At 65.9% G+C, this 57,671-nt stretch carries 42 protein-coding genes and 2 pseudogenes (2 of these 44 only partly in view); 26 read left to right on the top strand and 18 right to left on the bottom strand.

Annotation, left to right across the window (positions count from 1 at the left end):
• Positions 1 to 77, top strand: the 3' end of a protein-coding gene (locus BMX37_RS09085) for a TIM barrel protein (RefSeq protein ID WP_244501494.1). Its footprint begins 376 nt before the window's first position; only the last 77 of its 453 coding nucleotides appear in the window; the start codon falls outside the window, past its left edge; it ends in the stop codon at positions 75 to 77.
• Positions 78 to 148: 71 nt separating this feature from the next.
• Here BMX37_RS09085 and BMX37_RS09080 read toward each other — a convergent pair whose 3' ends face one another.
• Both BMX37_RS09080 and BMX37_RS09075 read right to left on the bottom strand, forming a co-directional pair.
• The gene (locus BMX37_RS09080) at positions 149 to 1,141 is read right to left on the bottom strand and encodes an aldo/keto reductase (RefSeq protein WP_093665436.1); all 993 of its coding nucleotides are present in this window, start codon (positions 1,139 to 1,141) and stop codon (positions 149 to 151) included.
• Between the two features lie 43 nt (positions 1,142 to 1,184).
• Positions 1,185 to 2,150: an SDR family NAD(P)-dependent oxidoreductase gene (locus BMX37_RS09075; protein WP_093665435.1), complete on the bottom strand. Its 966-nt coding sequence runs from the start codon at positions 2,148 to 2,150 to the stop codon at positions 1,185 to 1,187.
• A 173-nt stretch (positions 2,151 to 2,323) separates the two neighbouring features.
• On the opposite strand from BMX37_RS09075, the gene BMX37_RS09070 reads away from it, so the two are divergent.
• The 5 genes from BMX37_RS09070 to BMX37_RS09045 all read left to right on the top strand — a co-directional run bounded on the left by BMX37_RS09070 (position 2,324) and on the right by BMX37_RS09045 (position 10,419).
• Positions 2,324 to 3,232, top strand: a complete 909-nt coding sequence (locus BMX37_RS09070) for an AraC family transcriptional regulator (protein WP_244501493.1) — start codon at positions 2,324 to 2,326, stop codon at positions 3,230 to 3,232.
• A 115-nt stretch (positions 3,233 to 3,347) separates the two neighbouring features.
• Positions 3,348 to 3,911 carry a DNA-3-methyladenine glycosylase I gene (locus tag BMX37_RS09065; protein ID WP_093665434.1) on the top strand — a complete coding sequence of 188 codons (564 nt, stop codon included), beginning with the start codon at positions 3,348 to 3,350 and terminating at the stop codon, positions 3,909 to 3,911.
• Positions 3,912 to 4,084: 173 nt separating this feature from the next.
• On the top strand, positions 4,085 to 5,908 hold the full coding sequence (locus BMX37_RS09060) for a DUF885 domain-containing protein (RefSeq protein ID WP_093665433.1): 1,824 nt from the start codon (positions 4,085 to 4,087) through the stop codon (positions 5,906 to 5,908).
• Positions 5,905 to 8,574 carry a M1 family metallopeptidase gene (locus BMX37_RS09055; RefSeq protein ID WP_244501492.1) on the top strand — a complete coding sequence of 890 codons (2,670 nt, stop codon included), beginning with the start codon at positions 5,905 to 5,907 and terminating at the stop codon, positions 8,572 to 8,574. Before BMX37_RS09060 ends, BMX37_RS09055 begins: the two co-directional genes overlap by 4 nt.
• A 282-nt stretch (positions 8,575 to 8,856) precedes the next feature.
• A complete protein-coding gene (locus BMX37_RS09045; RefSeq protein ID WP_093665431.1) occupies positions 8,857 to 10,419 on the top strand; it encodes a cryptochrome/photolyase family protein in 1,563 nt (520 codons plus the stop codon).
• A gap of 62 nt (positions 10,420 to 10,481) precedes the next feature.
• Here the strand turns inward: BMX37_RS09045 and BMX37_RS09040 are convergent, their stop codons facing one another.
• From BMX37_RS09040 to BMX37_RS09020, 5 genes are read right to left on the bottom strand one after another with little or no spacing between them, the layout of a single operon-like run.
• Complete coding sequence (locus BMX37_RS09040) at positions 10,482 to 11,642, bottom strand: Gfo/Idh/MocA family protein (RefSeq protein ID WP_212611419.1); 1,161 nt, start codon at positions 11,640 to 11,642, stop codon at positions 10,482 to 10,484.
• Positions 11,643 to 11,654: 12 nt separating this feature from the next.
• Complete coding sequence (locus BMX37_RS09035) at positions 11,655 to 12,914, bottom strand: Gfo/Idh/MocA family protein (RefSeq protein WP_093665429.1); 1,260 nt, start codon at positions 12,912 to 12,914, stop codon at positions 11,655 to 11,657.
• Positions 12,911 to 13,765, bottom strand: coding sequence for an FAD:protein FMN transferase (locus BMX37_RS09030; RefSeq protein WP_093665428.1), 855 nt, complete (start codon positions 13,763 to 13,765; stop codon positions 12,911 to 12,913). The genes BMX37_RS09035 and BMX37_RS09030 overlap by 4 nt, the downstream gene beginning before the upstream one ends.
• A 5-nt stretch (positions 13,766 to 13,770) precedes the next feature.
• On the bottom strand, positions 13,771 to 15,093 hold the full coding sequence (locus tag BMX37_RS09025; protein ID WP_093665427.1) for a Gfo/Idh/MocA family protein: 1,323 nt from the start codon (positions 15,091 to 15,093) through the stop codon (positions 13,771 to 13,773).
• 14 nt (positions 15,094 to 15,107) lie between these two features.
• The gene (locus tag BMX37_RS09020) at positions 15,108 to 16,469 is read right to left on the bottom strand and encodes a 3-keto-disaccharide hydrolase (RefSeq protein WP_244501491.1); all 1,362 of its coding nucleotides are present in this window, start codon (positions 16,467 to 16,469) and stop codon (positions 15,108 to 15,110) included.
• A 282-nt stretch (positions 16,470 to 16,751) separates the two neighbouring features.
• Between BMX37_RS09020 and BMX37_RS09015 the strand changes: the two genes are divergently transcribed.
• The 6 genes from BMX37_RS09015 (at position 16,752) to BMX37_RS08990 (ending at position 26,347) form a co-directional block, all read left to right on the top strand.
• Positions 16,752 to 17,498, top strand: coding sequence for a FadR/GntR family transcriptional regulator (locus BMX37_RS09015; protein ID WP_093665426.1), 747 nt, complete (start codon positions 16,752 to 16,754; stop codon positions 17,496 to 17,498).
• 243 nt (positions 17,499 to 17,741) lie between these two features.
• Positions 17,742 to 20,777: a TonB-dependent receptor gene (locus tag BMX37_RS09010; protein ID WP_244501490.1), complete on the top strand. Its 3,036-nt coding sequence runs from the start codon at positions 17,742 to 17,744 to the stop codon at positions 20,775 to 20,777.
• Between the two features lie 267 nt (positions 20,778 to 21,044).
• A complete protein-coding gene (gene uxuA / locus BMX37_RS09005) occupies positions 21,045 to 22,214 on the top strand; it encodes a mannonate dehydratase (RefSeq protein ID WP_093665425.1) in 1,170 nt (389 codons plus the stop codon).
• On the top strand, positions 22,211 to 23,623 hold the full coding sequence (gene uxaC / locus BMX37_RS09000; protein WP_093665424.1) for a glucuronate isomerase: 1,413 nt from the start codon (positions 22,211 to 22,213) through the stop codon (positions 23,621 to 23,623). The genes uxuA and uxaC overlap by 4 nt, the downstream gene beginning before the upstream one ends.
• A complete protein-coding gene (locus BMX37_RS08995; protein WP_093665423.1) occupies positions 23,620 to 25,008 on the top strand; it encodes a mannitol dehydrogenase family protein in 1,389 nt (462 codons plus the stop codon). Before uxaC ends, BMX37_RS08995 begins: the two co-directional genes overlap by 4 nt.
• Before the next feature lie 28 nt (positions 25,009 to 25,036).
• Entirely contained in the window at positions 25,037 to 26,347 is a 1,311-nt protein-coding gene (locus BMX37_RS08990) for an MFS transporter (RefSeq protein ID WP_093665422.1), read from the top strand.
• Between the two features lie 56 nt (positions 26,348 to 26,403).
• Here the strand turns inward: BMX37_RS08990 and BMX37_RS08985 are convergent, their stop codons facing one another.
• Both BMX37_RS08985 and BMX37_RS08980 read right to left on the bottom strand, forming a co-directional pair.
• The gene (locus tag BMX37_RS08985) at positions 26,404 to 27,780 is read right to left on the bottom strand and encodes a sensor histidine kinase (RefSeq protein WP_093665421.1); all 1,377 of its coding nucleotides are present in this window, start codon (positions 27,778 to 27,780) and stop codon (positions 26,404 to 26,406) included.
• On the bottom strand, positions 27,777 to 28,445 hold the full coding sequence (locus BMX37_RS08980; protein WP_093665420.1) for a response regulator transcription factor: 669 nt from the start codon (positions 28,443 to 28,445) through the stop codon (positions 27,777 to 27,779). The genes BMX37_RS08985 and BMX37_RS08980 overlap by 4 nt, the downstream gene beginning before the upstream one ends.
• A gap of 232 nt (positions 28,446 to 28,677) precedes the next feature.
• Here BMX37_RS08980 and BMX37_RS08975 point away from each other — a divergent pair, with 232 nt between their 5' ends.
• From BMX37_RS08975 to BMX37_RS08960, 4 genes are read left to right on the top strand one after another with little or no spacing between them, the layout of a single operon-like run.
• Positions 28,678 to 29,445, top strand: a complete 768-nt coding sequence (locus BMX37_RS08975) for a nucleoside/nucleotide kinase family protein (protein ID WP_093665419.1) — start codon at positions 28,678 to 28,680, stop codon at positions 29,443 to 29,445.
• A gap of 54 nt (positions 29,446 to 29,499) precedes the next feature.
• Positions 29,500 to 30,246, top strand: coding sequence for a nucleoside/nucleotide kinase family protein (locus BMX37_RS08970; protein ID WP_244501489.1), 747 nt, complete (start codon positions 29,500 to 29,502; stop codon positions 30,244 to 30,246).
• Positions 30,243 to 31,577, top strand: coding sequence for a lipopolysaccharide biosynthesis protein (locus BMX37_RS08965; protein WP_093665418.1), 1,335 nt, complete (start codon positions 30,243 to 30,245; stop codon positions 31,575 to 31,577). Before BMX37_RS08970 ends, BMX37_RS08965 begins: the two co-directional genes overlap by 4 nt.
• Positions 31,578 to 31,588: 11 nt before the next feature.
• A complete protein-coding gene (locus tag BMX37_RS08960; protein ID WP_139198058.1) occupies positions 31,589 to 32,440 on the top strand; it encodes a hypothetical protein in 852 nt (283 codons plus the stop codon).
• A gap of 140 nt (positions 32,441 to 32,580) precedes the next feature.
• Here the strand turns inward: BMX37_RS08960 and BMX37_RS08955 are convergent, their stop codons facing one another.
• Both BMX37_RS08955 and BMX37_RS08950 read right to left on the bottom strand, forming a co-directional pair.
• Complete coding sequence (locus BMX37_RS08955) at positions 32,581 to 33,642, bottom strand: PepSY-associated TM helix domain-containing protein (RefSeq protein WP_093665416.1); 1,062 nt, start codon at positions 33,640 to 33,642, stop codon at positions 32,581 to 32,583.
• Entirely contained in the window at positions 33,642 to 35,774 is a 2,133-nt protein-coding gene (locus BMX37_RS08950; protein ID WP_093665415.1) for a TonB-dependent receptor, read from the bottom strand. The genes BMX37_RS08955 and BMX37_RS08950 overlap by 1 nt, the downstream gene beginning before the upstream one ends.
• Positions 35,775 to 36,148: 374 nt before the next feature.
• Here BMX37_RS08950 and BMX37_RS08945 point away from each other — a divergent pair, with 374 nt between their 5' ends.
• The 7 genes and pseudogenes from BMX37_RS08945 to BMX37_RS19305 all read left to right on the top strand — a co-directional run bounded on the left by BMX37_RS08945 (position 36,149) and on the right by BMX37_RS19305 (position 48,134).
• Positions 36,149 to 37,174: a DUF2332 domain-containing protein gene (locus BMX37_RS08945; protein ID WP_093665414.1), complete on the top strand. Its 1,026-nt coding sequence runs from the start codon at positions 36,149 to 36,151 to the stop codon at positions 37,172 to 37,174.
• Between the two features lie 413 nt (positions 37,175 to 37,587).
• The gene (locus BMX37_RS08940) at positions 37,588 to 39,360 is read left to right on the top strand and encodes a methyl-accepting chemotaxis protein (RefSeq protein ID WP_093665413.1); all 1,773 of its coding nucleotides are present in this window, start codon (positions 37,588 to 37,590) and stop codon (positions 39,358 to 39,360) included.
• A 289-nt stretch (positions 39,361 to 39,649) separates the two neighbouring features.
• Entirely contained in the window at positions 39,650 to 42,703 is a 3,054-nt protein-coding gene (locus tag BMX37_RS08935) for a TonB-dependent receptor domain-containing protein (protein ID WP_093665412.1), read from the top strand.
• Between the two features lie 517 nt (positions 42,704 to 43,220).
• A pseudogene (locus tag BMX37_RS08930) lies at positions 43,221 to 43,665 on the top strand (IS110 family transposase); the annotation flags it as partial.
• A 145-nt stretch (positions 43,666 to 43,810) separates the two neighbouring features.
• Complete coding sequence (locus BMX37_RS08925; protein ID WP_093665411.1) at positions 43,811 to 46,318, top strand: TonB-dependent receptor; 2,508 nt, start codon at positions 43,811 to 43,813, stop codon at positions 46,316 to 46,318.
• Positions 46,319 to 46,329: 11 nt separating this feature from the next.
• Positions 46,330 to 47,400 carry a phosphatidylinositol-specific phospholipase C1-like protein gene (locus BMX37_RS08920; RefSeq protein WP_212611417.1) on the top strand — a complete coding sequence of 357 codons (1,071 nt, stop codon included), beginning with the start codon at positions 46,330 to 46,332 and terminating at the stop codon, positions 47,398 to 47,400.
• Positions 47,397 to 48,134 carry an acid phosphatase gene (locus tag BMX37_RS19305; RefSeq protein ID WP_093665409.1) on the top strand — a complete coding sequence of 246 codons (738 nt, stop codon included), beginning with the start codon at positions 47,397 to 47,399 and terminating at the stop codon, positions 48,132 to 48,134. Before BMX37_RS08920 ends, BMX37_RS19305 begins: the two co-directional genes overlap by 4 nt.
• A 764-nt stretch (positions 48,135 to 48,898) precedes the next feature.
• Here the strand turns inward: BMX37_RS19305 and BMX37_RS08910 are convergent.
• The 4 genes and pseudogenes from BMX37_RS08910 to BMX37_RS08900 form a co-directional block, all read right to left on the bottom strand.
• Positions 48,899 to 50,146 carry a histidine-type phosphatase gene (locus BMX37_RS08910; protein WP_244501487.1) on the bottom strand — a complete coding sequence of 416 codons (1,248 nt, stop codon included), beginning with the start codon at positions 50,144 to 50,146 and terminating at the stop codon, positions 48,899 to 48,901.
• Positions 50,143 to 52,947 carry a TonB-dependent receptor gene (locus BMX37_RS08905; RefSeq protein WP_244501486.1) on the bottom strand — a complete coding sequence of 935 codons (2,805 nt, stop codon included), beginning with the start codon at positions 52,945 to 52,947 and terminating at the stop codon, positions 50,143 to 50,145. The genes BMX37_RS08910 and BMX37_RS08905 overlap by 4 nt, the downstream gene beginning before the upstream one ends.
• Before the next feature lie 169 nt (positions 52,948 to 53,116).
• On the bottom strand, positions 53,117 to 53,278 hold the full coding sequence (locus BMX37_RS18780) for a hypothetical protein (RefSeq protein WP_170841911.1): 162 nt from the start codon (positions 53,276 to 53,278) through the stop codon (positions 53,117 to 53,119).
• Positions 53,279 to 53,428: 150 nt separating this feature from the next.
• Positions 53,429 to 54,195 (bottom strand): annotated as a pseudogene (locus BMX37_RS08900) (IS5 family transposase).
• Positions 54,196 to 54,680: 485 nt separating this feature from the next.
• Here BMX37_RS08900 and BMX37_RS08895 point away from each other — a divergent pair.
• Together BMX37_RS08895 and BMX37_RS19300 are read left to right on the top strand one after the other, a co-directional pair.
• A protein-coding gene (locus tag BMX37_RS08895) for an IS5 family transposase (RefSeq protein ID WP_244501485.1) occupies positions 54,681 to 55,441 on the top strand; the annotation gives its coding sequence in 2 pieces (ribosomal slippage) (positions 54,681 to 55,004 and positions 55,007 to 55,441; 759 coding nt in all).
• Between the two features lie 24 nt (positions 55,442 to 55,465).
• Complete coding sequence (locus BMX37_RS19300; RefSeq protein ID WP_093665407.1) at positions 55,466 to 55,708, top strand: metallophosphoesterase family protein; 243 nt, start codon at positions 55,466 to 55,468, stop codon at positions 55,706 to 55,708.
• A 219-nt stretch (positions 55,709 to 55,927) separates the two neighbouring features.
• Here BMX37_RS19300 and BMX37_RS08885 read toward each other — a convergent pair whose 3' ends face one another.
• The 3 genes from BMX37_RS08885 to BMX37_RS19455 all read right to left on the bottom strand — a co-directional run bounded on the left by BMX37_RS08885 (position 55,928) and on the right by BMX37_RS19455 (position 57,405).
• Positions 55,928 to 56,263 carry a hypothetical protein gene (locus BMX37_RS08885; RefSeq protein ID WP_139198057.1) on the bottom strand — a complete coding sequence of 112 codons (336 nt, stop codon included), beginning with the start codon at positions 56,261 to 56,263 and terminating at the stop codon, positions 55,928 to 55,930.
• 546 nt (positions 56,264 to 56,809) lie between these two features.
• The gene (locus BMX37_RS19460) at positions 56,810 to 57,034 is read right to left on the bottom strand and encodes a hypothetical protein (RefSeq protein WP_425288456.1); all 225 of its coding nucleotides are present in this window, start codon (positions 57,032 to 57,034) and stop codon (positions 56,810 to 56,812) included.
• Positions 56,947 to 57,405, bottom strand: coding sequence for a helix-turn-helix domain-containing protein (locus tag BMX37_RS19455; RefSeq protein WP_425288455.1), 459 nt, complete (start codon positions 57,403 to 57,405; stop codon positions 56,947 to 56,949). The genes BMX37_RS19460 and BMX37_RS19455 overlap by 88 nt, the downstream gene beginning before the upstream one ends.
• A 216-nt stretch (positions 57,406 to 57,621) precedes the next feature.
• Here BMX37_RS19455 and BMX37_RS19450 point away from each other — a divergent pair, with 216 nt between their 5' ends.
• Positions 57,622 to 57,671, top strand: partial view of a recombinase family protein gene (locus BMX37_RS19450; RefSeq protein ID WP_425288453.1) — the 5' end (the start) only. It continues 1,621 nt past the right edge of the window; only the first 50 of its 1,671 coding nucleotides appear in the window; its start codon is at positions 57,622 to 57,624; its stop codon lies off the right edge, out of view.

Here is a 57,671-nt window from a genome sequence, read left to right as displayed (position 1 = left end):
ATTTCGCGCATGAATTCATGCCTCAGGGCGATCCGCTAAAGGCTCTGGAGCAGGCGGTGCGTACCTGCACCGTGTAAGCCGATCGTGAAAAGCACCTGTCCGCCCCCGCCGATCAAGCAGGGGCGGACAAGCCGTTACCGGTGAATGCTTAGAGCTTGACGCGCGCCATGCCCGCTTCGGCGTAGCGGGGACCGGCGGTCTTGCCGCTCGGCGCCGCGGCCTCGATCGTCGCCAGATCGTCCGCGCTCAGCGTCACGTCCGGCGCACCGGCGCTGTCCCGCATCGTCTCGCTGCGCTTCACGCCGGGGATCGGCACGATGTCGTCACCCTGCGCGAGCAGCCAGGCGAGCGCGATCTGCGCGTTGGAGACACCGTGGCGCCCCGCGACCTGCGCGATGGCGTCGACGATCGCCAGGTTCGTCGGCATGTTCTCCGGCGCGTAACGCGGGTCGTTGCGCCGCCAGTCGTTGGCGGGCAGCTCGTCCAGGCTGCGGATGCCGCCAGCCAGGAAGCCACGGCCAAGCGGGCTGTACGACACGAAGCCGATGCCGTTCTCCCGACACGCGGTCAGGATGTCCTCCTCCACATCGCGCTCCCAGATCGAATACTCGCTCTGCAATGCCGCGATCGGATGGACCTTGGCCGCCCGCCGGACCGTCGTCGCCGCCGCCTCCGACAGGCCGAGGAAGCGCACCTTACCCTCCTTGACCAGGTCCGCCATGGCGCCGACCGTTTCCTCGATCGGCACGTTCGGATCGACGCGGTGCTGGTAGAACAGGTCGATCGTGTCGATGCCCAGCCGCTTCAGCGACCCTTCGCAGGCGCGACGCACGTTCTCGGGGCTGCCATCGACGCCGGTGGGCGTGTCGCCGTCCCAGCGCATCGCGAACTTGGTGGCGATGATCAGGCCGTCGCGGCGGTTCTTGATGGCGGCGCCGACCAGTTCCTCGTTGCGGAAGGGGCCATACATCTCCGCGGTGTCGAAAAAGGTGATGCCGAGGTCGATCGCCTCGTGGATCGTTCGCGTGGAGACGTCGTCGTCCGCGACACCGTAATTGATGTTGCCGTCGCGGATCATCGGCATGCAGCCGATGCCGATCGCCGATACTTGAAGGCCATGGCCGAGCGTGCGGTATTTCATGTCGTAAGTCCTTCGTGAAACAGCGTGTGAAACGCGCAGGCGGTCAGAAGCGCTCACCGACCAGGTCTTCGCTTTTCGCCCAGAGTGCGTCCGCCCGTCGTGGATCGATCGCATAGGGGCGGACGCCGCCGCGTATCCCCTCGCCGTCCTGGATGTCCGCGACGTGGCAGTCCTCGCAATAACGACCGCCGACCGCGTCGGCCGGTGCTACCACTGCCGCCCACACCGACGTCGCGGCACCCTGCCGGATCGACTTCCACTCGAACGCCGGCGCACCCGACGCCCGCTGGCCCTCGTCGATGGAGGCGACCAGCGCGTCCATCGCCTCGGGCGTCAGGTGGCGGCCAAGCTCCGTCGCGATGCCGCCCGGATGCACCGCCGTCGCGCGGATGCCCGCCGCCCGGTGCCGCTGGTCGAAGCCGACGGCGAACAGGGCGTTGGCCGTCTTGGACCGGCCATAGGCGATCCACTCGTCATAGGGTGTATGATGGAAGTTCGGATCGTCCAGATCGACATCCGCGAACCGGTGGCCCGCCGAGGACAGGTTCACCAGCCGGCCACCCGCCTTCAACAGCGATGCGATGCGGTTGACCAGAACGAAATGGCCGAGGTGATTGGTGCCGAACTGGGTCTCGAACCCGTCCTCCGTCCGCCCCTGGGGACAGGCCATGACGCCGGCATTGGCGATGATGATGTCGAACGGGCGACCATCCGCCACCAGCGCGTCGGCACAGGTGCGCACGCTGGCGAGGGAGGCGAGGTCCAGCTCGACCAGTTCGAGACTGCCGGTCCCCGCCTCCGCCGCGGTCTGCACGGCCCCGGTCGCGGCGCGCGCCTTGGTCAGGTCGCGCGCGGCGCCGACCACATCGGCACCATGCGCGACCAGCGCCCGCGCCGTCTCCACACCCAGGCCGGCGGACACGCCGGTGACAAGGACGCGCTTGCCCGAAAGGTCGATGCCGTCCAGCACCTCATCCGTCGTCGATTTCGCTCCAAAGGTCTTGGTCATGATGACAATCCCGGTCTGATAGGAATATGCGCCGGCCAGGTCCCGCCGCGCTCCCTCCAGATCGGAACGGGGCGCGGCGCCATGAAGCCCGATCGTATCGATCTCTTGCCCGATCCTATCAGGAGGCGCTCCGGGTCGGCTGAGACGCCTTGCCCTGACGGCGCTTCGTCGCGATGTTCGCGGTCATGCAGGAACAACTGGACCGGATGCGCGCGATCGCCGAGCGGCATGCCGATGGCATACGCCGCGACACGGTGCTGCCGCGCGTCGCGCTGCATATCGGGTGCGTGACGACCACGCCGACACCGGGCGTGTACGAACCGGCGCTGTGCATGGTGTTGCAGGGCGCGAAGCACGTCATGATCGGCGACCGCACGCTGCGCTACGACCCGGCCAGCTATTTCATCGCGACTATCGACCTTCCCGCCTGCGGCTGGGTGGTGGAGGCGAGCGCGGCCAAGCCCTATGTCGCGGTAAGTATCAGGCTGAACCGCGAAAGTCTGTCCGCGCTGGTGCCAGACGTTGCCGGCGGGGCCGAGGGAGACACCGCAGGCTTCGCGGTCAGCGCGGTGACCCCGGACCTGCTCGACGCCTGCTCCCGCCTGCTTTCGCTGCTCGACACGCCGGAGGATGTGCCGGTGCTGGGACCGATGCACGAGCGCGAGGTGCTTTACCGGCTGCTGAGGGGGCCGCAAGGCGGCGTGCTACGCCAGATCGCGCGTGTCGACAGCCGCCTGAGCCAGGTGCGCCGTGCGATCGGTTGGATTCGGTCGCATTTCGACGAAAGTCTGCGCGTGGAACAGCTTGCCGAGCTGGCGGGGATGAGCCCCGCCTCGTTCCACCGCCACTTCAAGGCGGCGACCGCGATGAGCCCGCTGCAATATCAGAAAATGCTCCGCCTTCAGGAGGCGAGGCGCCTGATCGTCGCCCGTGCCGATGCCGGCCGTGCGGCGCATATGGTGGGATATGAGAGCGCATCGCAGTTCAGCCGGGAATATCCCCGCATGTTCGGCGCACCACCCGGCCGCGACGCCGCACGCCTGCGCGGCAACGGCGCGGCGGAACTGGCCCAATCCGCCTGAGTCATCGCACCGAGCCGGGTTCATCGTAGTCCGTACTGACTTGTTCAAGCAGTCACCCTCTGCGGCGACTATGGTATCGGTTGCGGACGCGGGTTCGACGTTTGAGGGAGCAGCCATGTCGCCAGATCACCTGACCCGATGCGCCTGGGCGGAAAGCGACCCGCTCATGCGCGCGTACCACGACGGGGAATGGGGCGTGCCGCAGCGCGACGCGCGGATGCTGTGGGAAATGCTGATGCTGGAGGGGTTCCAGGCTGGGCTTTCCTGGCTCACCGTGCTGCGAAAGCGCGATGCCTTTCGCGCGGCGTTTGCCGGCTTCGATCCGGCAAAGGTCGCCCGCTTCGGCGAGCAGGATGTGGCGCGCCTGATGGCCGATCCGGGGATCATCCGTGCATCGGGGAAGATCCGCGCCACGATCCGCGGTGCGCAGATCTTTTGCGAGATGGCCGAACGCGGCGAGGACTTCTCGGAGTTCTGCTGGTCGTTCACGCAAGGTGAGCCGATCAGGAACGCCGGGGAGGATTGGATCGCCAGTTCGCCGCTGTCGACGATCATTGCCAAGGACCTGAGGCGACGCGGCTTCAAGTTCGTCGGGCCGACCATCGTCTATGCGTGGATGCAGGCGGTCGGCATCGTCAACGATCACGCCGGCGGATGCTTCCGCCGGGACGAAGTCTGATACCTGCAGAAGCGCATGGCGCCGGGGCGGGTTTTACCCCGACACCCGCCTGACCGCCCCTTTCCTAAGATCACCGACGGGACGGCTGTCGCACCCCGGCGTCGAACGATATAGCCGCTGCGAAGCGCGATCGAGGGCACCCAGGGCCCCGCCGCCAGGAAAGGAACCCAGCCATGCTCGACCGCCGTCTGTTCTGCCTTGGATCGGCCGCGGCCATCGCGATGCCGCGCGCTGCGACGGCGGCCGCTAGCACCGCAAAGGCCGGCTCGGCCGACGCGGCGTTCGCGCGGACGCTGGACGGGTTCTACCGCACCGCGCTGGATGAGAGCCCCATGCTGGTCACCTCGCTCGGCATCGACACGGGTGCGCGCGCGGCGGCCAAGGGGAAGCTGGACGACAGCTCGCCGGCCGGCGTCGCCCGCCGCAAGCGCGTGGTCGCCGACCAGCTCGCCCAGTTGAAGCGGATCGATCGCACGCGATTGGGCGCGGCTGCTGCGATCAACTATGACGCGGTCCTGTACGACGCGACCCTCACCGACGCGGCCGACCGCCAGTTCGCCTATGGCGGCGTCGGCGCGGGCAGTCCCTATGTGCTGTCGCAGCTGAACGGCGCCTATGCGTCAGTCCCCGATTTCCTCGACAGCCAGCACGTGATCGCGACAAAGGCGGACTGCGAAGCCTATCTCGCCCGGCTCGACGCCCTTGCCGTCGCGATGGATCAGGAGGTCGAGCGCGCGCGCCACGACGTCGCGCTGGGCGTCGTTCCGCCCGATTTCGCGATCGACGGCGCGCTGGCGCAGATGAAGGTGCTGCGCCAGCCAGCCGCGACCTCCACCCTGGTCACGTCGCTGGCGAACCGCGCCAGGGACAAGGGGATCGCCGGCGACTGGCAGGCGCGCGCGGGCGCGGTCTACGACAAGCGGGTGGTGCCCGCGCTGGACCGGCAGATGGCGCTGCTCGCCTCCCTCCGTCCCAAGGCCGTACACGATGCGGGCGTGTGGCGCCTGCCCGACGGGGAGGCCTATTACGCCGCATCGCTGCGTGCCGCGACGACCACCGACCTGCCGCCGGAGGAGGTCCACCGGCTGGGCCTGGACGTGACGCGCGAGTTGAGCGCACGGGCCGATACGCTGTTCCGCAAGCTGGGCATGACGAAGGGCACCGTCGCGCAGCGTTATGAGGCGCTGTTCAAGGATCCACGCTATCTCTACCCCAACACCGATGCCGGCAAGGCGAAGGAGATCGCCGACCTGAACGCGCTGGTCCAGGCGATGCAGAAGCGGCTGCCCAGCTATTTCGCGACGCTGCCCCGGACGCCGCTGGAAATCCGCCGTATCCCGGCGGCGACCGAGGCGGGCGCCTCGACGCACTACACCGAAGGCAGCCTGGATGGCACGCGACCGGGCATCTACTGGCTCAACCTGCGCGACACGGCGGAGGCGCCGTTCTGGGACATGCCCACGACCACGTTCCACGAGGGCATTCCCGGACACCACCTCCAGATCACGCTGCAACGGGAATCCGCGCTGCCCGACTATCGCAAGATCCTGTTCTTCGGCGCCTATGTCGAGGGTTGGGCGCTGTATGCGGAGCAACTGGCGGACGAGATGGGCTTCTACGCCGATCAGCCGGCATGGGAGCTGGGATATATCCACGACGCGCTGCTGCGTTCGGGCCGGCTGGTCGTGGACACGGGCATCCATGCCAAGCGCTGGAGCCGCGAACAGGCGGTGACGACGCTGAGCGGCATCGATGGCGATCCCATCTCCCTGTCGGGCCAGGAGATCGAGCGCTACGCGGTCAGCCCGGGCCAGGCATGCAGCTACATGGTCGGCAAGGTCACGATCCTGCGCCTGCGTGAAAAGGCCAAGGCGGCGCTGGGCCCCCGGTTCGACATCGGCCGATTTCACGACGCGGTGCTGTTGTCGGGCGCGCTGCCGCTTGCGGTGCTGGAGACGCGGGTCGACGCCTTCATCGTGGCGGGCGGGCGCGCGTGAGCGTCGATCCGGCCGGCGGGCCGGGTGCGGCGACACGCCGCGGCGTACTGGTCGGCGCCGCCGCCATCGGGGCGAGCGGCCTGGCCGCGACGACGTCGCCACCCAGCTTTGCCGCGACACCGCTGCCATCCGACCTCTCCGGCAGCGGTGTGTCGCTTGCGCTGGCGCGGCGACGGGCCATGCAGATCGCGAAGGTACGCTACGACCTCGCGCTCGACGTCACCGCACCGGATGCCGCCACCGGGTCCGTCGGTATCGCGTTCGACCGGCGCGTACGGAGCGGAGACCTGCTTCTCGATTTCCGCGGGCCGACGCTGTCGGATGTCATGGTCAACGGCCGCGCCGTGCCGGATCGGCGGCTCGACGGCCATCTGGTCCTGCCCGAGCGGCTGTTGAAGGCGGGCGAGAACACGGTTTCGGCGCGCTTCACCACGCCGATCGCGGCGAGCGGTGCGGCGATCATCCGCTTCCATGACGAAAAGGACGGATCGACCTACCTCTACACGCTGCTGGTGCCGTCCGACGCGAACCTGCTGTTCCCCTGTTTCGACCAGCCGGACCTGAAGGCGCAGTTCCGCTGGCGCGTGACCGCACCCGGCGACTGGACGGTGATCGCCAATGGCGGCGTCGCGTCGAAGGAGGGGGTCAGCGCGGCCGTGCGCTGGACCTTTGCGCAGACCCAGCCGATCTCCACCTATCTCGCCGCCTTCGCCGCCGGGCCATGGGCCAGTTGGGCGTCCGAGCCGGCGGGCGGGCGCGCCATAACCCTCTACGCGCGCGCCTCTCGCAAGGCGGAGGTCGACGCCGACGCGCAGATCGCGGCCAACCGGGAAGCCGTGCGCTGGCTGGAGAATTGGTTCGGCGTTCCCTTCCCCTTCGCCAAGCTCGACCTGGTACTCGCGCCCGCGTTCCCGTTCGGCGGCATGGAGCATGTCGGCGCAGTCTTCTACAACGAGGACCGTTTCGTGTTCCGCGAACCGCCGACCCTGCCGCAACGGCTGGGCCGGGATGCCACCATCTACCATGAGATCAGCCATCAGTGGTTCGGCGACTTCGTCACCATGCGCTGGTTCGACGACCTGTGGCTGAAGGAGGGCTTTTCCACCTACATGGCCGCGCGCATCCAGGCGGAGCTGCAACCCGACAGCAATGCATGGACGACGTTCCTGCTGTCCACCAAGACGCCCGCTTACCGCGCCGACGCGACCAGCGGGACGCAGCCACTGTGGCAGACGCTCGACAATCTCGACGCGGCGAAGAGCAACTACGGCCCGATCGTCTACAACAAGGCGCCGGCCGTGCTGAAACAGCTCGCCTTCCTGGTCGGCGAGGACGGCTTTCGCCGCGGGCTGCACCTGTTCCTGGAACGGCACGCCTATGGCAACGCCACGTGGCAGGACCTGCTCGGTGCCATCGCCGAAACGTCGAAGGTCGATCTCACCACGTTCGGCCGGCAGTACATGCTTCGCGCCGGACTGCCGCGGATCGACACGCACATGACCATCGCGGACGGGCGCATCGCCTCGCTGCAATTGTCGCAGCGTCCCGCGCGGGCGTTGCCGGGCGATCCGGGCGGGGCATGGCCGATGAAGGTCAGAGTGCGGCTCGGCTATGGCGGGCGGCCCGACGTCGTACTCGACGCCGCCTTTGACGGCGAAACGGCGTCGGTCGCGAACGCTGCCGGCCTGCCCGTCCCCGATTATGTCTGGGCCAATGACGAGGACCAGGGATACGGCCTGTTCATGCCGGACGACCGCACGCTGGCGTGGAACGGCGTTCATGTGGGCGAGGTACGCGACGCGCTGCTGCGCGCGATGCTGTGGAGCGGGATGTGGGACACGGTGCGCGACCGTCGCCTGGCGCCGGAACGGTATCTGGGCATCCTTCTCGACCATCTGCCGGCGGAGACGGACGAACAGATATCCCGCACGATCCTGGCGCGCGGGGCGACGGCGCTCGACCTCTATCTGACGGCGGAACGCGCGGCGCCGCTGCGCCAGCGGTGGGAGGCCGCGCTGATCGCGCGCATGGACGATGCGCGGCTGGGCTATGGCCTGCGCAAGGATGCCGCCGACCGGCTGATCGCCACGGCGCGCACGCCGCTCGCGCTCGACCGCCTGCGCGCGTTGCTGGCGGGGACCGCGACGCTGGCGGGCGATCCGATCCGCCAGCCGACCCGCTGGGCGGCGGTCCGCCGGCTGGTCACGGTCGGTGCCCCCGACGCCGAGGCGCTGTTCGCCGCGGAGCAGCGGGCGGATCGATCGACCGAGGCCGGGAAGGACGCGTTCGTGGCCCACGCCGCGACCCCGACGGCGGCGATCAAGGCCGAGTATTTCCGCCGCTATTTCGACGATGCCGGATTGAACGAGGCCTGGGCCAGCGAAAGCCTGGGCGCCTTCAACGCGGCGGAACAGGCGACGCTGACGCTGCCGTTCCTCCGGCCGGCGCTCGACCGGCTGGAATGGATCCGGCGCAATCGGCGTATCTTCTTCCTGCCAGCCTGGATCGACGCGTTCATCGGCGGCCAGACCAGCGCCCAGGCGCTGGGCGTCGTCGACGCCTTCCTTGCCGCGCATCCGGCCCTGCCGATCGACGTGCGGCGCAAGATCCTGCTGTCGCGAGACGAGCTGGACCTGACCGTCAGGATCAGGGAAGCGAAGCGCTGAGGATCACGGACACGCGAGGGAGCAAAATCCGGTCCCATCGTCCAGCAGTCGGCTAGGCCTCACGCCGCCTCTCGGCGCCGAACGGAAACTCAGGTTACGCCGATCGCCTTTGGTCGGGCTGGGCATGCGGCCAACCCGCAGGTCGCGCATTGTAGCGCAGATGACAGGTGCGCCGCCGTTCCTTGTGACTTCGCCCGGCTTTCCGCGCCGATCCGCCCACTTCTCCGGGCAGGTAGCCGCCAGTGACAGGCACTCCCGGCCGTTGCACCGGGGGCAGCCCGAATGACCACGATCGTGCCGGTGCTGGGCGACCAGCTGTCGCTCGACCTCGCCTCCTTACGCACGACCGACCCGGCCGATGCCGTGGTGCTGATGGTCGAGGTGCGGGAGGAGACGGGCTATGTCCGTCACCACAAGAAGAAGATCGCGCTGATCTTCTCCGCGATGCGCCACTTCGCGGACATGCTGCGCCAGGCGGGCTGGACCGTCGACTATGTCACGCTGAACGACCCGGCGAACAGGCAGAGCTTCACCGCAGAGGTGGTGCGCGCGGTAGAGCGGCACAGCGCAAGCGCGGTGCGCGTCGTCGAAGGCGCGGAATACCGGGTCCGCGCGATGCAGGATGGCTGGGCGAAGGACACGGGGGTACCGGTCGAGATCCTGGACGACGACCGCTTCATCTGCCCGATCGCCGAGTTCCTCACCTGGGCGAAGGGCCGGCGCGAGTATCGGATGGAGTATTTCTACCGCGACATGCGCCGCCGCACCGGGCTGCTGATGACCGACACGGGTCAGCCGGAGGGCGGGCAGTGGAACTTCGACCACGACAACCGCGAAACGCCGCCACGCGGCCTCAACTACCCGTTGCCCGAACGCTTCGAGCCCGACGCGATCACCCGCGACGTGCTGGCGCTGGTGGCGAGCGAGTTCGCCGGCCATTTCGGCGATCTGGAACCCTTCGCGCTGCCGGTCACCCGCGAACAGGCGCTGAAGGCGCTGGACCATTTCGTCGCGACCGCCCTGCCCGATTTCGGCCGGTACGAGGACGCGATGATCGCGGGACAGGAGTATCTGTACCACAGCGTCCTGTCGTCCAGCATCAATCTGGGGCTGCTCAGCCCGATTGAGGTCTGCCGCGCGGTCCAGTCGGCTTATGAGAAGGGCGACGTGCCGATCAACTCGGCGGAAGGGTACATTCGCCAGATCATCGGCTGGCGCGAATATATGCGCGGCATGTACTGGCGCGACATGCCCGCGTTCGAGAGCCGAAACGCCCTGGCCGCGACACGGCCGCTGCCGGAATTCTACTGGACGGGCGAAACCGACATGCGCTGCATGGCGGAAAGCGTCGGCCAGACGAAGCGGGAGGCGTATGCCCACCATATCCAGCGGCTGATGGTGCTGGGCAATTTCGCGCTGATCGCCGGTGTCGATCCGAAGGCGATCTCCGACTGGTTCCTGGTGGTCTATTTCGACGCCTATGAATGGGTCGAGATGCCGAACGTCATCGGCATGAGCCAGTTCGCCGACAATGGCGCCATCGCGTCCAAGCCCTATGCCTCGACCGGCGCCTATATCGACCGGATGAGCGATTATTGCGGGCGATGCCGATACGACGTGAAGACGCGCGTGGGGCCGGACGCCTGCCCCTTCAACGCGTTGTTCTGGGACTTTGTCGCCCGCAACGAGGACCGGCTGCGCGGCAACGGCAGGATGCGCAACATGTATGCGACATGGGACCGTTTCTCCGATGCGTCACGCGCGGAGATCAGGGCCAGCGCCGAGGCGTTCCTCCAGACGATCGAACCCGCCGCCGACGGATGGGCCAGAGCGGGTCGGGGATAGGCAGGGAGCCGGCCGACGCCGACTGCCGCGCACCACCCTGTTCGACGCGGCCGGGTCCGCGCTCAGGCCCGCCTGGCTGGCTTCGCGTGCGCCTCTGCGGTCAGCACCAGTTCGGCCGCGAGCAGCGCGCCCTCCTGATCCTGCGCGACCGATGTGCGTTCGACGAGGTCGGTGACGAACTGCGGGCCGAACGGCAACGGAACCTTGGAACAGTCGAGATAGCGCGCACCCTTGCGATCCGCGACGAACAGGTGGTTGCCACCGGGGCGGCCGGCGATGTCCACATATTTGCGCAGCTCGATATACCCCTCGGTTCCCAGGATGAAGAGCCGCCCGTCCCCCCAGGTCGGCAGGCCGTCGGGCGTGAACCAGTCGACCCGGACATAGCCCGATCCGCCATCGCCGCTCAGCATCATGTCGCCGAAATCCTCGAAATTCGGGTGATCGGGGTTGCCGAAATTCCCGGTCTGCGATGCGAGGACCTGCGCGCGCTTGCTGCCGGTCAGGTACACGAACTGATCCGCCTGATGGCTGCCGACATCGGTCAGGATGCCGCCATTGCGTGCCGGGTCCCAGAACCAGGCCGGACGGCTGGGCGCGGCCAGCCGGTGCGGGGCCAGGTTGACCGTCTGGATCACCCGCCCGATCGCCCCGTCATGAACCAGCTGCCCGGCCATGACGGCGGCGGGCACCTCCAGCCGTTCTGAATACATGATCGCAAACTTGCGCCCGGTCTCCTTGATGGCGCGGCGGACGTCGGCGAGCTGTTGCAACGTAACGACCGCCGCCTTGTCGCTGAGATAATCCTTGCCCGCGCGCATGACGCGGATGCCGAGCGGCGCGCGCAGGCTGGGGATTGCGGCACTGCACACCAGCTTGATGGCGCGATCATCCAGGATTTCCTGCTCCGATCGCGCCAGCTTTATGTCGCCATAACGCTTGCGGAAGGTCGCGATCTGTTGCGGATCGGTGGCGTAGAACGCGGTCAGGACGCCCCCACCCCGGATCACCGCATCGGTGATGCCGTAGATATGGTTGTGATCCATCCCGATCACCGCGAACGGCACGCGATACTTCGCCTCCGGGGCGGGCTTCGCCACCGCGCCCTCCGTCGGGGCGTCGCCGCGCGTGACCGACTGGGCGAAGGCGCCGGCCGCGAAGCCGGTGGCGATACCGGCGGTCAGTCCCATGCCCAGCAGCGCACGACGGTTGGTGTCAGTCACAGGCATATCCCCTCAGATCGCGACCAGATCCGTCGGCCAGCTCATCGCCTGACCGCGGTCCATCGCCTGTTCGCCCAGCAGCGATGCGACGCTGGCATGATAGGCCTGCGCCAACAGGCCCGGCAGCGGCCTTTCCGCGCGGACCGCCTCGCCAAAGCCCTCGAACTGCAGCATCGTCTCGCCATATTCGCCCCAGCCGAGCGACTCTCCCGGCGTGGTCACGGGAAGCTCGGGGAACCAGGTCGCGCCGCCGATCGGCACGGTACGCTTGTGCCCGCGCGTGACGTCCTTCTGCATGCGCTGGAGCGCCAGCACCTTTGCGGGCACCTCCTGGTAGATGCGCCCGAGTTCGGGTTCGATCGTGCCCTTGCTGCCCTGGATCTGCTCCTCGCAGCCATAGCGGGCGTTGTTCAGCAGCGAGGTGTAGATCAGTTTCCGACCGCCGACATATTCATAGATCAGCGCGACATGGTCATAGACCTCCCGCCCGTCCTTCCAGAAACACAGGCTGCCCGACCCGATGACGCGCGTCGGAACCGCGTCGAGGAACCAGTTGCCGACCTGGACCTGATGCGTCGCCAGTTCGGTCATCAACCCTGCGGAACTGTCGCGGTACAGCCGCCAGTTGATCTGCCGATCCGTCGCATCGGCAGGCACCGGCCGACGCCAGCTGTTGTTGCGGTGCCAGCTCGCCCGGATCTGCGTGATGGTCCCGATCTCACCCGCCTTTGCCCGCTTGAGCGCGTTCAGATAGGTCGGATGGAACATCCGCTGGTGCCCGATCTGCAGCACCTTGCCCGTCGCCTTCGCCCGGGTGATCATCGCGCCGCAATCGGCAATGGTGCGCGCCATCGCCTTTTCGCACCAGACATGTCGCCCCGCATCCAATGCGTCGAAACACAGCCGCGCGTGCGTGTTGAGCGGCGTCGCGATCACCACGGCGTCGATCCCGCCCGCGTCCAGCATCGCGCGATGATCGGTGAACGCCCGCGCCGTCGGGGCCAGCACCTGCCCCCGCGCCAGATGCGGCGGGTAGGTGTCGCAGATCGCCACGACGGTGCAGTTGTGCGTCTTCGCGATGTTCTGGATCAGCGCACGGCCGCGATCACCGGTGCCGATCACGCCAAGTCGCACCGGGTGCGTCTTCGCCGGCTCGGCCGCCGCGGCCATTCCGGCCCATGGTGCCGCAGCCGCCATGCCGGCACCCGCCGTGGCCAGCAGCACGCGATCAATGAACGACCGCCGCGTCAGGTCGAAATCCTTCTCGGTCATTGCAACGACATCCTGGATGGCGGAACGGGCATTGCGGCCTCTTGTGAAAGATCGAACAGGAAATTGCGGTTCGGACGCCCGCTCAACAGGCGTATGGCCCGGTCGTCGTCGGCGACGATCAGGGCGGTGCTCATCGCCTCCGCCCGCGCGCCCAGCCGGTCGATCGCGACCGTGCACCGCCGCCGCGTCACCGGAGCCGCGTAGCCGGGCCGGATCATCGGCGCGCGTTCGGGTGCGTCCACCCCCGCGCCGACGGTCGAGGAAATCGACATCGCCTCGTCATTCAGTTCGAGCTCCAGCAAGGTCTGACCGGGCCGCAGGGGATGGGGTATGGCGAAGGGCCAGCCGCCGCCCAGCGGGTGTTCGCCCACCACCGCGATCGAACTCTCCCCGGCGGACAGGCAGGCCGACCGGACGCCCGCCGCCCTCAGCGCCACGCACGCAAGGTCCAGCGCGAACCCCTTGCCGAACCCGCCGAAATCCAGCGCGAGGGGCGTTGCCGCCCTGATCCGGCCAGCCTCGCGATCGAGCAGGATATCGCCCCAACCCGCCGCGCCGAGCCGCCGATCGGCGGCAGGGTCGAACAGTCCCAGCGTGGCGCGATGCGCCTCGTCGATGGTCACCAGCGCCTTGAGCAGCAGCGGGTCGTCCACCGCCGCCTCCTGCCCCGCCAGAAGCCTTTCATTCAGGACGGTCGTCGCTGACGGGCGGTGGATGGTCAGCGCGTCGTCCACGGCCTCGATCGCACGGCGGGCGCCCGCCAGCGCGGCGGGATCGCCCTCACCGAACCGGTGCAGTTCGACGCGGGTCCCCATCGCCGCGAAACGCTCGACGTCCGCAAGAACAGCCATCGCCGTCAGGCCTTGACCTCCCAACCTGGCTCATAGGCGACCGACCACAGCTTCATCGCATCCGCGCTGGCGGGCCTGCCCGTCGCGGGATCGACGCTCAGCACGCTGTTCGTGCGATAGGCCATGTTGCCGAGGTGGCAGAGCGTCGTGCTGATATGCCCCTCCGCGATGGGCGAGTTCAGCGCTGCGGCCTTGCCGCGGATCACGTCCACCAGGTTCCCGGCGTGATAGACGTCCAGCGCGCCCTCACCCACCGTGCCGGTGGTCTCCGACGACGCCGCCGCCATCACCTGCCGGACCGATTTGCCGGCCAGGTCGTAGAGTTCGAACCCGTTGCGATCGACGACCGCAGACCCCTTGGTCCCCAGCAACAGCACGCCGCGTCCCCGACCATAGGTCAGCATCGCATTGCAGCTTTGCCCGTTCCAGCGGATCGTGCGCCCCTGATCGTAGGACAGGTCGAGCGCCAGGGAATCGTACATTTCCCAATCGTCGCCGGCGTGGAACCGCTTCGCCCCCTGCGCCTCCACCCGCGTGGGATAGGTCAGCCCCATCAGCCAGCGCGCGACGTCCAGTTCGTGCATGGCGTTGTTGCATATTTCGCCGGTGCCGTACTTCCAGAACCAGTGCCAATTGTACGGCACCAGGTTCGACCGATACGCTCCGCGCGGGCGCGGCCCCTGCCACATGTTCCAGTCGAGATTGGCAGGGGGCGCCGTTTCCTGACCATTGCCGATCGACTGGCGGTTGTTGGCATACCAGGTCTGCGCCTCGTACACGTCGCCCAATTCGCCGGCCTGGATCAGCGCCAGCAACTGCCGCGTCTCCGGGCTGGAGCGTTGCTGGTTGCCGACCTGCAGCTTGCGCCCGGTGCTGTTCTGCACCACGATCATCGCTTCGCCCTCCGCCGGGGCGATGCCGATCGGTTTTTCGCAATACACGTCACGACCAGATTTCATGGCGTCGATCGCGACCTTCGCGTGCCAGTGATCCGGCGTCGCCACGGTGACGATGTCGACGGCCTTGCGATCGAGCAGCCGGCGATAGTCCCCGACCGTCTTGGGCGCCGCATGCCCCTTTGCGGCGAACTCACCCGCACGCTTGGCCAGCACCGCCGAATCCACGTCGCAGAAGTGCGTGATCTCGACGTTGGGCAGTTGCGAAAACGCGCTCATATGCGCCTGCCCGCGCCCATTCACGCCGACGACCGCGACGCGCAGTCGCTCGTTCGCGCCCTTGATCCGGGCATAGCTGCGCGCGCTGATCGCCATGCCGAGGCCCAGCCCCATGGTGGCACCCGCGCCCTTGATCATCGTCCGACGGTCCATCGCCCCATTCCCCCTCAGAGTTCGCGCAGCTTGATCGACCGGAACTCGACGCGGTCGCCATGATCCTGCAGCAGGATCGGGCCCTGCCTGCCTTCGCCGAAACCGGGCACGCCGGCAAATTTGCTTTGCGCCACCAGCGCACGGAATGCGGGGGAGCCGCGGTCATATTCGACCATCTTGAAGCCGTTCAGCCAATGCTCGACATGATTGCCCCGCGCCACGATCACGGCACGGTTCCAGTCGCCCGGCGGGTTGATCCGTTTTCCGGGACTGGCCGGATCGGACAGGTTCTTCGCCGCGATCAGGTCGTAGAGCGAGCCGAGAGTGCGATTCCCGTCGCGGCCCATCTTCGCATCCGGATGCCGATCATCGTCGAGCAGTTGGTATTCCAGCCCGATCGCCTCGCCCTTCTTGAGCAGGCCGGCATCGACGAAATACTTGATGCCGCTGTTCGCGCCGGGGGTCAGCTTGAAATCGAGCGACAGTTCGAAATCGCGATAATCGCGGGTGGTGATGATATCGCCACCGCCGCCCTCGTCGTGCAGCACGCCGTCCGCGATCCGCCAGCCCGATGCCGGGAACCCCGCACCCTTGATCCCGCGCCAGCCCGTGCCTGTCCTGCCGTCCCACAGCAGTTTCCATCCGGCCCGTTGCTCACCGGTGGACAGGCGATTGGACAGCCAACCCTGCTGCGGCAGCGCGGTTGCCGGCATCGCGAACCGGGCCGGCGCATCGGTGATGACCCGCACGTTCCGAAACCGGACCTCCGGATGCCGGGCGGCGTCGGCGTCGGGGATGGCATGCACCTGGAACGCGATGAACCCGCGCGCGTCCGTGTCGTCCACGGTATCCGTCGCTGGCACGCCGTTGATCCAGGTCCGCAGCCGGTTGCCGATCGCCTCCACCCGATAATGGTTCCAGTCGCCCGAGCGGAAAGCCTTGCGCGCGGCCTCGTTGCGGCCGAGCGTGTAGAGCCATTGGCGCCGCTGTTCGTCATACATCCCGCCGCTCCACGCACGCGGCGACGGATCGATCTCGGCCTGATAGCCATGTACCACGCCGTTGCGGTAATCGGGCCGGCTCTGCCCCCGGATCATCATCCCGGAATTGAGCGCAGGATCGGTCTTCGCATCGAATTCGACGATGAAGTCGCCATATTGCGCGTCGGACACAAGCCAGCTGTTGGTCTTGCCCGGCTCCGCCCGTCCAATGAGTTCGCCATTTTCAAAGGCGTAGGTCGCGTTGCCGCCGGTCGCATGCCAACCGGCAAGCCCACTGCGCGGAGTGACGTCGCGCCAGGGCGGCTGGGCGGTTCGCGCCGTGGCTGCCGAAACGGACGCCTGCACCATCAGCGGCAGGACCGCCATGGTCAACATTGCGAGCCCCTTTGCCACGACATCCCCTTTTCTCTTTATGCCGGGACGGGCCGGACCGTCTCGGTTGGGCCGTCCAGCATCGCCTCGTTCGCTGCCGACATGACGCTGTCGTGCAGCCTCTCCTGTCAGCACGTCTAAATTGTGGTCGGACAACATGCAAGGCGGTTGTAAGGCATTTCTTGAGGCAGCGGCGGCCATTCGACTTTGATCAGGCTTGACCGCCGCCCGCTCTAAGCGAAGTAGGAGGGACGGCGCAGCCGACACCATCGAGCGAGGACAGGAATGCAAGGCGCTGAAGGCGGCGGTAAACTTTACCGCAGGATCGTGGATGCGATCGTCACCGATATCGCCAACGGAGTATTCGCCGTCGGATCGCGCCTGCCCGCCGAACGCGACCTTACCGAACGCTTCCAGGTCAGCCGACCGACGATCCGGGAAGCGATGATCGCGCTGGAGATGAAGGGCTTGGTCGAGGCCCGCAAGGGGTCGGGCGTGTTCGTCCTCGCATCCTCCTCGAACGACGCGGACCAGGAACTGGACATCGGCGCCTTTGAGATCACCGAAGCGCGCCGGCTGCTCGAAGGCGAAGTCGCCGCCGTCGCCGCGACCGAGATCGACGAGGCGCAACTCGCCGAACTGCGGGGCCTGCTATCGGAGATGGCGCAAGAGGACACGGCAGCGGCCGAGGACGCCGACCGCCGCTTCCACATCGCCATTGCCAAGGCGACGGGCAATGCCGTCATCATATCCGCGGTTGCCGATTTCTGGGACATGCGCTTCCGCTCGCCGCTTGCCCGCGAGGTGCTGGCGAAAGCGGGAAGCCTGGGCACCGAGAACCGCATGGCCGAACATGGCCGCATCCTGAGCGCGCTGGAGGCCCGCTCGCCGGTCGACGCCCGCAATGCCATGCGCGACCATCTCGCGCGCGTGATCGAGTATCTGCTCGACGTGACCGAGACGGAGGCCGTCGAACGCGCCCGCGCCGCCACCGACCAGCGCCGCCGCGCACTGGCCCGCCGGTCGGTTTGACCAGCCGACGCTGACGAGATCAGGCGCGCACCGGCACCGTTCCCGGCACGATGAGGAGATCGGGACAGGCCAACCGTACAAGCCAAGACGACCTGGCGACGTGACTGCCTGACCAAATACCTTGCCATTGTCTTCTGCAAACGACGATGATACCTGACGATCAAGCTGACCAGTCAAACAAGATTGGCAGACCATACAGGACGGCGGGACACCCCGCACGGCCAGGCTATCGGGAGAGGGTATTTGAGCCGCAAGAGCTTCGACAGGCGTGCATTGCTTGTCTCGACCAGCGTCGTCAGCCTGCTGGTCGCCGCACCCACCTTCGCGCAGCAGACCAGTGGTCAGGCGCCCCCCACGGCCAGCGAACAGACCAGCACACCCGATCCCGTCGATCCGACCAAGGCGGCTCCCGATACACCGGACGGCGACATCGTCGTGGTGGGCTTTCGCGCCGCCCTCAACAGCGCTCTCAATCAGAAACGGCAGGAAACGGCGGCGATCGACAGTATCGTCGCCGAGGACATCGGCAAGTTCCCCGACTCCAATCTCGCCGAATCGATGCAGCGCATTCCAGGTGTGGCGTTGTCGCGCGGCGATGGTGGTGAGGGCCGCAACATATCCGTACGCGGCCTTGGCTCCCAATTCACCCGCGTCCGCATCAACGGCATGGAAGGTGTGAGCCAGGTCAGCGGCAGCGACATACGCGGCGGCGTCGCCACCGGCCGCTCCTTCGATTTCGTGACCTTCCCGACCGAGATCTTCTCCGCGCTTTCCGTGCGAAAGACGCTGTCGGCCGATGTCGAGGAAGGATCGCTTGGCGCGACCGTCGATCTGCGCGCGCCCAAGCCCTTCGATCAGAAGGGCGGCGACTTCGTGTTCAGCGGCACCGCGCGCGGCATCTACAACGACATCAGCAAAAAGGCGGACCCGCGCCTGTCCGCGCTGGTGTCGAAGAAGTTCGACGACACCTTCGGCGTACTCGGCAGCATCGCCTATTCAAAGCGTCATATCGAGGAATATGCCTATTCGGCGGTCGATGTCGTGCCCACGACCGTCTATGGTCAGGCAGCCCCGGCAGGCAGTGCCAATGCCGGGGTCATCTTTCCGTTCTGCACGCCGGTCGGCTATGTCTATCGCGGCGTTCCGACGACCAACCCCGTCCCCGGCTACACCCAACCGAACGGCGTCCCGATCGGCGCGGACGCCAACAATTGCAGCACCGGCAATCCGCGCACAGGCAACGCCGCCGCCTATGACTATATCATGAGCCGCACCGGCGTGAACGGCCGGCCGGGCGGCGGCGTGTTCCTGCCCCGCCTGCCGCGACCGGTGAAAAGCAGCCAGAATCAGCAACGCCTTGCCGGCACGCTGACGCTGCAATGGAAGCCGGGCGACGACACCGACATCTCGCTCGACGGCCTCTACTCGCGCTTCAAGGTCAGCCGCCTCGACCAGATGTTCGACGCGCGGTCGTTCGGCCGTGCGATCTCCAACAACGGTCAGCCGCTGACCTCCGTCCGCGAGATCGAGGTCGATGAGAACGGCTCGCTGGTGCACGGCCTGTTCGACGGCGTCGACCTGCGGTCGGAGATGCAGGACGAGCGGTTCACCTCGACCTATCGTCAGGTGAACCTCAATCTCGACCACCGTTTCACCGACACGTTCCGCGTCTTCGGCCTGGCGGGCATCAACCAGTCGAAGCTGGACGTGAACCGATTGCAGGTAGCGATCGACTCCAACGACACGCGCGATTTCTCGATCGATTTCCGCGACAACCCCGACATTCCGAAGATCGGGTATGGGATCGACACCACCAACGCCGCGCTGTTCCAGTACGGCCCGCCGCTGACAAACGGAAACCAGCGGGGTCAATTGTCGAACTTCATCCGCAGCAACACGATCACCAGCAAGACGTTCGAGTTGAACAGCGAATGGGAGGCCGCGCCCGATTTCACGATCCAGTTCGGCGGCCAGTATCGCACCAACAAATACACCGCGCGCGAGCGGCAACTCGCCACCAACACGCCGCTCGCTTTGCCAAGCGGCGTCGCGCTTTCCAGCATCACCTCCGTGACGAGCGGGGTGGGCAAGAACCTTGACGGGCAGTTGCAGGATTTCGTCTCGATCGATCCGGACAAGTTCCGGGACGCGGTCGGCCTGGACAGCTACGTGTATTGCAGCATCGAATGCGCCAAGGGCACCTATGGCGGGGTAAAGGAGCAATATGGCTCCGGCTACGCGATGGTCAAATTCAACACCGCGAACACCCTGCCCTTCGCGCTGCGCGGCGACGCGGGCGTACGCTACGTCCATACCAAGCTGGACGTTTATGGTCCGATCACCACCGCCGCGCCGGCCGGATCCCTGTATCCTTCGCGCTTCGTCATCTCACAGGTCAACCGCAGCTATGACGACTGGCTACCGTCCGCGAACCTTGCACTGGACGTGACGTCCAACCTGATCGCCCGCGCGTCCGCGGCACGGGTGATGTCGCGGCCATCCTATGGACAGTTGATCCCGGCCGGATCGGCGAACCTGGTCATCCAGACCGCATCGTTCAGCAACCCCTTCCTGGAGCCGATCCGGGCGAACACCTTCGACGCGGCGCTCGAATGGTATTTCGCGCCGGGATCGCTGATCTCTGTGGCATATTTCTACAAGAACATCGAAACCTACATCCAGACGACGAGCCAGTCGGTCGCATTCCAAGACATCGGCCTGCCGCTGAGCCTGCTCAACGGTACGCAGCTGCGACCCAGCGATCTGTTCACCGTCCAGCGGAGCAACAACACGCCGGGCGGCCCGCTCCGCGGGTTCGAGGTGAACGTCCAACTGCCGTTCCGCTTCCTGCCCGGCGCGCTGAGCAATTTCGGGGCACTCGGCAACTTCACGCGAGTGCGATCGAACATCAACTACGTCATCTCATCGACGCTGTCCCGCACGGCGCCGCTGGTCGGATTGTCGCCCGAAACTGCCAGCGGAACGCTGTACTACGAGGACAGGAAGTTCAGCATTCGTTCGACGGTGAACTATCGCTCCGCGTTCCTGACCGCCGTGCCCAGCGGCTCAGTCGACGCGGACTCGACGTCCAACTCAAGCTCGATCTTCGTCGACGCGTCCGCCTCGTACGCCATCAACGACAACATCAAGCTGATCGCGGAGGTGTCGAACATCACGAACGAGACCAACCGCCTGACCGTCGACACGGTGCGCAAGGACCCGCTCTACACGGCGTATTTCGGGCGGACCTATGCGCTGGCGGTCAACTTCCAGTTCTGAGACAGAGTCTCCAAAGGCGTGGGCATTCCCCAAACCATGCCGATGGTCCTCCACGGTGCGCCGCCACACGCGGCGCACCCGCTTTTTGCTCGCCGCTGGCTGACGCGGCACCCATTTCGGCGCCAAAAAATCACCGAGGATGGTGTTTTGAAATGGCCTTACCACTTTGCTCTATCTGGCCTATCAGCTTTGCCGATGCTAGATTGCCAAGCGAACAGAATGAACACCAACAGGGCCATGGGGCCGGAGAGGGGTAGCTGACGGGTGATGATGACCCAAACGATGCGCTGGTTCGGCCCATCCGATCCCGTGTCCCTGCGCGACATTCGTCAGGCGGGTGCGACCGGCATCGTGACCGCGCTGCATGAGGTGGCGAATGGCGACGTCTGGAGCCGCGAAGCAATCCAAGCGCGGAAGGCGAAGATCGAGGCGGCGGGCCTGACCTGGTCGGTGGTCGAAAGCCTGCCGGTGCATGAGGCGATCAAGACGGGTGCCGCCGAACGCGATACCTTGATCGACCGTTATCGCGACAGCCTGAGGAACCTGGCCGCGTGCGATATCCGCACCGTCACCTACAATTTCATGCCGGTGATAGACTGGACGCGAACCGACCTGGCGTGGCCGATGCCTGACGGTGCGCTTGCACTCCGCTTCGAACTTGAGGCCGCGGCGATCTTCGACCTGCACATCCTGCGGCGCGCGAACGCGGAGCGGGATTACACGCCGGACCTGCTCGACCGTGCCGAGCGCCGCTTCCACGCGATGGGCGAAGAGGCGCGCGTTCTGCTGGAACGCACGATCATCGCCGGCCTGCCAGGCAGCGAGGAGACCTTCACCGCCGACCGGTTCCGCGACGCGCTGTCGCAATATGACCAGATCGACGCGGAAACGCTCCGCGCCAGCCATGTCGCGTTCCTGGAGGCGGTCTGCCCGCTGGCAGACGAGCTGGATGTCCGCCTCGTCGTGCATCCCGACGATCCGCCTTTCGCACTCTTCGGGCTGCCGCGCGTGGTCAGCACGGAGGAAGACCTTGCGACGCTCTTCGCCCGCGTCCCGAACAGGTCGAACGGTCTTTGCTTTTGCGCAGGTTCGCTGGGTGCGCGGGCGGACAATGATCTGCCCGGCATGATCGACCGCCTCGGCGATCGGATCGGCTTTCTCCACCTGCGCTCTGTTCAACGCGAGGCGGGTGGCGCGTTCCACGAGGCCGCGCATCTGGAGGGAGATGCCGGCATGGTCGAACTCGTCGCCGCGATCCACAGGCTGCAAACGAGTGAGGCGCGCTCCATCCCGATGCGGCCAGACCATGGCCACCAGATGCTGGACGACCTGTCGAAGCGGACCCTGCCGGGCTATTCGCTTCTGGGTCGCATGCGTGGGCTGGCGGAACTGCGCGGGCTGGAACGCGGAATCGCGCACATGGCGGCGGGGCGATGACCCGCCCGCTCCGCCTGTCGCCCGATCGCTTGTTCTCCAGCGATCCCGATCAGCGCTCGATCGCGCGAGCGCTCTATGCGCAGGTGGCCGGGCTGCCGATCGTGTCGCCGCACGGCCATACCGATCCACGCTGGTTCGCCACCAACGACGCGTGGCGCGATGCGACCAGCCTGTTGCTGTCGCCGGACCATTATCTGTTTCGCATGCTCTACAGCCAGGGCGTCGACCTCGCGCGCCTGGGCGTCCCTTCGCGCGAGGGGACGCCCGACACCGACCCGCGCGAGGCGTGGCGGACATTCGCCAGCCATTACCACCTGTTTCGGGGGACCCCGTCGCAACTATGGCTGGACCATGTCTTCGCCGAGGTCCTGGGCCTGGAGGTCGCGCTGGATGCATCGACCAGCGACCTGTATTTCGATCATATCGCGGAACAGCTCTTCACCGACGCCTTTCGCCCGCGCGCCCTGTTCGATCGCTTCGGCATCGAGTTCCTTGCGACCACGGAGGGAGCCGATGACCCGCTGCAGGCACATCGCGCCATACGGCTGTCGGGCTGGCAGGGCCGGGTCGTCACCACCTATCGCCCCGACGGGGTCATCGATGTCGAGCATGAGGCGTTTCGGCCGGCGATGGTGCGCTTCGCGGCGCTGACGGGCGAGGATGTGTGGACCTGGTCCGGCTATCTGGCCGCGCATGCCAAACGCCGCGCGGACTTCCGCGCCGCCGGCGCGACCGCGACCGATCACGGCCACCCCACCGCCCGCACCGCGAACCTGGAACCGCGCGAAGCGGCCGCGCTGTTCGAGCGGGTCATCCGGCCCGGCCCGAGCGCCGCCGACGCAGAGCTGTTCCGCGCCCAGATGCTGACCGAGATGGCGAAGATGTCGATCGACGACGGCATGGTGATGCAGATCCACCCCGGCAGCATCCGCAACCACAATGCGCAGCTGTTCGCCAGCCACGGCCGCGACCGCGGCGCAGACATTCCGGGTCGCGCCGACTTCGTGAACGGCCTCAAGCCGATGCTGGACGTGGTCGGCAACTCAACCGATCTGACGATCATCCTCTTCACGCTCGACGAGTCGACCTATGCGCGTGAACTGGCTCCCCTCGCGGGTCATTATCCCTGCCTGAAGCTGGGGCCCGCCTGGTGGTTCCACGACTCTCCCGAAGGGATGCGCCGGTTCCGGGAGATGACGACAGAGACCGCCGGCTTCTACAACACCGTCGGGTTCAACGACGACACCCGCGCCTTTCTCTCGATCCCCGCCCGCCACGATGTCGCGCGACGGGTCGATTGCGCCTTTCTCGCGCGGCTGGTGGCAGAGCATCGCCTGGCGGACTGGGAAGCGGCCGAGATCGCGCAGGAGCTCACCGTGGGGCTTGCCCGCCGGACCTATCGCCTGTGAGGCTGTCGACCGCCACGATCGACCATCTGCCCGCGGACGTTGCCCGTTTCGATTACGATCGGGAGGGGCAGCACGCGGGCATCGTCCATCTGGGCATCGGCGCCTTCCACCGCGCGCATCAGGCGGTGTTCACCGACGCGGCCATGTCGGCGGGCGATCGCGATTGGGCCATCATCGGCGCGTCGCTTCGGTCCCGCACGGTCGCCGACGCCATGGTGCCGCAGGACGGGCTCTACACCGTCACGGAAATGGGCCCGGAAATGGGCGACTACGCTCGGAGCACCCGCCTGATCGGTGCGGTGCGCGACGTCGTCGTAGCGTCCGATGCGGGGCGATTGCGGCATGCGCTTGCTTCACCCCACGTGACGATCGTCACGTTGACGGTGACCGAAAAGGGTTATCACCGCGCCGCCGACGGGTCGCTCGACATCGCCGCGATCGCGCGGGCCGGCAACACGATCTACCACCATCTGGCGCGCAGCTTCGCCGACCGTCGCGATGGGGGGCTGGGTGGATTGACGCTGCTGTCGTGCGACAACCTGGCCGATAATGGCGGAGTGCTGGCGACATCGCTCTCGGCATGGCTCGACCATGTCGATCCGACGCTCGGCACCTGGTTCATGCGGGAATGCACCACCCCGTCCACCATGGTCGACCGGATCGTGCCCGCGATGACGCCAGCCGGCCTGGACGAAGTAGAGACAGCCCTTGGCTTGCGCGACGAGGCGGCGGTCGTGACCGAGCCCTTCGCGCAGTGGGTGATCCAGGATCGCTTCGCCGGCCGCCGCCCACGCTGGGACATGGTCGGCGCACAGATCGTCGCCGACGTCGCGCCCTACGAAACAGCAAAGCTGCGCATGCTCAACGGCGCGCATTCCGCGCTCGCCTATCGCGGGCTGCTGGCCGGGTTCGACTATGTGCACCAGGCGATCGGCGACGCCGTCATCGGTCCGGCGGTAGAGCGGCTGATCCGTGACGAGGCGGCGGCCGGTATCGACCCCGCCACCGGACAGGATCTGTCCGCCTATGCCGACGCCCTGCTGCGCCGGTTCGCCAACCCCGCCCTGCCGCACGCGCTGCTTCAGATCGCGAGCGACGGATCGCAAAAGGTGCCGCAGCGCTGGCTGGCCTCGCTCGCCGCCAATGCGACGCGGGGCCGAACCTGCCCGGAGACTTTGACCGCGCTGGCCGCGTGGTTGATCCACGTGCGGGAACCCGCCGACGACCCGCGCGCCGCAGAACTCGCCGCCGCCTGGACGGCGGGTCGCGAGGGCATCGTCGACGCGATCGTTGGCGAGCATGGCCTGTTGGGCGGCCCTTGGCACCCGACGCCGCGCGACCGGGCCATTTTGGATCAGGCACTGGCGACGTTCGACACACAATAGCGCGCGAAAAGCGTGAGGGAGAGGAAGCGTGGACGGTTCAACAGAGGCGACGGCTCCCGGCCCGCCCCAGCTTCGCCGCGCCGGCGGCAACGTCCGCTGGGTCATCTGCGCGCTGCTGTTTTTCGCCACGACGATCAACTACATCGACCGCCAGGTCATCGGCATCCTGAAACCCACGTTGCAAACCGATCTCGGCTGGTCCGAGGTCGATTACGGCATGATCGTTTTCTGGTTCCAGGCGGCTTATGCGATCGGCCTGCTTGCCTGCGGACCGCTGATCGACCGGCTCGGGTCGAAGATGGGCTATGCCGCCGCGATTACGGTGTGGAGCCTGGCCGCGCTGGCGCACGCGCTGGTCCGCAGCCCCGGCGGCTTTTCGCTCGCACGCTTCGCGCTGGGCCTGGGAGAATCGGCGAACTTCCCGGCCGCGATCAAGTCGGTCGCCGAATGGTTTCCGAAGAAGGAACGCGCCCTTGCCGCTGGCATCCTGAACGCGGGCGCCAATGTGGGGGCGATCGCGACACCCCTGGTCGTGCCGATCATCGCGCTCAACTACGGATGGCGGACGGCGTTCGTGGTGACGGGCCTGCTCGGCTTCGTCTGGCTGGCCGCATGGCTCGCCTTCTATCGCGCGCCCGAACGGCACCCACGCCTTTCCGCGCAGGAACTTGCCTATATCGGCGCGGATCAGGACAACGACACCGGGACCGCGACGATCCCGTGGCGCAGGCTGTTTCGATATCGCGGCACCTGGGCCTTTCTCAGTGCCAAGTTCCTGACCGATCCGGTCTGGTATCTGTTCCTGTTCTGGCTGCCCGACTTCTTCGCCAAGCGCCACGGGCTGGACCTGAAGACCTTCGGCCCGCCGCTGATCGCGGTGTATCTGCTGGCGGATGTCGGCAGCATCGGCGGCGGCTGGCTGTCCTCAGCGCTGATCAAGCGCGGCTATGGCGTCAATGCGGGGCGCAAGCTGGCACTGTTGGCCTCCGCGGTGCTCGTGCTGCCGATCGTGTTCGCCAGCAGCGTGTCGAGCCTGTCCGCCGCCGTCGCGATCATCGGCGTCGCCGCGGCGGCGCATCAGGGGTGGTCGTCCAACCTCTATACGATGGTGTCCGACACGTTTCCGAAAAGCTCCGTCGCGTCCGTCATGGGCATAGGCGGTGCCGCGGGCGCGGTGGGCGGCATGATCATGGCCCGCTATGTCGGAGAGGTGCTGGAGCATGTCGGCAGCTACGTGCCCGTCTTCATCTGGGCGGGGAGTGCGTATCTCGTCGCGCTGTTGATCGTCCACATCCTCCTGCCCAAGCTGGATGTCGCCGCACCGCCTCGGGAGGACTGACGGGCGAATACGAGGTTTGCCTCGACACGAGCCCGACCGCCGGCTCCAGACGCGGCCTAGTCCGCAAGGGCGGGGAGCGTGAAGACCACCAGCAGCCCGGTACCGTCGGGTCGATCCTCCAGCCGGATGGAGCCACCGCTGAGCGTGATCGCCTTTGCCGCGATCGACAGGCCCAGGCCGCTGCCGGGAGAGGCCGAGTCGCCGCGCTCGAATCGATGCAGCAGGCGCTCGCGGTCCTGTTCGGGGATACCGGGGCCCCTGTCCGCCACGGTGACGACCAGACGCTCGTCGGCGCGCACCAGCGCGATGTCGATCGTGCCGCCGCATCGCGCGTGCGACAGCGCGTTGTCGATCACCGCGGACAAGGCGATGCCGAGCGTCGCGGCGTCGCATCGCCAGCGTACCACATGGTCGGGCGTGACGGAGAACTCCACCGCCTCCGGGGGAAGGCTCATCGCCGCCTCCGCCACCGTTTCCGCGACCAGTTCGTGGACATCGACCGAACGGCTGTCCAACGTCGTCGCGTGCAGGCGGGCGAGGGTAAGCATGCCGTCGATTAGCCGGTTGGCACGGTCCACCCCCCTGACCAGCCGGCCCAGTTCTTCGCGCATGTTGGCGGGGTCGCCCCGCGACAGCAACTGCGCCTGCGCACGGATGGCGGCGAGCGGCGTGCGCAGTTCGTGCGCGACATCGTCGGTAAAGGCCTGTTCCTGCTCGTACGCGTCGCCCAGGCGCAGGAACAGGGTGTTGAGCGCGGTGATCAGCGGCTCCAGGTCGGGGGACCAGTCACCGGGTGTCAACGGCGTCAGATCCGCCAGCGATCGGTCGTAGATGGTGGAAGTCAGCCGCTCCACTTCCGACAGGCTGGCGCGCAGCGTCCACCACAGCATGACCATGCCGGCGGCCATCAGCAACGACAGCGGCAACACCAGCTTGCCCAACGCGCGCAGGATCGAGAACTCGACGGTCGCATTGCGTTCGGCGACCACGATCAGCAGCTTGCCGCCCTGTTCCTCCAGCCCGAAACTGCGCCAGCGATCGCCGGTGGCGCGGAAATCGTGCAACCCTGCCTTGCGCGGGAGCACCGAGATCGGCGCCCCCCATCCCGACCGGGCAACCAGCCGGCCGTTCCAGAACACGGCGAACATGCACCAGTCGTAGGACATGCCGAACGCGGTCTTTTCCTCGGCCGTCAACAGGCGCGCTTCCCTGTCGAACGACGCCGGCCCCGGCACGTTCAGCACGCCTGCGGTCAGGTCGTTCTGCATCATCATGTAGAGCAGTCGGGATGCGGTCACGAGTTGGGCATCCGCGGCCCGATCGACCTCGCGATTGGCCACCGCATACAGGATCAGGCTGCTCCCCAGTCCGAACAGCGCCAGCAACAGGATGACGCGCCGGTACAGCCGCGTCGACAGGCTGGTCCGCCTCATGATGTCGCGCCGCCGACCATATAGCCCAGCCCCCGCGCGGTGCGGATGAAGTCGCGGCCCAGCTTGCGCCGCAAGGCGGAGATGGCGACCTCCACCGTGTTCGAATCCGCGCCGTGGTCGCCGTCGTACAGCTCGCCCTCGAGATCGGCCTTGGACACGAAACGCCGGCTGCGCCGCATCAACAAGGCCAGCAGGCGATACTCCTTTGCCGTCAGGGCGACCGGCTCGCCGCGCAGCGACGCGACATGGCCGGAAAGGTCCAGCGTCACCTCTCCCACGCTCAGGCAGTCGGCCTGGCGCCGGTCGGCGCGTCGCAGCTGGGACCGGATGCGTGCCGCCAGTTCCTCCAGCTCCACCGGCTTGACCAGGTAATCGTCCGCGCCCGCATCCAGCCCGGTCACGCGATGACGGGTGCGGTCCAGCGCGGTGATGATGATGACGGGGGTCGTGTTCCTGCGCGAGCGCAATTCGCGCAGCACCTCGACACCGGACATTCGCGGCAGGCCGATGTCGAGCAGGATGACGTCATAGTCGTTGACACTAGCCGCGGCGAGCACCTCGTCCCCGCGCGCGAACAGGTCGACGACATAGCCGTCCCATTCCAGCGACCGCTTCATCGCCACACCCAGATCGGCGTCGTCCTCCGCAACCAGCAGCCGGGGCATCGCGATGCTCCACAGGGATCGGGGCGCCGCACGTCGGCCCCAAGCAAGCGCGATCGACCTACGTCACCCGACTTGCGTCCGTCAAACCGGCGCGCAGACGCCGCCGGCCCATGACGGGCGGTCATCAGCCTCGCATCAGGTTGCCTGCCTACTATCCGCAGTTTCCCCTTCTGGATGGAAGAGCGGTCGCACAGGCACCACCCTTCCGCCCGCGAATCAAGCGGCCTTTCCGATGACGACGTTCCGACTGTTCCACGATGATGCGGAAGTTTTGTTACACCCGACCGTGCCGTCGCATGTCCGGCGACACACTGCGCTCGCTCCGTGCGTGGCGCTGGTCGGCTGCGACGGCGCGGGCAAGTCGACCCTTGCCGCGGACCTGACCGCGCGCCTGACGCGGCATGGTGAGGTGCAGTTGGTGTATCTCGGCCTCGGCACGGGAGACCTCGGCCGGCGAATCGGCCGCCTGCCCTTGATCGGCCGGGTGGCGGAGCGTTTCCTGACGGCCAAGGCGGACAAGGCGCATGACGGCGCCACCAAACGGCTGCCCGGGCTGGCGACCGCGTTGGTGATGTTCGGCTTTTCCCTGCTGCGGCAACGGCGATTCGGCCGCATGATGCGGTTGCGTGCGCGTGGCGTCCTGATCGTGGCGGACCGTTACCCGCAGGCGGAGGTCGCCGGCAGCTTCGACGGGCCGGCACTGTCCTGGTCCCGTCCGGGCAGCGACCTGGTCGAGCGGCTCGCGGCACGCGAACGTCGCCTGTATCAGCGCATGGCGGAACATCGCCCCACGGTGGTGATCCGCCTGAACGTCGACCCGGACACCGCGCTGATGCGCAAGGCCGATCACAAGCGCAGCCTGTTGGCCCGAAAGGTCGCGGTGCTGTCCACCCTGCGCTTCGCGGGCGCGCCCGTCGTCGACGTGGATGCGACCCGAAGCTATGCGGATGTCCTGGACGCGGTCGTTGGCGTGTTGCGTAATCATGGACTACGCGGCTAGCGCGGGGCACCCCACCCGCGTCGTATCGCATATCCAAGGTTCCGAAATCGTCCGATGAACGGCCATGAGCGCCCTCCCCTGATCGCCGTGGTCGGTTGCGACGGATCGGGCAAATCGACCCTGACCGAGGCCCTGCTCGCCTGGATGAACGAGGCACGCCCGACGGTGATCTGCCACCTGGGCAAGCAGTCCGGGAATATCGGCCGCCGCATCGGACGCCTGCCGCTGATGGGTGAACGGCTCGACCGCTCGATCCAGTCAAAGGCGCAAAAGGCGCAGGCGGAGGGCGGCCCGGCCCTGCCCGAAGCGCTGGTGATCTACGCCTTCTCCTTGCGGCGGGTACGGCGTTTCCGACACATGCTGCGCCTGCGGGCCGAGGGGTGGGCCATCATCGCGGACCGCTTTCCGCAACTGTTGCGGCCCGGCCCGATGGACGGCCTGGGCCTTGCCGGCGCAAGGCCCTCTGGTCTGGTGGGCCTGCTCGCAAGGGCGGAGCGCAGCCGTTACGAAGACATGGTGGCGACCGTGCCGGACCTCGTGCTACGCCTGAACGTCTCGCTGGACACGGCGATGCGGCGCAAGCCCGATCACCGCCCCCGCTCGCTGGCGCGCAAGGTCGCCGATGTGCCGCATCTGTCCTTCGCCGGCGCACCGATCGTCGAACTGGACGCCGAACAACCGTTCGACGTGGTGTTGGCGCAGGCCCAGTCCGCGATCGGCGCGCGGCTGGCGACGCTGGATGTCGGAGGGCCCGACGATCAGGTGGCGCCCCCTCTGCCAACGAACGGTCACGCTTCGTGAAGCACTGGTTCGCGGACGGCGTGTTCCGCACCATCGTCCGCAACGCCTCGTTCCTGGGGTCCGGCAAGCTGGTCGGCGCCCTGCTTGGCCTGGTGGCGCTGGCGTGCGCCGGGCGCGGCATGTCAGCGGCGCTGTTCGGGACGCTGGTGCTGATCCACTCCTACGCCAATGGCGTCGGTGGACTGGTGAAGTTCCAGACATGGCAGTTCATCGTCCGATACGGCGCCCCCGCCCTTGGTCGAGACGATCGCGATGCCTTTCGCGACGTGACGGGATTTGCGGTCGCCCTCGATCTGGCGAGCGGCTGCGTCGGATTGATCGGTGGGCTCGCGCTGTTGCCGCTGCTTGCCGGGTGGTTTGGCATCGGTCGCGCCGACCTGCCCTGGGCGCTGGTATATTGCACCCTGATCCCGACCATGACCGCCGCCACGCCGACCGGAATCCTGCGCGTTCTGGATCGGTTCGACCAGATCGCGGTGCAACAGGCGGTCACGCCCCTGATCCGCGCGGTTGGTGGGGTGATCTCCTTTGCCGGTCATCTGGGTTTTCCCGGTTTCGTCGTCACATGGTATGTGGCGGATCTGGCCGGCGACCTGTGCCTCTGGCTGATGGCGGTTCGCGAACTGCGCCGCCGCGACATGCCGGGTGCGCTGGTCCCCCGGTTCGCCGGTCCCGGACGGCGACTGGGCGGAGCGTGGAATTTCGTTGTCACGACCAACATCGCCCATTCCGTGTGGTCGGCCTGGGGTCCGGTCAGCAACCTGATCGTGGGCGCGATGCTCGGTCCCGCCAGCGCCGGGCTGTTCAAGATCGCGGCGACCTTTTTCGATTCCGCCAGCAAGCCGGCCGACCTGTTGTCGCGCAGCTTCTATCCGGAGATCATGCGCCTCGATCCTGCCAGCCGCCACCCCTGGCTGCTCGCGGTGCGCAGTGGGCTGATCGCGGGCGCGATGGGGTTCCTGATCCTGTTGCTGGTGGTGATCGGCGGCGAACCGCTGATCGGGCTGGTCTTCGGCAAACGCTATCTGGAGGCCTATGACCTGTTGCGGCTGATGACTGTGTCGCTGGTGGTCAGCATGGCGAGCTTCCCCTTCGAATCGCTGCTGTACATGGCCGGGCGGCAGCGCGCGGCGCTGGTGGCGGAGGCACTGGCTGCGCTCGGCTACGCCGGACTGTTGTTCGCCATGATCCACCTGTTCGGTCTGCTCGGCGCCGGGATGGCCTATATCGCCGGGGTCCTGCTGAAAGCGGTGGCGATGCTGATCCCGACGCTGGCCGCGTATCGCAAACGCGAGGCCATTCCCTGGTCCGCCCAGCAGGCCGTCGCGTGACCGCCCGCTCGGTGAGAACCCGAACGCTCTATGCGCAGGAACAGCTGGACGCGCTGTTCCAGGCGGTCGAGACAGACGACGTGGTCGATCCGGACGTCAGCCTGCCGGTACCCGTCCCCGTACACTTCTCCGAAGACGACATGCGCCGTTGCCTTGACCTGTGCGTGCAGTTCTGGATGCAGGAGGCTCGGCCGGCCGAGATGCGTCACCTGGCGGAGCGGTTGCTGATCTCCACCGACCTGCCCGAACAGGCGCGCCTTCGCTACAAGCATGTGCGCGCCAGCTACAAGCATTTGCGCTTCGCCCTGGTGCTCTACGGCGTGAAGCATCGGCCGCCCCGCCTGTTCGCCGCGACGGTGGCGGTGATGGGCCATCTGCAAGACGCATTCCGCAACCGCCGTCCGCACGCGACGCGCGGCTATGCCTTGCTGCTACGCCTCCTGCTTTCCCGGCCCATCTCAATGATCGTGCGGCGTGAAGTGGAACGTGTCCGTCTGGACGATGCCGCGGGCTTTCTGAGGTTCCGACGTGCCGAGATCGGTCGGGTGGCGACCTGGCTACAACAACCGCAGATCACTGCGCACGTCTTCCACGCCGTTCGGAAGGTCGTCAGCCGTCAGGTGTCGTTCTACGACACGCTCCACGTGTTGCAGCCCGACGACAGGCTGTGGAAGATGTCCCGCTTTCTCAGCGCCATAAACGGCCTGATGGGGGACATGCACGATGATCTGGTCCGACAGGCCGGCACGGGGCATCGCGACTATGCCCGCGACACGTTCGCGCTGCCTCATGACATCCGCTGGCGACTGGACGCGCTGATCGCCGCCTATCCGACCACCGATGCAACACCGGGAGTAGCATAGTCTGCGCCCCCAGCGGGCACAGATCAGCCCTGCCGCACCGACGACCGGTGTTCGGATAGGCTCGGTGCGTCAGAGCTTTCCTTCAGAAACTAACCTGGCCACGGTCGCGGCTGATGTCACGATCAGCGGCTCCAACACCGTCACGGAGCTTTCCGCTTCCTGCCTTTGGCTTGACCGATGTTCCACTGCGTCCGCCAAAAGCCGTACACCGCCAGGCTACCGAGCAGTGTCAGTGCCAGGCCCGACCCGCTCATGGCGAGCTTCCATGGCAGACCGCCGGTTTTGGCAGCGTGGATCGGATAAAGCTTCTCGCGGATAGAGGCCGCTACGCCTCCTGTTGCCGGATCCGCTTTGCCGACGATCGTCAGCGTGACCGGGTCCGCGTACACGAACGTGCGTCCGTTCGGCGTCCATTCGAACGGCTGACGTAGCCGCAGGACGAGGGGACTGCCGGCCTTGCGCGGCCATTGCAGGCGACGGAACTCGGCACGGGGGAACATCGTGGCGGCTGCCACGAAAAGGGGCTTCAGGTCGCGCCTCGCAGGCTCCGCACCGGCAGCAGCTAGTCTGGGCGCGGGAACGCGTGTCTCGGACAGCAACGAACCGCCGAGGGCCGGAAAGACCATCAGTACGCCCGTCACGAGCGACACGAGCAGCAACGGCGACATCACCACGCCCATGTCGCGGTGGTGATGGACGATCGCACCCGGCTTCATCGTCTTGGGCCACAGGCGCGGACGAAAGCGCGCGCGCGTTCGCCACCAAAGGATGAGGCCGGTGACGACGAAGAACAGGCCGACCAAGCCGGCGACCCCGGTTACGGTCTCCCCCGTCTCGCCGATCAGCAGGCGATGATGCAGATCGAAAAGCCACAGCTCCGGGCGCTGCCACGATGCGGACCACCGGGCGACGGTGTGGCCTGCCTGGCTGACATAGGCTCCGCTGCCGTCTGCAAAGATGGCTTGATGCACGGTCAAACCATCGCCAGCAAAGGTGATGCGATCGACGGGGCGCGGTCCCTGCGACAGGGCACCCGCGATTGCAGCCAGCGACGCCGGATCAGCGCGGACAGGATCGCCGGCATGGTCGACGCAGGTCAGCGCGTTCCGCCACACGAGCATCGTGCCCGTCAGGCCCAATAGCGCGAGGAGCAGGCCACCGATCGCGCCGATCCAGCGGTGCAGCAGCGACAACACGCGCATCAGAAGCCCGCTTGCCAACTCAGCGTGAAGTTGCGGCCCCGCCCCGTGTAGAAGCGGGCGTTGTCGGTGGGTCCCTGCGTCTCGCTATAATAGGTGACATAATCCGTATTGCCGAGGTTCTGGACGCTCAGCATCACGCGGCCGACCGGCAGCTCATAAGCGACATAGGTATCGAACAGCCGATAGCCGGCAAAGTCGTTGGCGATCGGTTGGCCCTGGAAATGGCGGGACAGGTAGTATCGTCCCTGCACTCGCGCGCTGAAGCGTCCGCGGCTGTAATCCAGGTTGAGGTTGAGCCGGTCCGGCGAGATGTTGGCACCATCCAGGTCGGCGTCCATCGTGCCATCCGCGTTGGTGTCCGTGCGGCCATCGACGTGGCTGAAGCCGGTGCCGACCTTCAGACCAGGAAGCGGGGTGCGGACGGCAAGGTTCACCTCCAGGCCCTCGATGTTGATCGGCTGGCGCGCGACATTGAAGAAGCCATCGCTGTTGCGGACCAGCACCTGCCCCAGATCGCTTGACGACCGGTAGTAGGTGGCACTGGCCTCCAGGGGTCCTTGCGTCACCTCGACGCCGACCTCCCGGTTGTTGGAGATCACGGGCGTGAGGTCGAGGAAGTCGGTGATCCGGATATTGGGTTGGCTGATACCACGCAGGACACGGCCGATATCCGCGATCGTATAACCTTCCGCGTAGCTACCATAGGCGCGGATCCCCTTGACCGGCTCCAGCACGACGCCGCCGTTCCACAAGGCCCGCTTGAACGACGGCTTGCCGCCGGTCACCGCCCGCGCGCCCGCGCTGGCCAGCGTCGTATAATCGGGAATGTCGAGCCGCACGTTCTCGTAACGGACGCCCCCCGCGAGCCTGACCACGCCGTCGAACATTTTCAGATTGGCCTGGCCGAACGGAGCCAGACTACGGAAATCGGTTTGCGGCACCCAAGCTCGACCCGTCTGCACGAGGTCCTGCTTCGTGCGGTCGATCAGGGCATCGAACCCGGCGGTCAGCGTCAGAGCCTCGAACCCCGGCACCGCGCGCTCGTAGCTGATCTTGCCGCCGAGCTTTCGCGACACGTTGCGCGATTGATCGAACAGCGTGCCGACCGTTGCTATCCGTGAGTCCTGGAATGTGGCGAGGATGCCGCCCGCAAAGGTATCGCTGGTGCGATTATAGAAGCCCTGGAGCGTGAACGCCCCGCCGGCCAGATCGCCGTCCGTGAGCGAAGCCGACACCATTTCGGCAAGGCCGGTGGACGGTTGGCCCGGCGTCTCTCCGCGCCGGCTGGTCGCGGGGATGTCCAGCACGCGGTTACCGTCCACTGGGACGTAGTGGTTGTTGCCTTCCAGCTTGAAGCGGTTGGCGATCACCTCCAGCCGGGCGGTTTTGGAGAGATCGACCCCGACCCTACCGAAGAACGACAGGCTGTCGGTGTCCTGTATCTCGCTCTGATTGCCGTCGAGGCCGATATTCCTGCCACGACCGTCGAGGAAAACGCCGCGCCGCTCAAAGGCGACACCGCCCGTGGCATCGAACGGACCGCTGCGAAGGTTGACGAGACCGGCGACCTTTCCTCCCAACGACGCACCCGAGAAGTCGTCGCCGCTGTTGCCTTGCAGCAGGGTTCGTCCGCTCCAGCCATTGTCCTTGGGCGCCCGCGCGGTGACCTGGTTGACCACGCCGCCGGTCGCGCCGATGCCTTGCAGGGCGTTGGAGCCGTAGATCACCTCGCCCCGGTCGATGAAGAAGGGGTCGATGGTGTAGCCGTCGCGGGCGCCGTCCCGGATCGGGGTAGTCTGCGGAATGCCGTTAATCGCGTAGAGAGGCGATCGGCCGCGCAGCGTTTCACCGAAGCCCGTGATCTTCTCTCGCGTGGGAGAAAAGGCCGGCAGCAGCGCGGATACCGCATCGACGACCGATCCGGATACGGCGACCTGACGCGACAGGGTTTCGCGGTCGATCACGTCGACCGTCAGAGGCAGAGCGCTGGCCGGCAGACTCGTTCGTGCAGCCGTCACGATGATGTCCTCCGGTCCGACGTCGGCGGCATCTTCACCCGTCTGGATGTCCTGAGCCCTTGCGCCGCCTGTCCACATGGCAGCGACGGCGATCATGCCGATTGCGATCTTCATGTTCTTCCCCTGTGAGAGAAGCCGGATAGGGAGCGGGAGACGTACTTGCAACGGCTTCGCATTAGCATATTGTATTCTAGCTGAATTTGGGCAGCGGTTTGCGTGGCACCCGGCTGGTTTACCCGCGCCGGATTTGCCGGAGATCTGCTGCGCGCTCTTAATGCGAAGGTGGAGGGTCGACCCCCGTTGGTCGAGGTGCATGATCTATCACCGAAACACAGCCGATCTGGCCGGACGTGCGGCATCTGCCGACAGGTCGGCCCGTTGAGGCTTTGTCAACCAAGACGCTGCATTGTGCGCGTCATGGCTCTGTGGTGCCAAGGGGCTGTTCTTCAGTGTTGATGATGCGGACGTCGAGCGTAGATGATTTCCCGATGAGCGGCGCCCGGCACGATCTGATCCGTCAAGCGGTGGTGATGCGCTCGATCGGCTCGTCGTTCGTCGCCGACGTTCTGGAAGCGGGCGATCGGCAGTTATGGCGGGCGCCGATCACCGACACGTTCCTTCGGAACTGGTCGGGCGATGCCTCTGGCGCGGCACTAGGCATGCGGTTCAACGCGGCCCTTCACGCGCTTGCAAGAGAGGGTAGGTGCGCGGCGCTGTCGGGCCTGTACGCAAACGATCATCGGCTGTTCGATGCCGCGGTGGGCGAGGCGCTTGCGGAACATGACGCCTTTATCGCCGAGCGGATGCGCCATCCGCCTCAAACCAACGAAGTGGGCCGAGCGGCTGCGCTTTACGCCGCGCTGATGCGGGCGGCGGCGAGGTTCGGCCTGCCCTTCGACCTGCTCGAACTCGGCTCCAGCGCTGGCCTGAACCTCAACATGGCGCGCTACGGATACCGGCTGGGCGACACGCGATGTGGCGATGCGTCGTCACCGGTGCAGATCGCACCCGACTGGTCCGGCACTTCGCCGGATGTGGCCGACGTCACCATTCTGTCCGCGCATGGCGTCGATATGCGTCCCGTCGGGATCAATGAGCCCTCCAATCGCGACCTGCTGCGATCCTTCATCTTCGCTGACCAGCCCGCGCGGGCGGCTCGACTAAACGCGGCATTGCAAGTTGGTCAAGCCTATCCGCCCGCCGTGCAGCAAGAGGACGCGGTGGACTGGCTGCGGCAGAGATTGGAGGATGCGCAGCCCCGCGGGCATTGTCGCGCAATCTTTCATTCCATGTTCCTGCAGTATCTGCCGCTTGAGCGGCGCCGACTGCTGATCGACATGGTGGAGGCTGCAGGACGACGAGCCGATGCGGACCGGCCGCTCGTCCATGTCGCATTCGAATGGGATGCGGGCCGCGACCGCGTGGAACTCCAGCTGACGACATGGCCCGATGGCGAGACGCATCTGTTGGCGCTTTGCCACCCCTATGGCGCGTGGATCGACTGGCAGCAGTGAAGACCCAAGATGTCGGACTAAAGCCACATCGCCCAAATGCGCTTCGTCGCAAATCTGCCAGCTTCTAGCCAAGTAATCCCCAAGTCGATCTGCAATTAACCTTGCCTTAGCAGCCTCCGTTTTAGGTCGGATGGAACTGATCGGGGGAATTACGTGAAGATCGCCTGCCTTTTCATCGCTGCCGCGCCGATCGCTCTTGCAGTGTTCGCTCATGCGGAAGACACCGCCAAGTTCGCGACGGTCCGTTGAAAGGCCGCACCACCTCTCTCACGGGCCGGATCGTGCCGTGATGCCGGCAGGCACCGCCGCAGCGCGACATGCGTGCGGCGGCGCTCGTCCCCCCTGTTTTGACCTGTCGCGCCGTTGGACCATGTCGTGATGCCCAGTCGCCGCAAATCTGGATGTGAAGCCGGATGCTGAGAACACTGAAAATCCCGCGCAAGCTGGCGCTGTCCTTCCTCGTCATCAATGCGTCCGCGGCGATCATGATGATGATCCTGTTCGCCAATGTGGCATCGATCCGCAGCGCGACCGACCGCAACAACATGAGCCGCGACATCTTTGCCAAGGCGCAGACGCTGGAAACATCCATCCTGCGGCAGAACAGCCAGTTCCGCGGCTTCCTGGTGACCGCGGACACCAGTTATCTCAAATCGTACAACGAGGCGCGGGATGACTATGACACCGCCGCGCGTGAACTGGACACGCTGCTCCAGCAGCCCGAATTGCGACAACTCGTCGACCAGTCGCGCGCGGCAACGCTGGCATGGCGGCACGACTGGGGCGACCGGCTGATCGCGGAAGTCAAGGCAGGCCGGCAGAACGACGCGCAGGAGGAGGTCCGACAGGCCGGCGCCAAGGTTCTGGTCAGCAAGGCCGCACTGCCTTTGCGCGACCTGCGGGATGCCGAAACCACCGCCATCAACGACAACGAGGCGCAACAGGGCTCCGCCATCAGGACCGCCACCATTGCGCTGGTGCTGGGCGGCCTGGCGCTGATCGGGATCGCGGTGACGTTGCAGATGCTGCTGAGCCGGAGCATCGCGCGCCCGATCACCGCGCTCACCGGGCGGATGGCGGAACTGGCCGCGGGCCGGACCGACATCGAGATGCCCGTATCCGACCGCGGCGACGAAATCGGCGACATGGCATCGGCAGTTCGCGTGTTCCGCGATGCGGCGATCGCCAAGGTGAAGGCCGACGCCGAGCGCGAACAGGCCATGTCGATGCTGGGCGAAAGCCTGCACCGGCTGGCCGATGCGGACCTGACAGTCGCGCTCGCCGACCTGCCGCCTTCGTTCCAACGCCTTGGTGCGGACTTCAACAATGCCGTGCAGGCAATGGGGGTCACGCTGAACGCGGTGACGACCAGCGCCAACACCATCACCGACGGCGCGCGGAACATTCGTCAGGCCTCTGACGACCTGTCGCGGCGGACGGAGCAACAGGCGGCCAGCCTGGAGGAAACCGCTGCCGCGATGGACCAGATCACCAGCACCGTGCAGCGCACCGCCGACAACGCGACCCGCGCCAATCAGGTCGTGACAACCGCCCGCGCCGACGCCGACAATTCCGGAGAGGTGGTCCGCCGCGCGGTAGCGGCGATGGACGGCATCGAACGATCGTCGGTGGAGATCAGCGAGATCATCGCCGTGATCGACGGCATCGCCTTCCAGACCAACCTCCTGGCCCTCAACGCGGGCGTGGAAGCCGCGCGTGCGGGTGACGCGGGCAAGGGGTTCGCCGTCGTCGCGTCGGAAGTTCGCGCACTGGCACAGCGGTCCGCTGACGCAGCCAAGGACGTGAAGGCGAAGATCGTCGCATCGTCTGCGCAGGTCGCGTCCGGTGTCGGCCTGGTTGCCGAAGCGGGCGAGGCGCTCAATCGTATCACCGGCAAGATCGGTGAGATCAGCGGACTGGTGGCGACGATCGCGACCGCGGCCAAGCAGCAGTCGATCGGATTGCAGCAGGTCAACACTGCCGTGGCCGAGATGGACGGCGTGACCCAGCAGAACGCCGCGATGGTGGAACAGGCCACCGCCGCGTCGCGCAGCCTGGCCGCAGAAACGGATACCATGCTGACGGAAGTCGCCCGTTTCCGCCTGCCCCCGTCCGGGTCGGCAGGGCTGTCGAGCAGGGTCAATGTGCATCGGCTGCAGCCACGGGCCGCCGCATCCGGCCGTTAAGACAGGCACAGGTCGCAGCCTGCGCACTCAGGCTGGCTCAGGTCACCCTACCCATCGCCCGCTCCTGATCCCAGCGGCGAGCGACGGGCCGTGACCCGCAGGAACCAACACCTGCAAAGACGTGCAATGTAATCGGAAAATATCCATCGGGCCGCAAGTCGGCGACAGCCTTAACGGCCCGATAACCTTGTTACCGATAAGTACTTACACAACGCAGCGACGGGCATGACGCGTGTGAAACCGGCGACACACGTCGCGGCTGCGCAAACTAGAGGGGTAGTTAGCTCTGATGAAGTCCGCATTTTCTACGTTGAAACTTGGTATTTCGGCGGTGGCTTTGACAACCGCGATCGTCGCGCCGGCATTTGCCCAGGAAGCGCCGCCCGCTCCGGTGGCGGATGCCGCGGCTGACCAGAGTGCAGTGCGGGTAACCCCGGCCCCCGAAGCACAGGTGACTCAGGCACCAGCCGTAACCACGGCGCAACCTGAGCCAAGTCAGGGCGCCACGGTTGTCGTGACCGGCACGCTGTTCCGCGATTCGAATGCGACCTCCATCTCGCCGGTCACCGTGCTCAGCTCGGCAACGCTGCAGCGCGCGAACATCACGACCGCGCAGGACGCGATCCGCTCCGTGTCGGCGGACAGCGCGGGATCGATCTCGACCGGCTTCCGCAACGGCTTCTCGGCAGGCGGCGCGGCCGTGTCGCTGCGCGGCTTGGGCGTTTCATCGACGGTGGTGCTGATCGACGGCCTCCGCTCGGCGAACTTCCCGCTGAACGATGACGGCCACAACGCCTATGTCGACCTGAACTCGATCCCGTTCAGCACCATCGACCGTATCGAGGTGCTGAAGGACGGCGCGTCGTCGACCTATGGTGCCGACGCGATCGGCGGTGTGGTGAACCTTATCAGCAGAAAGAATGTCCAGGGCATTGATGGGTCGGTGCAGGGTGGCACGACCGAGCATGGCGACGGATCCCATTACCGCGCGACGCTGACCGCCGGCTATGGCGACTATGCGGAGCAGGGCTTCAATTTCTACCTGAACGGTGAATACACCTATGACGGGTACATCACCAATCACTCGCGCGGTTATCCGTTCAACACGTTGGACCTGAGTCCGAGCGGCCTGAACGATCGCAACCGCAACGACGACTCGCTCACCATGCCGAACCCGCAGGCCGTCGTCACCCGGGTCACGCAGAGCGACCTCAACAATCCGCTCGCCGGACAGGTCGGTTCACCGCTGACCAACCAGTACCAGCTGCTGAATCCGAATTCCTGCCCCTTCGGCACCTTCACGGTGACCACAGGCTCGGCACGGGGAACCGGCTGCGCGCACAACCTTCCCGACGAATATTCGATCATCCAGCCCCGTCAGCAGCGTTACTCGACAACCGGCCGCCTGACCCTACGCCTGAGCGACAATCTCGAAGCGTTCGCCAGCGGCAGCTATTCCCATTCCGAAGTCAGCATCGTGGGTACGCCCAGCGGGATCCGCCAGACCCAGCCGTTCGGCGGTTCCGCCGCCCTCGCGTCCAGCAGCCCGGGCATCGTTCTGCCGATGTATGTCTGCACGGCGGGCACCAACTGCGCCACCGCGGCCGATCGTCGGCTGAACCCGAACAATCCCTACGCCGTCGCCGGCGCCGACCCGACGCAGAGCGCCGCACGCATCTACTACCTGTTCGGCGACATCCCTGCAGGCAGCGAGCGTTATGTCGACGTGTTCCGTGCCACCGCCGGCATTTCGGGCGACCTGGGCGACGGCTTCAAGTTCCGCCTGAACGGCGTCTATGCCCGTGATAATTTCAGCGTCACGCAACACGGCTTCATCAACATCCAGGGCGTTCTGAACGCGATCAATACCGGCGCCTACAACTTCGTCGATCCGGCGCAGAACACGGCGGCGGTGCGCAATCAGATCTCGCCCGACCGCACCACGCCATCCCATTCGACGGTCGCGACAATCGGCGGCTCGCTCATCAAGTCGCTGATGGCACTGCCCGGCGGCGACCTAAATGTCGGTGCCGGCTTCCAGGTTCGCCGCGAGACGTTGATGAACCGCAACCAGAATGCGGACCTGAGCTATTACGCGCTGAACACGTCTTCGGCCCAAGGCAGCCAGACCGTGACAGCAGGGTTCTTCGAGATCGATGCGCCCTTCACCGAGCGGGTCGACCTGAACGTGTCGGGCCGGTACGACCATTATTCGGAAGGATACGGCCATTTCTCGCCGAAGGTCGGCCTGAAGGTCACGCCGATCGACCGGATTTCGCTGCGCGCCACCTATTCGCAGGGCTTTCGCGCACCGACGTTCGCGGAGAACAACGCGGCGAGCAGCTATTCCGGCTTCTCGTCCTTTACGCCACCGGTCGGCTTCATCGCCGCGCATCCGGGCAACGCGGCCTATACGAGCACGTACAACATCGGCAGCGGCGCGACGGGTAACCCCGACATCCTGCCGGAGGTCTCGCGCAGCTTCACGGTCGGTACGATCCTGAAGCCGACGCGCTGGTTCAACCTGACCGCCGACTATTACAACATCAGGAAGTCGAACCTGATCGTCAGCGGACCGCGACGGGCCGACGCGATCGAGGCCTATTACAGCAAGACCAATGCGGTCGATGGCTGCGCCGCTCTCGCGGCGGTGGGCCAGGGCTATCGGTGTAACGTGATCGACGCGCCCGATCCCGCCAACCCTAACGCCCTGCCCCGCCTGCTGGTGTTCGACGTTCCCTACGTCAACGCCAACTATCAGGTCAGCTCCGGGATCGATGTGCAGGCAACCGCCAATGTGCGGCTGGGGAACGAGGCGCGCCTGATCAGCCGGCTCGACGTCACCCGCGTCCTGCGCCTCGATCTGGTCACCCCGGACGGCGTGGTGCAGAAATATGCCGGTACGCTCGGCCCGTACGAGCTTTCGTCGGGTGGCGGCACGCCGCGCGTCCGCGGAAACTGGCAAAACACGCTGGAAGTCGGCAAGTTCTCGCTCACCGCGACGACCTATTATGTCGGCCGGATCAAGCAGGTCGCGGCTGACGAGATCAAGCCCGTCGACGGTAAGATCGACCTTTCGTGCAAGAACACGCTTGCGCCGATACCGGCCCGTAGTGACGTCAACAACCAGTGCTACATCCGCCGGTTCGTCTACGTCGACCTGAACGCTGCGGTCCGGGTAAACGATCAGTTCCGCTTCTTCTTCAACGTACAGAACCTGACCAACGCACGCGCACCGCTTGCAGCAGCGGCCTATACCAGCAATCCGAACTATCTGAGCAGCTGGCACTACGCCGGTCTGGTCGGACGCAACTTCAGCGCCGGCGCAGGCTTCAACTTCTAAGGCCCAGACGGTGATCGCTGGCGCATCGGGGTGATCTTGGCATCACCCCGATGCGCCAGCGACTTTTTCGATGTTGTTCCAGTTGTGAGCGTACGCGGCTTTTCTAGATTGTTGATCCTCGGGATCGGGACCATTGTCTGAAGCGAGGACAATGTAAGGGCGATCTGCTTGAGACTTGCTCGGACTCCGGGAACCAAACCGTACCCCCCTTTGCTCCGCCATCGGGATCTTCAGCACAGGCCCTTCGCACATGACGCAGACGGCCGTTGAAGCTTTCGACGTAGCCATTCTGCTACGACTTGCCAGCCGGGATGTAGTGCCACTCGACGGGTCACTCCTGCGCCCATCTCAGGATCGCCTGGTCAGCTCCGGTCCACAGCACATTGGGAAGCGCCGGTTCGGGAGCGCTATGGCCCTGATGAAGACAAGGCCGCGTAGCGGCCGCAGGCAAGCCATGGCCGGCCAGGAGGCATCTAAAGCGAGGTTGTCGGGACAACACTTTGGAGGCCGACCGACCATGATCAAGCTCCCCTTTACGCCTGCCGGCGCCGTGCTGGTAGCCATCGATGTGTCCAAGAACCGGCAGGACGTCCTCATCGAGCGGCCGGAAGGCGGTCGGCACGGGCGCATGACCGTCATTTCGATCAGGCAGGGCTATGGCGGCTTTGCCGAGCAACTCGCTGCCATAGGACGGCACATCATCGTCGCTTTCGAGGCGACGGGTAATTACCATCGTACGCTGGCACATCGGCTGCTGACGGCAGGGTTCGAGCTGCGCCTCATCTCGTCGGTCGCACTCGCCCGAACACGCGAGGCGCTGCACAACGGCTGGGATAAGAACGACACCAAGGACGCCCAGGTTATCCTGCACTTGCTGCGGATCGACGCGATGCAGCGCCTAGGGCGACCCGCTCGCCGCTGGCATCAATGATCTGCAGAGCCCTCATAACACTCACTCAGCATGGATGAGAAAGGAGGACGTCACGCCAGTGTAAGACAGCCTTAATCGATATGTCTCCTGCGTGACGCCCGCTTGTCATCGGCCATCACGATAGACGCCCCGTCACAGGTCGACACCAGTTCGACCGAGAAAAAGGGGTATCCTTCATGATCGTCACTCCCCGCCTGCGGGATACTGCGGCTATTCTCGCAATGCTTGTTGCCGCCACCTCCGCGAACGCCCAGACCGCAGACGATACCGCCACACCGGATGCGCAGCAGACCGCCGGAGCGGGTGACGATATCGTCGTGACCGGGCGGCTCGGCACGTCGACCCAGAAGAAGGTGGAAGCGAGCTACTCGATTACCACGCTGAGCGACGAGGACCTGCGCCAGCGTGCGATCGGCAATCTGGCGGAGGCGATGCAGCAGATTCCCGGCGTCTGGGCCGACTCCTCCGCTGGCGTCACCGCCAACAACATCCGGGTGCGCGGCATTCCGCGCGGCGGCTACGAGTCGCTGGCGGTGTACGAGGACGGCCTGCCGATCCAGCACGATCCCGGCATCAACTGGATCAATGTCGACCAGTTCCTGCGCATCGACGAAAGCTATGCCAGCATCGAGGCGGTGCGCGGCGGGCCCTCGTCGATCTTCGCGGCCAATGCGCCGGGTGGTCTGATCAACTTCATCCCGCGCAAGGGCACGCCGGAACTGAGTGGCCTGGTGAAGCTGACCACCGCCGACTACGGCCAGCTCCGCGGCGATGCGTGGATCGGCGGACCGATCGCCGACGACTGGCGCTTCTCGGTCGGCGGCTTTTACAACAAGGACAACGGTGTTCGCGATCCCGGACCGACCGCCAACAATGGCGGCCAGATCCGCGGCATCCTGTCCAAGGAGTTCGCGCGCGGCAGCGTGTCCTTCAGCGTCAAGTATATGGAGGATAACAACTTCTTCTTCGATGCCATTCCGCTGGTCCGCGACGGTGACGACCTGCGCCCGCTGCCTCCGTTCAACGGCCACACCGACACGCTGACCGGTGCGGAGGACGGGCTGGTCCGGATCAAGACGCCCGGCGGAATCCGCCCCGCCGACTTCAACCTGTTTAACCAGTCCAGCGACCTGCAATTTACGGTGAAGGGCAACACGCGCTTCGACGACGGCACATCGATCAACGCCGGCTTCCGCTATCGCGACAGTCACACCAATCGCAATGCGCGCGGCCTGAACAGCCTGACCACGCAAGCGGCCTTTCTCCGTACGTCGCCGGCGAGCAATGCCCTGAAGGCCTTCGCCGCTCAGGGCGCGACCAGCCTGCGCTATGACTACAGCACGGACGGGGCGGCGTATCCGGCGGATGCCAACGGCAACGGCCTGATCGGCGTCAACACGTTCCAGTCGATCCAGAACCCGATCAAGGAGATGATCGGGCTGGTCGAGATCGGCCATGTCTACGACACCGGCATCGGGCGCCACGACGTGAAGATCGGCGGTTATGCGACAGCGGCCGACTGGGCGCACGATCGCAACGACGGCGTCGGCATCACGGAGGTGCGGCCCAACGCGCGCCTGCTCGACGTGGTTGCGGTGAACGCCGCCGGCCAAGTCGTCGGCCGCGTGACGGATACCGGCATCTCCCGGTACGAGTCGCGCTTCGCCCACTCGTTCGGCGGGTATGAGGACGTCGCCTTCTACATTTCCGACGAATGGCAGATCACGCCCAAGCTGCGCGTCGATGCCGGCTTCCGCTACGAGAACATCTGGATCCATGGCTACAGCGAGGGCGTGAAGAGCTACAATCTGGGTGACGCGACCACGCTGGCGGACGACAACGTGCTTGGCGGCTCCGGTGTGTTGACGCGCTTCGACCCGCATTTCGACGACCACAGCTACACGATCGGCGCCAACTGGCAGTTCATGCGGGAGGCGGGCGTGTTCGCGCGCTACACCAACACTTATCGCCTGCCGATGATCGGCCAGTACCGCGACAACGTGCTGCCCACCGGCGTGCGCAGCCAGTCGATCGAGCAGGCCGAAGGCGGGGTGAAGTTCCAGAAGGCGTGGGGCAGCCTGTTCGCGACGGTGTTCTACAACTCGTTCAAGGACGTGCAGTTCACCAATACCTATATCGACCCACGCAGCCTGCTGATCGTGCAGGAGATCAACTACGGCGATGTCCGCACGATCGGGTTGGAGCTGGAAGCGGCATTGCGGCCGATATCGTGGTTCGACGTGTCGGCGACCGCGACGTATCAGGACCCCAAGTTCAAGAACTACACCTACAACACCATCGTGAACGGCGCACCGGTCGCGACCTCGTTCGACGACAATCGGCCGTCGTCGATGCCCAAGGTGCTGGCCAGTGTCCGCCCCCGCGTGACGCTGCTTGACGGACGGGTGCGCGTGCTGGGCGAATGGCGGTACGAAGGCGACAAGTTCAACGACGACGCCAATCTGGTGAAGCTGCCCGCCTTTTCGGTGTTCAACGCCAGTGCCGAGGTGGACGTGACGCCGAATGTGACGTTGCAGGTAAAAGGCACCAACCTGTCGAACAGCCTGGGCCTGGGGCAAGGCGGCGGGCAGCAGCAGGTGCCAGGCCAAGCCGATGGTCCGGTGATCCTGGCGCGCCCGATCTTCGGCCGCGCGGTGCAGGGCTCCGTGCTGTTCCGCTTCTGAGGAGGATGCCCGTGATCGCCCGTCTCGCCGCCGCCCTGCTGCTCGCCACCACCACTGTCGCGGCGCAGGAGCCTGCGACGGACGGGCCGACCCGGATCAACGACATCGCGGTGATCGGCACGCACAACAGTTACAAGCTGCCGATGCCGGCGGCGACGATGATGAAAATCCGCGCTGTCGATCCCGCGATGGCCGACGCGCTCGATTACAGCCACCGAACGCTGGTAGAGCAGCTCGACGCCGGTGCCCGGCAGCTGGAGATCGACGTCAATCACGATCCCCAGGGCGGCCATTATGCCGCCGGATCCCGCGATGCGCGCCTGCGCCGGCCGGGGTTCAAGGTGCTGCACATTCCCGGCATCGACAACTCGTCGAGTTGCGTGCTGCTGCGCGATTGTCTGAGCATCATACGTCGCTGGTCGGATGCGCATCCGCGCCACGTACCGATCCTGCTGATGTTCAACGCCAAGGACGAACGCAATGCCGCACGCGGAGGTATCGACGCGTTGCCCTTCGATGCGGCGGCGTTCGATGCGCTGGACGCGGAGATCCGTTCGGTGATGCCGCCGGCGAAGCTGGTGACGCCGGACGACGTGCAGGGTCGATATCCCACGTTGCGCGAGGCGGTGCTGGCGAACAACTGGCCGACGCTGGAGGCGTCGCGCGGCAAGTTCCTGTTCGCCCTGGACGAACCGCCTGCCAAGGTCGCGGTCTATCGCGGCGCGCGCACGTCTCTGGAAGGACGGGTGTTCTTCATCAACACGGACGAGGCGTCGCCAGCGGCCGCCTATCTCACCCTCAATGATCCCATACGCGATGGGGATCGCATCCGTCGCGACGTGGCGGCCGGGTATCTGGTCCGCACCCGCGCGGACGCCAACACGCGGGAAGCACGCGCCAACGACACCGCTCCGCGCGACGCGGCGCTGGCGGGCGGTGCGCAATATGTCTCGACCGATTATCTGTGGCCCGACCCGCGCTTTCCGGGCGGCTACCGCGTGCAGCCGCCCGGCGGGATGGTCGCGCGTTGCAATCCTGTGCGCCGCCCCGCCGGCTGCGGCGATCTGGAGCGGAGCCGGTGAAGCGCCTGTTGCTCGCGACGCTGCCGCTGGTGCTGGTCGCCGCCGATCGGGAGCCTTCGCCGTACCTGTCCGCGTCGCAGATGCCCGACCTGACGCGCATCCTGCCCTCGCCGCCCGCCAACGGCGACCCCCGCTCCGTCGACGACCGCTCGACGTTCCGCGCGACCCGCGACGTCAAGAACTCGCCTCGCTGGACGATGGCGACCCGCGACGTCACGGACGACCGCTTCACCGTGTTCGCCTGTGCGATGGGACGCACGCTGGACCCGCGCGACAGCCCCGCGCTTGCCCGGGTGTTCGCGCGCATGGGAGACGGCGACATGGTCGGCCGGGCCAAGCGCGCCTTTGCGGTCCGCCGCCCTTATCTCGATCAGCCCGGCGATATCTGCGAGCCGAAGACCGCGCATCTCGCAGGCAATGGCGATTACCCGTCCGGCCACACCAGCAACGGCTGGTCCACCGCGCTGATCCTCGCCGAACTGATGCCCGACCGCGCCACGCAGATCCTGCGGCGCGGGCGGCAATATGGCGAAAGCCGCTTCATCTGCGGCGCGCACAGCCGCAGCGCGGTGGAGGCGGGCTTCATGGCAGGCGCGGTGCTGGTCAGCCGTCTACATGCGGACGCCGCATTCCGGGCCGACATGGATGAGGCGCGAGCGGAACTGGCCCAGCAGCGTCCCGCCGCGTTCAAGCCACCCGCCAACTGCGGACTGGAAAACGCGGCCGGCGGCTGACGCGCTCAGGCGCCTGCGACGTTGCTTGCGGCTGTCGGACCCAGCAGCCCCTGGTGTCCTCCGCTAACCCTGCTCGAGGTCGCCCCGCCATGTAGCGTCCGGGAACATCCCAAGCGGGTGTGGTCAGTCTACCGCAACCCAGTCTTCACATGATGCAGTTCGGCCTTTGAGCATAGCAGCCTCGCTCGCGAGGCTCTGCACTCCGCAAGAGCGGGACAACAGCCGAACACCTCCGGCGGCGAGTTCAAGTAGTGAAACGGCTTGGCGGGGGTGCGAGGTCGGGCACGCCCTGCCCTACCCGATCCCGTCGACCGGTACATTACCTCTGACACAGCCGTTCAAACGCCGAAACGGAGTTGGAGGCAGCGCGCTTAGCTTGCGATCCATCACCGCACGCTGACCGTGCGGCTGCTTGCCTGCGTAGGCACGTCGCAAAAATCGTCCAGCCGAACCGCATCGACGACGTAGCGCAACGACAGGCCGGCGCCTCACTCGTGCCCCCCCCAGCATCCCCACTCAGCAGCCGATCGGCGGAGTTGCACAGCTTCCTGCCTAGGCGTTTGGATCACGCGTCAGCCGGAGAAGGAGTGTCAACGGCCAGCTTCTCACCATCTGCCATGACGAACAGCACTGCCATAACCTGCGGAGAATACGGCTGTGGTGGCTTCTGCGGTTGCCGCGAAGCGCAAACTACCCGCGGCTCGGTGCGGGCGATGGCTTCGATGCTACAGGTGTGAATTACGCAGGAAGGTAACAGCAGCGACTCACCTGTTCGGCGGCTGCAATAAGCCACTGGTAAGGCGAGAAAATGCGTCAAGGGCGCAGACACCAGCTCGGCAGCCTGGGATCGTTAGGTAGCGTCGGTGCGGGCGCTGCACCCGATCCAACACGGCCAGCGAACGTACCTGGTTCATGGTCTGCGCCTGGCTGAAGGCCCGCACGAAACGGCGGCCATCGGCCTGCCGCACGACCTCGAACCCGATCGCGCCACCAGGGGCAACGTCGTCCCGTGGGTAATCCGCCATCGTCCAGTGCAGGTCGTAGAAGCCGCCCAGCGCCGCAAGATTGGTATCGTGGCCGAACAACAGGGTCACCTTGCCCGATCTTCCCTCCACTGCATCAAGCACGCGGCGTGCGAGTGGGGCCGCGAGGCGCCGCGATACATAGGGGGGCCGCGTTTCGTATCGGAACTTGATCGGATGGAAACGCAACATGGTGCGGATGTCGGCGGGGGACGCGCGGCCCCATCCGACCTGCGCCATCGGCATGCCTTCCAGATATTGCAGCAGGATGGTCTGACCAGCCGTCGATGCGAAGGACAGTGCGCCCTTCATGTCCGGCTTGGCGCCGGGCTCCGCGACGAGCCGGGAACCGCGTTCAGACGCGGTGCATGGCGGCTTGCGCGTGCCACAGGCCTTGCCGGGGCAGCAGCCCGTGACCCGTTCCAGCACGCGGAAAGCATCGGCATTGCGCGCCGCCTCCGCCGCGATGCCGCCTGGCGGTGCGAGGCGCAACGCGGCGGCGAGTGCGACGTCGCCATCCAGCGCCAGCCCCGCATCGGACGGATGGAAGGTTTCGTCCTCATCCTCCCCGGCCGGATGGTCAAGCGTGGTCGTACAGCCCGGAACGAGCGTATCGAGAAAGGCGCGACCGGTCTTGATCGCGCGCGAGGCGGCGCTTGCCCAGGCGGATAGGGTGCCGGCCGGCGCACACCCGGTGGCGGGCAGCAATCCCTGCTGGATCATCAGCATGCGATCGAACGTGCCCAGCCGCCGGATCGCCTCCGCTCCGTGCATGGTCAGGTCGCCGGCGGGGGTCGACCATTCCGGCCATGGTTCACGCGTGGTGCCGGGCGGCGTCGCGGGGAACTTGGTCGACGGGCGAACCCCGTGACGCATCACCATGACGACGCGCTCCACCGTCTCACCACCTTGCATGGCAGCCGCGACCGATACCGCCGGTGCCAGTGCCATGCCCGCAAGCGCCATAAAGGACAGGACCCGACGGATCACAGCGTCACCTTGACACCGAACTTGCCCGTCCAGCCATATTCCTCATGCTGCGCCAGACGACCTCCGCCCGCGCCGGTGCCCGTATAGTAACGATCAAAGGGTTCGTTGCCGATGTTGATGAAGTCGGCGGTGACCTGCACGCCCTTCACGATGCGCAGCTTCGCGCCGATGTCGAACAGCAGGCGATGATCGACATACACATCGCCGTCGCCACCCGCAGACACCTCGTCCAGATACCGCCCGCGATAGGTGCCGCTGGCGCGAATTTGCAGCGGCCCCTTCTCATAGCCGATGCTTGCGTTCCAGATGTGCTTGGACGAACCCGGCAGCGTCAGGCGGCGCACCAACCCCGCATCGGTCGCCAGATCCGCGCGAGTGTCCACATAGGTGTAGTTTCCACCGACCAGCAGACCGTCGAACGGCGCGGGAAGGAAGCTGAGCGACGCCTGGAGGTTCATTTCCACCCCCGTCACCTTGGCGGTGTCGCCATTCTGCGGCAGCGTCGCCTCGTCGATGATCACGCCGTTATAGTTGTAATCGTTGATCCGCGAATCGAAGATGAAGTCCGACACCTCCTTGTGGAAGAACGTCACCTCCGCCAGGGCGTTGGAGACGAAATACCATTCGGCCGCGGCGTCGAAGTTCCACGACTTGTACGGGCGAAGGTCGGGATTGCCGAATTCGCCCTCACCATCATTCTCGTTGTACGAGAAACGCGGCGCCAAGTCGGAGATGTTCGGGCGCGACAGGCTGCGGGTCACCGCGCCGCGCAGCACCACCTTGCTCATCGGCGCGAAGCGCAGGTTCAGGCTGGGTAGCCAGTTGGTGTAGGACCGCCGGACGTTGACCGGGGTAGCAACCACGGTGTCCGTGTCCAGCGAGTTGCCGCGCATCGCATTGCGGGTGTGTTCGACGCGCACGCCTCCGACCGCCCTTACCGTTCCGTTGTCGAACCGGGCCTGTCCATAGCCGGCATAGATGTCCTCATCGACGCCGTAGCTGGCGGACAGGCTGTCGAGATCGCTGTCGCCGGCATTGCGCACCAGCCGACCGCGATTGGCGTTGAACCACCCTCGGGCGAGCAGCGGATCGACCGCCGGATCTTGGTCCACGAACCCCTTGTCCCCGATCGAGCGGGACAGACCGGCCAATGTCGGCAGGCTGCCGCTGCTGACCGCGTCATAGCTGTTGAAGTCGAGGTCATAACCCTTCTGACGAAAGCGGCCCTTGGCACCGACCTTGAACTCCAGCGTGCCGGCGGAAAGCGGGATCTCGCGCGCGACATCCAGGCGCGCGGCGTATTCCTCGTCCGTGCTGAGCCCGTCGGTGGTTTCGATCTTCGACAGCGGGTCGCTGCCGTTCGCGAACAGCGTCGGGTTGCTCGTGCTGTATTCCGGGACCTGCGTGTCGAGCCGGTTCAGCGTCACGCCCAACTGGCTCGCGCCGTACTGGAAACGGCGATCGAAGATCGTGTCCTGCCGATTGGGCTCCTGCTCTTCCGAATAGGAATAACTGCCCGAATAGGTCAGCGTCCACAGGTCGGTGCGCGTTTCGCCACCGGCCGTCACGCTGTAGACGTTCTGGATCTCGGAGCGATCCTTCATCTCCCTGCGCACCCGCACGCGATTGGCGGAACCGGCGCCGGATGTGAAGGTGGTGCTTCCCGCATCGCCGCTCGTCGGCGCGGGCGAGAAGGTGAAGCGCAGCCGGCTGCGCAGTTCGTCGTCGCGGAAGCTGTTCAGGATGCCGCGTGCATACAGCGTGGTCGTGTCGCTAGGCCGCCAGTCCACCGACAGCGCCGTCGCTATGCGCGTCCGGACGACGTCATAGGCGCGGTAATCGACCTCTTCGGGATAGGCGATGCCGCGCGCCGTCGCACCCCAGTCGCTCGCCTCCACGCCATCGGTGCCGAAGCGCCGGCGATAATAGGAAAAGCCGCCCGAGATACCGAAATCCGGCGTCAGCAGCTTGGAGAAATCGACGGAACCCTTGGGGCTCCACTTGTCGCGCAGGTCGTTGCGCGACCCTTCCAGGGAGACGCTGAACAGGTCCTTCTTGCGGTCGAATGCACTGGTCGTCTTGATCTCGATGGAGCCGCCGATCGTATCGCCGTCCATGTCCGGCGTCAGCGTCTTCTTAACCTCGATCGACTGAACGAGTTCGGAAGGAACGGTGTCGAGTGCGAGCGCTCGATTGTCCGACTCCGGCGACGGGATGCGCGCGCCGTTGATCGACACCGCGTTCAGTGCCGGTGCCAGGCCGCGCAGCACCACGAAGCGCCCCTCGCCCTGGTCGTCCTGGATCGACACGCCGGGCACGCGGCGCAGCGCCTCCGCGACGTTCTGGTCCGGGTTCTGCCCGATGGCGTCGCGCGACAGCACGCTCTCTACGCCGTCCGCGGAACGTTTCTGCGACAGGGCGCTTGCCTGATTGGCGGCGAGCCCGACCACCAGGATGTCGTTGTCGGCGCCCGCACCCTCCGACGCGGCGAGCGCGAAATGCTCGGTAGCCGTGCCGGTCTGCGGCAGCGTCACCCGTCGTGTCTCGGATACGGCACCGACATAGCGGACGACCACCGTGTAGGTGCCGGGCGGGATGTCGCCGAAGCGGAAGCTGCCGTCGCGCCCCGCCTCCGTCACGCGGCCCAGCTCAACGATCCGCACTTCGGCCCCCGCGAGCGTCCGGGTGTTGGTGCTGTCGGCCACGCTGCCTGTCAGGTCCTGGGCAAAGACCGGCGCGGCAAAGGCGCAGGAAGCAAGCAGCGCAAGGCGCAACGCCCTGCCGGTCGAAGTGTCGAGCACGATATCCCCCGGATTTGTGGCAACCTCGCCAAGGCGGGCTACGCGTCACGCCGGCCGGGTATCGTCGAAAAAGGAAGAAAGGGTGACATCGGAATGACAGTTTGGTGACAGGCTTGCTAAGCTATTGCCTGTCGCCGACAGGAGTCGCCGCGGATCGCAGGGCATGACGTCATGGATGGACCGTCCCTGCACCAGCTTCGCTTTGCAATGATGTGTTTGTTGAGCCACGTCTTGAGGTCGATCCGTGCAGCAGGATGTCGTGAACGTCCGTATCGATCTGGCGAACAACGTGTTTCAGGTCCATACGCTGCTGCTCGAACAGGCCGAACACATGAGCCCCCCCCCCGACCGATGCTCATCGCCGCACGAAGGCTCTTGCACCGCAGGGATCGTCCACTCGTGCCCTGACTCGGCGCAGTCTAATTGCACCGGTGATCCGCGGTGGCCTACAAATAACGCCCGACGGTCTAGATGCCATGGACTAGGCCGTAGACTCATAAGCTCGGAGCCACAGCCGCATTGAGGCGAACTGGACCATGGCAAGAAAGTTGGCGGCGAGCTTGTCGTAGCGGGTGGCGACGCGGCGGAAGTGCTTCAGCTTGGAGAAGAACCGCTCAATGAGGTTTCGCTCGCGGTAGGGCCGCTTGCTGAAGCAGGGTTTCCGACGGCGGTTGCTCTTGGGCGGGATGTTGGGTGTGGCGCCCTGGTCTTGGATCAGCTCGCGGATGCGATCGGCGTCGTAAGCCTTGTCCGCCAGCACGATAGTGCGCAGGCCAAGGTGGTCGAGTAGGCGATCGGCGATCTGCCCATCGTGGGTCTGTCCAGCGGTTAGACCGAGCCGGATAGGGAGCCCTTGCGCATCGACGACGACGTAGATTTTGATCGTGAGCCCGCCTCGGCTGCAACCAAGACAGTGATCTGCACCCCCTTTTTTTGCCGTCGCGGCCTGCTGGTGGGCGCGAACGGAGGTGCTGTCGATTATCTGGATAGCGCCGTCGTGAGCGGCGGTGATGGCGTCAATCAGCCGGTCTCATACACCGGCTTTCCGCCATCGCACGAAGCGGTTGTAGCAGGTTGTCCGCGGGCCATAGCGTTTGGACAGGTCGCGCTATGGTGCGCCGGGCCCCGCACCCAGAAGATGCCGTTCAGCGTCCCGCGGTCATCGACGCACGGCACGCCCCGTGGCTTGTTTGGCAGCAACGGCTCGATCACGCGCCACTCGAAGTCGGTCAGATCATATCGGCTTATGCCAACGCTGAGTCAGAGATCGGTGAGATATGGAAGCTGCCAGTCGACTCGCCATGATGTTAGAAACGCTCCCGGGCATCTACCCAGCCTCGACACCCCCTTAATGTCCTGCGAAGATCGACCCGTGGAGACAATCAAGAAGATCATCAGCCAGAACGGCAAGAACCCCTCGGCATCGAGGTAAGTCCCGGCGGCTTATACCGTTACGTCGCCTTCGATGATCGTTACCAGGACGACCCGGATTTTCAGGCTCCGCCCGAATGGACGATAGATGCCTTCTCCGGGCTCTACGAGTCTGTGGAAGCAGCCGAGGCTGATGCAATTGCCGAACTTTTGTGGCTATCGCGGATAGCCAACCGATAGGAGCTTCCCGGTAAGTCAGCTCATTCCTGTTTATGGGTTCACGGCCTAGGTTGAGAACCCATACAAGTTGTTGATGAGTATTACTAAATAGCTGTCTCTGATGGGTTTGGGCAGGAGCGGCTATGGCACGGCATCTGTTTTGGTTGTCTGACGAGGCTTGGGCGGTGATCAAGCCGCACCTTCCGCATGGGCGGCCGGGCAAGCCGCGGGTGGATGACCGGACGGTGATCTCCGGCATCCTGCACGTGCTGAAGACCGGATGCCGGTGGCGCGATGTTCCGGCTGCCTATGGGCCGCCGACGACCATCTACAACCGCTACAACCGGTGGGCGGCGCGGGGCATCTGGCAGCGCTTGTTCGAGAAGGTCGCGGGTGCCGGACCGGTGCCGGACGAGTTGTCGATCGACAGCACGCATGTGAAGGCGCATCGCTCGGCGGCCGGCTCAAAAAGGGGGAGTGGCAAGAAGCGATCGGCCGCTCACGCGGTGGGCGAACCTGCAAGATCCACTGCCTGGCCGATGATTGCGGCCGACCGGTCGCCCTTGCCCTGACGCCCGGCAACGTCGCCGACATCAGCATGGCGGTACCGCTGTTGAGCGTCGCCGCTCCGGCCCCTCACCTGATCGGCGATAAAGCCTATGATGCAGACAGCCTGCGCTACTGGCTCGCCGAACGGCAGATCAAGGCCGTGATCCCGTCCACTGCCTCTCGACGCACGCCCTACCCGCTGAACAGGCGCATCTACCGACGCAGGAACGTCATCGAACGGCTTTTCTGCCGCCTCAAGAACTGGCGTCGCATCGCCACCCGCTATGATCGTCACGCCAGCAATTATCTCGCCCGCGTCGCACTCGCCGCCACCGTCGCTGAGTGGATCAAATGAGTCCCCAACCTAGTAGACGGACCTATGAAGATCGCCGCTATCTCGGACATTCACGGTAATCTCGGCGCGCTGAAGGCGGTGCTGGCTGACGCTGCCGAGCAGCGCGCCGACCTGATCGTCAATCTGGGTGACATTTGCTCCGGTGGCTTGCAGCCTGCGGAAACGGCCGAGCTGCTGCGAGGTCTAGCCGGAGAGCACGCATTCACTGAGTGCGAACGGCTCAAGAGCGCGGGCCGGGGCTGGCCGGTGGTCATCGGAGGCGACTAAGACCTGGAGCGCCTTGCGGATCAATTCAGTATCGGCGATCCAGTCGTGGTCGGGGTGCCCCTTCCGGGGATGAGCGTGCGTTCACCCGCACAGATCCTTGCGGCCGCAGACAACATTCATTTCCCGCAGGATCTCCGCAGATGGTCCGGTGCTTACCAGCCAGAGGATTTGCGCGCGCCGCTCGGCGAATGGCCAACCAAGGTTGATCATGGCCCGGGACTAAGCGTGGCGCTTGATCTGGTTTCGGGCAACCACCTCGTCGCCGACCGCCGCGTTGACGCCACGCAGCCAGCGCGGCGAGGCGTAGCGATGCCGCATCGTCCACAGGCCGCGACCGAGCTCCAGCCCCGCCAGGACGATCCAGATGACGACAAGGATCCTGCCCGCGAGGACGGGCTTGGTGCCGCTGATCTTTCCGATGACACCAAGCCCGATCAGGCATGCCCACAGGGACGAGAAGCTGATGACGATCGGAAGGACGGCCAGCCGGCTGATCTCCCAGCGCGCGACCAGCCTGTCGAGCAGCGGCACGCGGCCAGTTGCGCCAAGGCTCATGCCAGCCTCCCACGCCACCTGACGCCCAGCCATTTCGGGTACGAAGCGATTCCGGCGTCGATGCCCGTGCAGGTCGAAAGCCTCATCAAGGGTCACTCCGTCCGGGGGCGCCGGCATGCCGGCGAACTTGCTCGTCCCCGGAACGCCGGGAACGCTCACCACCCCTTCTCGCGAAGGACAGCCCCAAGCTCCTGATGCGGAGCCGACTTCACCTCTCCTCGCGGAGGACGACCCTAAACTTCCCTGAGGAAGTCGACGCGATGCTGATAACGCCTCCGTGCCTTGATCGCCAGCCGTCGTGCGGGTGATCAATGAAGCGGTCCCTCTTTCGAGCGCTCGACGTGTTCAGGCCAGCAAGAGCCATCCCGCTCCCGATCTGCCTGGAGCTTGCCGGCAGGCGTGGCTCGGAGGCTGGTCGTGGAAAGCAGCCCGCTTCGTCGCAGCGAACCGATGTTGGTGGCGACCTTCGGCCAGTTACGCTCAAGTAGCTCACCCGCTTCCGTAATCCTGTTGCCGGGGGAGCCTTCGTTCGCTCGTGGATCGGCTTTAATCTACTTGCGTCCCGCTCTGTGCGTCATGGTTACCTCGCCAGATGCCATCGACGAGTTCGTCCAGAACCGGGTTGACGAAGATGCGGGGGCTGTCGTTTCCGCGGAGGTCCGGGTCGCCCGTACACCATGCGATCAGGCGCGAGCGCCGGCTCTGTCCGCGCTCGATGCGCGAGATCTGCGCGGCGGAGACGCCGCCCGCAGCCGCGGCGACCTCGGCGATGGAAAGCCGGAGCAGCCGGCGCTGCTCCCGCAGACGCGCGCCGAGGTCAGCGTCCTTGGCGTTCCTGATCGAACGCGGGACATCAGCTGACCCGCGCCGGTTAGGCCCGGCTCACCCACGACGTCCTTGGTAATGTCGAGCGCGGCCATGAGGCGCTCAAGCGTGTCCATGCGGGGCGCAACATGCCCCTTCTCAATTCGAGACAGCGTGCTCCTGCTAATGCCAGCAGCGTGGGCCAGCATCTCCTGCTTGTGACCGACGCTCTCCCCTTGTGGCCCTTTGCGAGCTTGCCGCAGCCGGTCGCCAAGATCGCTACGCAGTGCGGCGATCCCAGGGAAGAGACGTGTGCGGGGCGGCCGTCTGGGAGACATGGCAGGCTCATAGAAGAATTGTGGCGTTCGTGCACGTTCTGCGGAGGCCATCCCAGAACCTCGTTCATGGCGACGACACGGTCACAAGAAGGCCACCCGGCACCCGCGCCCGAGGCGCTGGCAGAGCTCGTACGCCTGCTCGCCCGCCAGGCGGCGGCTGAGCATCACGCGCAGGCACGGGATTCCCGAGCACGCGAAGCTGTGGGACAATAAGCCATGCTCACCTCTTCACCCCGACGCATTGCGCTCTATGGCCGCCATTCGAC

The organism is Sphingomonas gellani (assembly GCF_900110035.1).
Classification (GTDB): domain Bacteria; phylum Pseudomonadota; class Alphaproteobacteria; order Sphingomonadales; family Sphingomonadaceae; genus Sphingomonas; species Sphingomonas gellani.
Note: the sequence above shows the minus strand (reverse complement) of the source record. Positions and strands in the feature narration are given on the sequence as shown.

What these genes read in the sequence shown, in the direction of transcription:
- BMX37_RS08945 (WP_093665414.1), top strand. Translation starts at nt 36,149, where the DNA reads ATGAGCGGCGCCCGGCACGATCTGATCCGTCAAGCGGTGGTGATGCGC.
- BMX37_RS08885 (WP_139198057.1), bottom strand. Translation starts at nt 56,263, where the DNA reads ATGAGCCTTGGCGCAACTGGCCGCGTGCCGCTGCTCGACAGGCTGGTC.
- BMX37_RS09030 (WP_093665428.1), bottom strand. Translation starts at nt 13,765, where the DNA reads ATGGCTGTTCTTGCGGACGTCGAGCGTTTCGCGGCGATGGGGACCCGC.
- BMX37_RS08925 (WP_093665411.1), top strand. Translation starts at nt 43,811, where the DNA reads ATGATCGTCACTCCCCGCCTGCGGGATACTGCGGCTATTCTCGCAATG.
- BMX37_RS09070 (WP_244501493.1), top strand. Translation starts at nt 2,324, where the DNA reads ATGTTCGCGGTCATGCAGGAACAACTGGACCGGATGCGCGCGATCGCC.
- BMX37_RS09025 (WP_093665427.1), bottom strand. Translation starts at nt 15,093, where the DNA reads ATGGACCGTCGGACGATGATCAAGGGCGCGGGTGCCACCATGGGGCTG.
- BMX37_RS08955 (WP_093665416.1), bottom strand. Translation starts at nt 33,642, where the DNA reads ATGCGCGTGTTGTCGCTGCTGCACCGCTGGATCGGCGCGATCGGTGGC.
- BMX37_RS08975 (WP_093665419.1), top strand. Translation starts at nt 28,678, where the DNA reads ATGACGACGTTCCGACTGTTCCACGATGATGCGGAAGTTTTGTTACAC.
- BMX37_RS19455 (WP_425288455.1), bottom strand. Translation starts at nt 57,405, where the DNA reads ATGTCTCCCAGACGGCCGCCCCGCACACGTCTCTTCCCTGGGATCGCC.
- BMX37_RS08970 (WP_244501489.1), top strand. Translation starts at nt 29,500, where the DNA reads ATGAACGGCCATGAGCGCCCTCCCCTGATCGCCGTGGTCGGTTGCGAC.
- BMX37_RS09060 (WP_093665433.1), top strand. Translation starts at nt 4,085, where the DNA reads ATGCTCGACCGCCGTCTGTTCTGCCTTGGATCGGCCGCGGCCATCGCG.
- BMX37_RS09075 (WP_093665435.1), bottom strand. Translation starts at nt 2,150, where the DNA reads ATGACCAAGACCTTTGGAGCGAAATCGACGACGGATGAGGTGCTGGAC.
- BMX37_RS09020 (WP_244501491.1), bottom strand. Translation starts at nt 16,469, where the DNA reads ATGTTGACCATGGCGGTCCTGCCGCTGATGGTGCAGGCGTCCGTTTCG.
- BMX37_RS08980 (WP_093665420.1), bottom strand. Translation starts at nt 28,445, where the DNA reads ATGCCCCGGCTGCTGGTTGCGGAGGACGACGCCGATCTGGGTGTGGCG.
- BMX37_RS09045 (WP_093665431.1), top strand. Translation starts at nt 8,857, where the DNA reads ATGACCACGATCGTGCCGGTGCTGGGCGACCAGCTGTCGCTCGACCTC.
- BMX37_RS08935 (WP_093665412.1), top strand. Translation starts at nt 39,650, where the DNA reads ATGAAGTCCGCATTTTCTACGTTGAAACTTGGTATTTCGGCGGTGGCT.
- BMX37_RS09015 (WP_093665426.1), top strand. Translation starts at nt 16,752, where the DNA reads ATGCAAGGCGCTGAAGGCGGCGGTAAACTTTACCGCAGGATCGTGGAT.
- BMX37_RS08950 (WP_093665415.1), bottom strand. Translation starts at nt 35,774, where the DNA reads ATGAAGATCGCAATCGGCATGATCGCCGTCGCTGCCATGTGGACAGGC.
- uxuA (WP_093665425.1), top strand. Translation starts at nt 21,045, where the DNA reads ATGATGACCCAAACGATGCGCTGGTTCGGCCCATCCGATCCCGTGTCC.
- BMX37_RS19300 (WP_093665407.1), top strand. Translation starts at nt 55,466, where the DNA reads ATGAAGATCGCCGCTATCTCGGACATTCACGGTAATCTCGGCGCGCTG.
- uxaC (WP_093665424.1), top strand. Translation starts at nt 22,211, where the DNA reads ATGACCCGCCCGCTCCGCCTGTCGCCCGATCGCTTGTTCTCCAGCGAT.
- BMX37_RS09035 (WP_093665429.1), bottom strand. Translation starts at nt 12,914, where the DNA reads ATGACCGAGAAGGATTTCGACCTGACGCGGCGGTCGTTCATTGATCGC.
- BMX37_RS08985 (WP_093665421.1), bottom strand. Translation starts at nt 27,780, where the DNA reads ATGAGGCGGACCAGCCTGTCGACGCGGCTGTACCGGCGCGTCATCCTG.
- BMX37_RS09065 (WP_093665434.1), top strand. Translation starts at nt 3,348, where the DNA reads ATGTCGCCAGATCACCTGACCCGATGCGCCTGGGCGGAAAGCGACCCG.
- BMX37_RS08940 (WP_093665413.1), top strand. Translation starts at nt 37,588, where the DNA reads ATGCTGAGAACACTGAAAATCCCGCGCAAGCTGGCGCTGTCCTTCCTC.
- BMX37_RS09080 (WP_093665436.1), bottom strand. Translation starts at nt 1,141, where the DNA reads ATGAAATACCGCACGCTCGGCCATGGCCTTCAAGTATCGGCGATCGGC.